This window comes from Bacillus sp. 3255 (assembly GCF_031456485.1).
In the GTDB taxonomy this organism is placed as follows: domain Bacteria; phylum Bacillota; class Bacilli; order Paenibacillales; family NBRC-103111; genus Paenibacillus_E.
The window spans coordinates 230,686-288,356 of record NZ_JAVDUS010000008.1 but is presented as its reverse complement, the minus strand read 5'-3'; the positions used below and the strand labels follow the sequence as shown (position 1 = coordinate 288,356).

Here is a 57,671-nt window from a genome sequence, read left to right as displayed (position 1 = left end):
GTCAGGCCTTGCCCACCGTCTCTTTTAATATGGGAATTCCACGTATTGGCAGCACGCTCGCCGCTATGTTAGGATCGATAGAGCTGCCCGTGGCGATCATCGCAGCCTTTCTAATTATTGGGGAGCCGGTTAATGGGATACAATGGTTAGGGATGGGGTTCATTTTGGGTGGTATTCTAATTTCTGAAAACAAAACGTAACTTGCTGCGTATGTAATAAGAAGGGAATCGAATTGCCTAAGAAGCCGGAGGAAAACGAAATTGAATTTTGTAGAGGCACGTCTGGCTAAACTGGCCAGGAATGGGGATCGGAATGCTTTTGCAGAGCTTGTGGAGCTCTATAAGGATAAGATCTTTCACTTGGCTTACCGCATGCTGAACAACAAACAAGAAGCCGAGGATGCGGTGCAGGAGACGTTCTTGCGCGTATACACGAACTTGCACCGATATGATGAGAATCAGAAATTTTCTACATGGATTTTCCGCATAGGGACGAATCTATGCATCGATAAGCTGCGCCGCAGGAAAAACACGTATTCCCTGGATGCGGAGATGCCGGATGGCGAAGGCAATGACTACTATGCCATGCTGCCCAGCAATGAAGACACACCGGAGAAACAAATCATGGTATCGGAGACGCAGGAGCAAATTCGCAGGGCCATTGCCACACTGCCGGAAAAATATAAGTCGATTGTAGTATTGCGCTATCTGCAGGATATGTCCCTCCAGGAGATTTCCGAAGTGCTGGATATGCCGGTTACCACGATCAAAACCCGCGTACACCGCGGACGTGAATACTTGCGGAAACGACTGGAGCAGGAGGAACAAGATGCCAATACAAATCCTGTTCCAAGATGAAACATATTTGAATTCCAAACGTAAGGTATACCACAACATGCAAAAGTCTAAGAAAGGGGTGGCTGCACGATGAATTGCAAAGAGGCCCTCCCGCTCATCCATGAATACCTCGACGGTGATTTGCAAGGACCGGAATCCCGGCAGTTAAAGGAGCATTTGATTGCTTGCCAGGCCTGCAACGCGTTGTTCAAGCAGTTAGAGAAGACGGAAGCGCTGGTCAGAATGCTGCCTCCCGTGAAAGCTGCCGACATACTGACGGCACAGATCATGAACGGTCTTCCTCCCATGAAGCAGAAGAGCGGCTGGATGGACTTTATTCGCAGACATCCCGCTGTATCTGTAGCTGTCGTGTTCGGCGCCGTGATGTTCGGAAGCTTCATGTCCATGTGGAATGACGATACGAACTTAATGGTCAAGGGCAGCAACCTGCAGGATGTCGTGATCCAAGGCGATACGGTGATCGTGCCGAAGGGACATACGGTGCAAGGGGATCTCGTTGTACAGCGCGGTAAGCTTCAAGTGGAAGGCGATGTTACTGGAGATTTGACCGTCATTGACGGTTCGTTAAACTTGGCATCAACAGCGCATATCTCGGGGGAAGTTACGCAGGTGAATGAAGCTCTGGGCTGGGTTTGGTATAAATTGGGCGAGTTCGTGGGCATGCTATCGAAATAGTCTTCAACGTCTTCTTATGGCAGTAAGCCGAAGGGGACGTTTTTTTTGTAAATCTATAGGTACATGGAACCAATTAACCTGGGAAACACTCAGATAGAGATAGAAAAATAGAAGTATACCTAGGTTTATGTTATGATTCTAGATATAGAGAGATCACTGTGTTCAGTCGCCTGGGGGAGAATAATAAATGGACTTACTCACGAGCATCTCGGCAAAGGATATCGTTGATATTCTGATCGTAAGCTATGTGATTTATAAACTGATCCTATTGGTGCGGGGAACGAGGGCCATTCAGCTCATGAAAGGTATCCTTGTAGTCGTGATCACCTGGGTATTCAGTATCTGGTTTAAACTCAGCACGCTGCAGTGGATGATGAATCAGACCTTTACGTTCGGAGTTCTAGGCGTTATCATTATCTTCCAACCGGAGCTTAGACGAGCTTTGGAGCAGTTGGGCCGCGGCAAGCTGTTCAGCCGGTCATCCAGCGAGGAAGATCAAGATGTTAACAAGCGTATCAGTGAGGTCATCCGGGCAGCGAATTATTTGGCGAAGAGAAAGATTGGGGCCTTGATTGTTTTCGAGAAAGAGACAGGCTTAACGGACTATGTAGAGTCCGGGATTGCCATAGAGAGCAAGATCAGTGCGGAACTCTTGATTAATATTTTCATTCCGAATACGCCGCTGCATGATGGCGCCGTTATTATTCGGCAAGGCCAGTTAATGGCTGCCGGCTGCTATTTGCCGTTGTCGGAGAATCCGTTTATCTCCAAGGAGCTGGGGACCCGGCATCGTGCCGCCATCGGGATGAGCGAGGTTTCGGACGCCATGTGCATCATCGTCTCGGAGGAGACGGGACAGATATCGTTGACGATGAACGGACATATTGTGCGGGATATCAAAGAAGAGTCTCTGATTGCGAAGCTGTTCGAAGAGCTGAAGCCGAAGGCGAAAGCGAACGAGAAGAACCCTTTCTTGAAATGGAGGGGCCGTTCGAATGGATAAATGGTTAAGGAATACGAATGTTGTAAGGATCGTAGCACTGGTTATCAGTATTTTACTCTGGGTTGTCGTACATATGGAAGAGACGAACATATCGGGGAGCTCACCACTGAGACAGCGCGAAGAAACGATTAATAACGTGGCTATCACGACGAAATATGATGACACTCATTATCACATCCTGTCTATGTCTCCATCGAACGTACAGGTGATTCTGAGCGGCAAGGAATCTGCGGTGAAGAAGGTTACCGCCAGCAATACGTACCAGATTGAGCTGGATTTGACCCAAGTGGGCAAAGGAGATCACCAGCTCGCTTTGAAGCCGGTAGGCTTTCCTTCGGATGTCGAAGTGCAGATCATTCCAAGAACCGTTCATGTGGTCATTGAGGAACTGCAGATGAAGGAAGTGCCGGTTGTCATTAATGTCAAGGGCACGCCGGCAGCCGGGCTGAAGGCGGGGCAGCCGATCGTGAAGCCGAACAAGGTCTATATCACGGCGCAAACGAGCAAGCTCGAGCAGATTGAGAACGTTCGCGGCGAGGTATCCGTTGATAAAGCGCAGGCTGCGGTGACGAAGCAGGTGAAGCTGCAAGCATTTGACAAAGACGGCAAGGAGATCAATGTCAATATGAATCCGTCGGTCGTGGATGTCGAGGTTCCGATTACGAGCCCATTCCAGACGATTCCGCTGCAGTTGAAGATCAGCGGGGAGCCGCCGAAGGGCTACGCGATCTCGATGGTTACGCAGAATCCGGACAAGGTTACCGTCTATGGCACACAGGACGTTGTGGACCGGTTGGAGTTCTATCAAGGACCGCAGCTCAACATTCAAGATTTGAAAGAAACGAAAGAGTTTTCACTGGACATTCCGCTCAGGAATAAAGTAACACAACTGGATCCTGCCAAAGTCACGGTGAAGGTGGAGATCGTTCCGTCCATCACCAGGGCGCTGGAGAATGTCCCGATTACGATCATCGGGGGCAATGAGAACTACGTAACGAAAGTGACGACACCGGAGTCTGCGCAGCTGAACCTATCCGTCGAAGGAGCTCCTGCCATCATCGAGCAGTTGAAGGTTCAGGATGTGCAAGCGATACTGGATGTCAGCAATTTGCCGCCGGGCAAGCATGAGTTGAAGGTATCGTTGAACCTTCCGACTTATGTGAAGCTTAGTGCGCCGCAAGATGTGAAGGCAGTCGTCGAGATCAGCGAGAAAACGCCTGCGTCACCTGCAGCGTCCGCTGCGGCAGGGGGAGCAGGAGCCGCAGCGACAACAGGACCCGCGAAAGTAACAAATCCATAATGGGAATAGAGAAAGAGGAGAATAGAGACATGGGGAAATATTTTGGTACGGACGGTGTGCGCGGCGTCGCCAATGGCGAACTGACACCGGAATTGGCATATAAGGTTGGCCGCTGCGGCGGATATGTACTAACAAGACAGGCGAAGCATCCGAAGGTCGTGATCGGGAGAGATACGCGGATTTCGGGTCCAATGCTGGAAGCTTCCTTAGTAGCAGGTCTGCTGTCGATTGGCGTAGAAGTGATCCGCATCGGTGTCGTCAGCACACCGGCGGTCGCTTATTTGACGAAGAAGCTTGGAGCGGATGCGGGCGTGATGATTTCCGCTTCCCATAATCCGGTGGAGGACAATGGGATTAAGTTTTTCGGCGGCGACGGCTTCAAGCTGCTCGATGAGACGGAGAACGAGATCGAACGGCTGCTGGACGCGGCTGTGGATGAATTGCCTCGCCCAGTAGGCGGCGAGATCGGTACGGTTTCAGATAACCCAGACGCGAAGCTGGCGTATCTGGCGTTCTTGAAGGAGACGGTATCCGAGTCTTTCGCTGGATACAAGGTGGTTCTGGATTGCGCGAATGGCTCCGCTTATGAGCTGGCGCCAATGATCTTCCGCGAGCTGGGAGCGGAAGTAATCACGATCGGCGCGGAGCCGAACGGGCGGAACATCAACGATGCATGCGGCTCCACACACCCCGAGAAGCTTCGCGAGGAGGTCGTGCGGCATGGCGCAGCCATCGGTCTTGCATTTGACGGCGACGCGGATCGTTTGATCGCGATCGATGAGACAGGAGAGGAAGTCGACGGCGACTTCATCCTGAGCATTCTGGGCGATGCGCTGAATCGCGCCGGGAAGCTGAACCACGGCACCATTGTGACGACGGTGATGGCGAATATCGGCTTTTTCAAAGGCATTGAGAAAGCGGGCTTAAAGGCGCTCCAGACGGCCGTAGGCGACCGTTACGTGATGGAAGAGATGCGTAAGGGCGGTTACAATCTGGGCGGGGAGCAATCCGGTCACGTCATCTTCCTCGATTACATCTCGACGGGTGACGGCATTCTTACGGCTCTGCAGCTTGTGAATACGTTGGTACAGTCCGGCCGCAAGCTCAGCGAGTTGAAGGGAATTATGCGCAAGTTCCCGCAATTGTTGGTCAATGTTCGCGTCGCGGACAAGAGCAAATTGAAGAACAATGCGGTGATTGAAGAGGCGATTCGCAAAGTGGAAGAAGAGCTCGGCGACAACGGCCGCGTGCTGGTTCGTCCATCCGGAACGGAATCGTTGATCCGCGTCATGGCCGAAGGGCCGGACAAGGAGCAGGTTGAGGCGTACGTGCATGATATTGCTAAAGTCATTCAAGAGCAATTGGTTTAGCTAGGCGGGAGCTTCCCCGGAAGTTGGAGATTACGACATCTTTTCCGGGGAAATCTGCGCCCATTTCGTGCTTTTCCGCGCTGCTGCATGCCATTATCGGGCGATCAGGGACATTTTGCTAGAAAAAAGAAGTTGCACGATGAGACAAAAATGAATATGATGTACTTACTCAAGAAGGAAGGGCAGGGCAGAGGTTGATCTCATAAACAATAGCGCCAGAACTCGCAGGCGGAACGGAATGTAGCCGGGAAGGTTACGACGCATGTGAGTTGACGAGGTGAAGGTGTTCGAAACATTCGGCGGGGACCTTCCGGTACGAGGAGTGCCGTTAAGTTGGAGAGCAAAAACGCTTGGGCGACCGGGCTGACAAGGATCCAACATCCCTTTTATTTTTCATGCAAATTTTTGGGTTTTCGTTGATATAGAAGTTTATTTGTTGTGTGCTTTTATCGGTTTATTTACTATGTGCTTACTTGAACAAGATCTTTGAAAAACAGCCTATCGAGGCTCATAAAACTATTGGAGGTACTACACTATGTGCGGAATCGTTGGATATATTGGAAAGCGTAACTCTCAGGAAATTTTGCTGGAAGGGCTGAAGAAGCTCGAATACCGGGGTTATGACTCTGCGGGTGTAGCTGTGTACACGGCGAACGGTTTGCAAATCAAGAAAGCGAAGGGCCGCATCGCGAATCTGGAATCCAAGCTTGAGGAGACTCCTCTGAACGGAAGCGTTGGAATCGGACATACGCGTTGGGCGACGCATGGCAAGCCATCCGATGTGAATTCTCATCCTCATACGGACAATTCCTTGAAATTCTCCGTTGTGCATAACGGGATTATCGAGAATTACATCACCCTGAAAGAAGAGCTTATGGCCAAAGGTCACCAGTTCGTTTCGGAGACGGATACGGAAGTCATTTCGCATCTGATCGCTGACCTGTATGAAGGCGATATTTTGAAAGCAGTGCAAAAGGCCGTGAAACAAATGACTGGCGCGTTCGCGCTAGGCGTACTGACGGAATATGAGCCGGATCGCCTTGTAGCGGTACGTCAAGCCAGTCCGTTGATCATCGGTATCGGCGAAGGTGAGAACTTCATCGGTTCGGATATTCCGGCAATTCTCGAGTACACGCGGAACGTTTTCATTTTGAACGATGGCGAAATGGCACTGTTGACGCGTGAAGGTGTCGAATTAATGACTTTGGAGGGGAATTTTATTTCCAGGGAAATGTTCCATGTCGATTGGGACATTGTAACGGCGGAAAAAGCCGGATTCGATCACTTTATGTTGAAAGAAATCTACGATCAACCCAAAGCTTACCGCGACACGATGGGCAGCCGCATTGCGCCGGACGGCCGCAAGGTTGCATTAAGCGAATTGACGATTAAGCCTGAAGCGCTTCGTCAAATCAGCCGCGTGCATATCGTTGCCTGCGGTACGGCCTACCATGCCGGTATGGTTGGGAAGTATGTGATTGAGAAAATGGCACGCATCCCGGTTGAGACGGATGTTGCCTCTGAATATCGTTATCGTTCCCCGATTATTACGAAAGATACGCTTGTGATTGTGGTAAGCCAATCGGGTGAAACGGCGGATACGCTGGCAGCTCTGCGCGAAGCGAAGCGCTGCGGCGCGCACGTGCTGGCGATCACGAACGTGGTGGGAAGCTCCGTTGCTCGTGAAGCGGACGACATTATTACGACGTGGGCAGGTCCTGAGATTGCCGTAGCTTCGACGAAAGCTTACACGTCTCAGTTGATTGCGTTCTACTTGTTCGGCATTCATTTGGCGCAAACGCTCGGCACACAGTCGGAAGAAGAAATTGCCGAGATGATTACAGCATTGAAAGAGCTGCCGGCTCAGGTTGAGGAGATTTTGGCGCAAGCCGAAGATCTGAAAGCTGTTGCCGAGGAAATGGCGAAGCATGACAACCTCTTCTTCATCGGCAGAGGCTTGGATTATGCCGTAGCGCTTGAAGGCTCCTTGAAGCTGAAAGAAATCTCTTACATTCACTCCGAAGCTTATGCAGCCGGTGAGTTGAAGCACGGTACGCTTGCTTTGATCGAAGATGGCATTCCGGTCATCGCGCTTGGCACGCAGCTTGAGCTGCTGGAGAAGACCGTAAGCAACATCAAGGAAGTGAAGGCGCGCGGCGCGAACGTGCTGGGCATCGCAGTGGAAGGCGAGCATGAGCTGCAGAAGTCAGTAGACAGCACATTCGTCATTCCGAAGACGCTGGATGTTCTGTCGCCGGCCTTGTCAGTCATCCCGCTGCAGCTGCTGTCCTACTATGCGTCCTTGGCGCGTGGGAACGATGTTGATAAGCCGCGGAACTTGGCGAAGAGTGTGACGGTGGAATAAATGGGAAGGACCCGATGCGATATCAGCATCGGGTCCTTTTTTCATAACGAATTCTTATACTCCGTAGGCGTTAAGCCAGTAATGAATTTAAACACACGGCTGAAGTAATACTGGTTGCTATAACCGACCCTAGCGGCAATATCCTTGAACTTCATATGGGGTTCATGAACGAGCAGTTGCTTGGCTTTGGTAATCCTGAGCCGCGTAAGGTACTCGATAGGCGCCACCCCTTTATATTTCTTGAATTCCCTGCTCAAGTACGAGATGTTCAAGCTCATGCGGTCCGCAATGTCGTTGATCGAAATCTCATCGGCGATATGCTGCTGCAAGTAAGCATCGACCTGGATCATGATGTCTTTCACAACCTTCGGGTTCAGCTCGTCATTCTCGATATAGAGGAACAGGTTCTCAAACAGAAAGGATAAATTTCGCAGCAGCGAAGGATAGTCCATGGATATCGATATGATCTCATCCAGCTCAAGCCGAAGATCGCTATCGGGGTAGGGCTTGCCTATGATTGCTTTGTTGCATAAGTGTGTAATTTTATATAAATAATCCTCGATTGCGTTTTGCGTCATCCCGCTCTCTTCCCAGCTCTGCAGCATAGTAGCCAGTTCGGTGAAAAAAGCTTTTTTCTTCTTTTGTATGAAAAGGCAAGCGAGCTTCTGCTCATCGTAGACGGGATTGCGCTGCGGACCGGGAGGTGTATGCCACCGGTTGTCCTTCGCGAAGACGATGCTCGATTGACCGAACATCAACTGCTTCCGCAGGGCGATTCTCATGGTTTGGTATTCGAGCTTCAATTGGGACAAAGCAGAAATTTTGCGACTGATAGTGACCGTAGCAGGAGTATCTGAATCGTCTAACTGTTCAATAATGCCAGCAGCCACAGCCTGGAATTCGATCTCTTGTCCGCTCGTTAAGCCGAAGACGATAACCGCTTCGTTCATCGACTCGCCTTCCAATATCCAATAGGATGGAAGCTCGGGGAACTTGGCCGACAGCAGGTCCGCCAGATCATGGCGAATCCATACATCGTGCAAAGGGCAAGCGACATCAATGAATAACTTCGAGAATGAGCCGGCACACACCAGCATGACGATATAACTTTCGTAGTCCAAATGTTCATGTTCCGATGGCCAAGCGGTATTCGGGCGTTTGATCGCCATAGCAATGATGCGGTGTTCTTTCTCCTGTGCATGTCTGATGATTCCTGGTACAGTTCTGCTCAATATACTGTTAATCGAAGAATCTGTAACAGGCTTCAGCAAATATTCCGATACACCGAGCTGGATAGCTTGCCGCGCATAATTAAACTCTTCATACCCGCTTATAATGATGAACATCGTCTCAGGCACATGTTCTTTGGCTTCTGCGATTAATTGCAGCCCATCCATGCCGGGCATCCGAATATCGGTAAACACAAGGTGCGGCTTAAGTTCAAGGATGGCTTGGAGCGCGGACCTGCCATCTGTGAAGGTGCCGACCACTTTCAATTTTGGACTGTAATTCTCGATTTTTCTTACAATACTGCGCAATATCGGATGTTTATCTTCCACCACTACCACACTAATCATGCTGTTCCTCCTCAAGTGGTCCCTGGACACCCATATGAATCTTGCAACCTCTTTCCTCCAAATTCGTAATCCGCAAATAAAAACGGTTACCGAAATGAATAAGCAATCTTGCATATGTATTTAAAATGCCTAATCCGCCGATCTGCAAATTGGCCAGCAGCTTGCCTTTCTCGAAATTATCGCGGTATGCGCTTAACTGTCGGTTGATTTCGGCCAATTGATTCGGCTTGAAGCCGGAACCGTTGTCTTCGATCGTGATTTCCCAGTGGTCATGACTGGCGAAGCTGCCCCAAATTCGGATGCGCCATGGCGGCAGTACATGTTCGAAGCCATGATCGATGCAATTCTCCACGAAGGGCTGGAGCGTGAGCTTGGGAATTCGAAGGTGCTTCAATGCTTCGGGCAGGTGAATGTCATACGCTAGACTATCATCATACTGCAGCTTCATCAGCTCCAAGTAATCGACTGAATGTCCGATTTCCTCGGGCAGGGGCACATCTTTGGATACCATAGAGGCGGTATATCGCATCATTCCGGCCAGCCGGACGCACATCTCCGCCGCGACTCCGGCATCGCTGTCTTCACAGTGAGCGGTGATTACACTAAGCGTATTGTAAATGAAGTGAGGATTAATCTGCGCTTGCAGCGCGGACGAGTGCGCCTCTGTTTCCCTGATTCGCGATTCATATTCGTTATTAATCGATTCCCGGATCTTATCGACCATGTCGCTGAACGATTGATGAAGCAGCTTAAATTCGTTTGGTTCCGCAGTTGTCACCGTCATGGAGAGATTGTCCAGACTGATGGCTCTTACCTTTCGAGTAAGCTCTTTAAGCGGCCTTGTCAGTCTCTGTATGAGAATATAATACAAGGCGAGGATTGCCGCCAATAAAAGGGAGCTCGATAACGTAATGATAACGCCATAATCGCGGACCGTCTGACGGAGTATTGTTTCGTCATCGGTGATAACCGTCGTCCACCCGGCGCTGGCTGAGCGGAAGGAGCTGAACAGAAACGACTGCTTATCCAAAGTAATTTCGCCCGAGCCCTCCCCATGGTCTCGGATGGCTTCGATCAGCCGAAGCGCCATGTCCCTTTGAAGTCCGTCCGCTTCCCCATAATAAGGAAAGAGCAGAGAGCCCTTATCATCGAAAATGAGCACCTTTTTCCCGGTGCTGTTGTGCTCCATGAGGCCTATCTGTTCGAGTGCTTGATAAGGAAGCTGAAGCTCAATCATGCCGAAATCTTTGTAATAAGGCGTACTGAATTTACTAACAACGGAAATGACGGTTTGAGGTGAGGTTGACCAGTCATCGGGATGAGGCGGAATGCGTGTGAATCGCTGGCTGACAGCTTGAACTGGATGGGCATATCGTTCCGGAATAGTCGGTACAAGCGGTTCATCCCGAATATAAGTGAAGAAGACATCCTTCTCCGGAATAAAAATAACGATTTTGTATAACTGGCTGACTACAGAGTAGATGGCGTTCAAATTTTTGGCCAGCTTTGTTTTGTAAACCAAAGGGGCTGCAGCGCTTTCATCGGCTTCGTGATACAAATCGACCATCAGCGCGAGGTTTTCCTGATTGCTCGTGTAATTGATAGCTGCATTGCCCAACTGCTGGTAAAGCATATCGATCTGATCAGATATTTTATGAACAACAGGGGCAAGATTCGTTTGATTGGTGCGAATCAGGGAACTTTTCATATAAACGTATAAATAAACGGCAAAAAAAGTGACTAAACTAGCAAAAATGACGATGAAGATGAGAAGGATCTTACCTTGAAAGCCGAATTTATTGAACATCATGTACAGCTCCGAGTTTAATCTGGAATAGTGATAGTATATCCGCAATTGTAAGCGATTAAAAGATCAGTAAAAATTGTATAAACGTTTAAGTCAATTTTGTGTATTTATGTGCGAATAAACACCGCCTATACTTGAGATGAAGAAATTTAACCACATTAACTTTTCCTTCACATCTTGGAGGAGGGAGAATGAGAAATTGTTGAAGAAGTGGATGTTAACAGCAGCAGCAGTCTGTATAGTGGCAGGTTTACTCGCATGCGAACGAAGCGCCGGTCCTCCTGAATTGGATGGGAGGGAAGGGGACAAGGCTCAGCGAGAGCCTGCCAACCGAGGAGAGAATGAGCCCTTCACCATCCGCTATTTTTCTACGGCAAGCCATTTAAACTACGGCGGTATTGTAGATCTGATAGCGAACTGGGAGAAGATAACGGGTCACGTAGTCCATATCCAATCCATTCAAGATGATCAATACGACAATGTGGTGAAAGCGAAGCTGGCTGAAGACGGTCAGGTGGACATTTTCTTGGGTGAGTATCAGAAGTACGATGTACCGAATCAATTATTAGAAATTCGTGGCGAAGAATTTGAGTCCAGGCTGCATGAGTCCGCATTGCAAATACTGAAGTATAAGGACGGCCATATCTATGCGTTCCCGGGTCCGATGGGCTTAGGCGCATGGGGGGTGTTCTATAATAAGCAGATTTTCAACGAACTGGGGCTGTCCGTTCCTAAGACAATGGATGATTTCAATAAGAATCTGGCTGTCATTCAAGCAAGAGGGATAACGCCGCTGTTTTTTGCTGCCCAAGAAGGATGGACCCTGCTGCAGCATAGAAATGCGGTTATCGGAGCGGTGGGCGGCATGGATCCGGCGCTGTGGGATCAACTAAATCACAACCTGACGCAATGGAAGGATATTCCCGCTTTCAACTACCAGTACAAGCAGGTTGAGGAATGGGTGAAGCGAGGCTACCTGAATCGAAATCTAACGGCAACATACGATCACCAGAAGCAAGCTCTGGCAACCGGTAAAGCTGCGATGGTCATCCAAGGGGTTTTCTTCGATTCCGAGGTCTCGAAGGTGAGGGCGGACGTCTCCATCGGCTTCTTCCCCCTTCCGAACAAGGACGGCACGGTGAGAATGGCGCTAAGCGGCGCTTCGCAGATGTATATTGCCAAGAATAGCCGGCATGCGGAAGCGGCCAAAGATTTGCTGCGGTATTTGTCGGAGAAAGAGCAGGTGAAGGCCTATTTAGAGAAGTCCCCGGGCATTAGCGCGTTCAGGGATGTTGACGTGTCGTCCCATCTGTCATCGGCCTTGCTGGATGTTCAAGCTGTCATCCGCGCTGGAAACACCGCCAATCATGGTGACGACGTGTATGTAGTGCCGATACCCTATGAGGAATTGGTCGCGGCCTATACAGAGCTGATGGCAGGGCGGATGACTGCGGATCAATTCGTGCAGACATATAGCGAGGCCTATGTGAGGAATGGGAAAACAGCCCAAATTCCCGGATTTAAATAATACCAACCCAATGCAAATGGAGAAAGGCCCGTCGTTAGGATAAGAATGATGGGGGATAAGGAAAGGGGAATACCATGGAGGAGACAGCCGGCGATACGACTATACTGCGAGTATCTCAGTACGGTATGAAGCCCGATACAGGCGAAGACGCTTGCGAGGCAATAGGAGCGATATTAACCATAGCAGGAGGAATCGATCATAAGGTCATTATCGAATTCGAGAGCGGCAGGTATGATTTTTATGATACATATGCAACCAAGGAACAATACTGTATATCCGGCACGGCTTCTATGCTGGATATTCGGGATCATACGAAACGCATCGGAATGCATATCAAAGGGATGTCGAACATCACGATAGAAGGTAACGGGGCCTTATTTGTTTATCATGGGAAGATGGTCCCGATTGTCGTTGACGAAAGCCAGGATATCGAAATCAAGCGGGTATCGATCGATTATGAGCGGCCAACCGTATCGGAAATGATCGTTGAAGCGGTTCATGAGACGGCCGTTGATTATGCGATTCATCCGGATTCCTGGTATGCCATCGAAGGTAATCAATTGGTTTGGATGGGCCAAGGCTGGAGGTCCTCATCAGGTCCTGCCCAAGTAACCGATCCGCACACAGGCCGCACTTGGCGAACGGGGAATCCGGTAACGGAGGCCTCTCACGCGGAGGAGCTGGAGTCTTACAAGGTCAGACTCCATTATAACCGGCGGCATGAAGCTATGCCTGGACACATCTATCTGATGTGGGAGGACAGCAGGGATCAGGCGGGGACGATAGTCGTCCGCAGCAAGAATATTGTGTTCGATCAAGTGCACTATGGCTATGCACCAGGATACGGCTTGACCGCCCAATATTCGGATAACTTGACCCTGCAGCACCTGCATTTTGCCCCAAGGGAGGGTACAGGGCGCACGGCGGCGGCATTCTCCGCTTTTGTTCGGATGATTCATTGCACAGGCAAGCTTGGTATTTATCATAACAACTTCAGCGGTTCGCATGGCGATGCCGTGCAAGTGTATGGCATGCGGGGAAACCCGTGCGTTGAAATCATAGGGAACCGCTTCGCGAGTGTTGCGATGCGAGGGGTTCGTATAGCTGCTGGAGGCAAGACCGTCATTCGTTCTAATGCGTTCCACAGAATGCCGCTTAGCGGCATTCTGATCGACAACGGTGCAGATAGCGGAATGGCCTCTCCGAGTGAGGGGGGCGAGGTGACGATTGACGAGAACTATTTTATCAAGTGCGGCGACCCTGTTGTTTTCATAGAACAGAGGAGAGAGGAGATGCCAGCTGCCGATCATATAGCCGTTAGCCGTATAGCTATTAAGCAAAATTTTTTCTATTTGGATGGCACCACAGTGGTGGATGCACAAGGAGCCCAGGATTTGGTTATCCAAGGAAACGAGGTTGTCGGTACCAGTCCGGCCCGAAATCCGATTTACAAGCTGCAGGCCTGTTCCCGGGTGGTATTGAAAGATAATGCGCTGCTTCTGCCGAACAAGCTGTTGAGTATCTCCCAAATGCCGGTAGAAACTGTCAAGATTGTCGGCGATCCAATCCGAATCGTAGAGAAATCGGAGGCTGGCTATAAACGGCTAAACCAATAGGTCAGATCGAGCAAAGGGGGAACGGTTATGGATTGGAACAAGTTCAACACGCTAAGCTTCAGACTCCTGTTGTCGTTGGCAATAAGCATTATCTTGTGCGCCTCGCTGTCAGGGTATCATACTTATGTTTCTGCAAATCATCAAATGGAGGGAAATAAGGAAGAACTGCAACACGTAACGGAGACAGCCGTAGCCATTTTCCCACAATTGGGATATAGAGGTTAAGGAGTCAGGGATTTCCTTGGAGGAGGCGCAGGCGACGGCTAAGGATACGCTGGCGAAGTGGACGGAGCATATTTTGGCGAATGCCGAGCAAATCAGCGCGACGAACGAGATGGCCCTCGAGGTGGCGAAGGGCTTCTCGGACGGTACGTCAGACGTGCTGAAGAGAGCCAATGAACAAGTTGAAACAACAGCCCAAATTCAGCAGGAAGTAATGACGCTCGGGCAAATGACAGAGGAATTGACTGCGCGTGTACATAAGTTTACTTAAGCGGCCGCGTGCGGCATATAGAAGACTCGGACACCACAGTCCGGGTCTTTTCCTATTACTGTGTTCAAATCTATGAATAGATGTGTTCATTCGTCTCATTTTAGAACAGACCCGCCCCTATTATACTTACACTAGAAACAACATCAATGAAATGAGGTGGGCCGGTACGATGAATACAAAGACAACGACCCTATCCCATAAGCAGGTTCGCAAGCGTGCTTCCGCATTTTCACTGAAGGGCAGATGGGAGTCGCCGATTGCAGGCTATTTATTCATCTCCCCGTGGCTGCTCGGACTCCTGCTGTTAACGATGTGGCCGATGCTGCAATCGCTTTATTATTCCTTCACGAAGTTTACGCTGCTGGATGTTCCGGAATGGGTAGGCATACGAAACTATGAACGCATTTTTGTGGATGACGACGTATTTCGCCAATCGTTGAAGGTGACCCTGCTCTTCGTCGTTTTCTCTGTTCCGATCAAGCTGTTTAGCGCCCTCATGGTCGCGATGCTGCTCAATAAAAATATTAAGGGCATCTCGTTCTATAGAACGTTGATCTACTTGCCTTCCCTGATCGGCAGCTCCATTGCCGTGGCCGTATTATGGAAGAACATATTCGGCATCGACGGGATCATTAACAAAATTTTGGGGCTGTTCGGCATCCAAGGTGTAAGTTGGATCAGCAGTCCAAGTACCGCGCTGAGTACGTTGGTTGTGCTTGTTGCTTGGCAGTTCGGCTCATCTATGGTCATCTTCCTAGCGGGTTTGAAACAAATCCCGGCAGACCTGTATGAAGCGTCCTCCGTTGACGGCGCTTCCAAGGTGAGACAGTTTTTTGCGATTACGCTGCCTATGCTTTCCCCCGTACTGCTGTTTAATCTGGTGCTGCAGACGATCGGCTCTTTCCAGATGTTCACGCAAGCCTTCGTCATCACGAAGGGCGGGCCGATCAATTCAACCTATATGTACGCTTTGTACTTGTACGATCGGGCTTTCTCCCGGTATGACATGGGTTATGCCTCTGCGCTCGCCTGGATCCTGCTGGTCATTATTGGTATCGCTACGGCGCTAATCTTTGCCTCGTCCCGCTATTGGGTGTTCTACGAGACCGAAGGGAGCAAAAAATGATGAGTCACACACAAAGAGGATCACTCAAGACGCACGTCTTCATGACCATATTCAGCTTGCTTATGGTGTATCCCATTCTATGGTGGGTAGGAGCAGCGTTCAAATCCAATGAGGAGATGAGCTCCCCGGGCTTATTTCCTTCGAAATGGCTGTGGACCAATTTCACCGAAGGCTGGGTGGCACTGCCCAAATACTCGTTCACCCACTTCTATATCAACACGTTCGAGCTCATTCTGGGCGTTCTGATCACCTCCGTGCTCTCCTGCTCCTTGGTAGCTTTCGGATTCGCGCGGCTGCATTTTCCGTTCCAGAAAGTTTGGTTCGGCATTCTCATGGTCACCTTAATGCTGCCCGGCCAGGTTACCATGGTACCGCAATACATCATGTTCAACGCATTCGGCTGGGTCAATTCATACCTGCCGTTCTTCGTCCCGCATGCTCTGGCAGGCGGTGTCGGCGGCCCGTTCTTCATCTTCCTGCTCATTCAGTTCATCCGGCAGCTGCCCAAAGAATTGGATGAGTCGGCCAAAATGGATGGCTGCTCCTGGCTCGGTATTTATTGGAGAATCATTCTGCCGCTCACGAAGCCGGCGCTCGTCTCCGTTGGGATCTACTGCTTCTTGTGGAATTGGGACGACTTCTTCGGACATCTGCTGTACATCAACTCCGTGGAGAAGTATACCGTCGGCTTGGCGCTCAAGCTGTTCGTCGACAGCCAGTCCGCACTCCCGTGGGGGCAATTGCTGGCCATGTCGCTGGTGTCTATCGTACCGGCCTTGATCATTTTCTTCCTGGCTCAGCGCCATTTTGTCGATGGCATTGCTTCGGGTGCCGTGAAGGGATAAAATATGTAGAAAAAAAGAGCTGCTGCCGGCAGCTTTTTCCCGTTTGTTGCAGAAAGACGGAGATAAAGGAGATCGCCCGAATGAGTCTGTTCAAGAACATCCGCATTGACCGGCTATTATTCGGCAGCTTCGCCGCTTTCATCGCCGCCTTGCTCATGCTGTTCACATGGATCAGCTATACCCTGACTTCCCGCGAACTGGCGGATAACACATTCTTGTACCAGCAAGACGTTCTGAACGAGCTGAACAAGCAGCTTGATATTCAGCTCCGGTCGATCGAGCAAATGTCGCTGGCCGCCTCGCGAAACATGGTCACGATCGGCTACGATCCGTTGGAGAACGATGTCTTCGAGCGGCTTCGCCGGAAGGACGATCTGTACAAAATGCTCGCCAGCATTACCTATAGCACTACGATGGTACAATCGATCTATGTGTTCATGGAGACCCCGCCGCAGAGCGAGCCGCAGGGACCTGTCCAATTCATAAGCCTGCAGAGGGTCCAGCAGCAGAGTTGGTATCCGCAAATTCAGAAAAACGACTTCGCCTGGATTCCCGAGCATACGCTGCAGACGAATACAGGACCGCAGCGGTTCATCAGCTTCGTGCGGAAGATGTATAATAACTCGGGAATCTATGAAGGGCTGCTCATGTTGAATGTGAAAGCAGCCGAGATCGAAAACTTGATACGCGGGGAAACGACAGGCCGCAACCGGGTTCTGCTCGATAATAGCGGCACCACGATCGCGATGACCGGAAATCCGGTCTTCGATGCCGAGGAGCTGGAGAATATTCGGAGCCAGGAAGAGAAATCGGACTATATTCGCATGCCGTCCGCGCAAGGAGAAGATGTGCTGCTCGTCTGGAACAAAGCGCGTTCCGGTTGGATGCTGGTGGAAGTCACGCCATGGAGAAATGTCATTCACGGCAGCGTGCGGTTAGCCTATATCCTAGTCTTCACAGGATTGTCCGCCATCTTCTTGGCCTCTTTCTTCACGTTATTCATTTCGCGGCAATTCACGAAGCCAATTCGGCAGCTTGTCTCTATTATGGGCAGGGTCCCTGCGAAGGGAGCGATGGCAGATCTGCCGGGGGATTATAAGAATGAGTTCGGTTATTTGTTTAACGGCTACCGCAGGCAAATGGAGCGGATCGAGGAGCTTCTGCGTTCCTTGGAAACCCAGCACAAGCGTCAGAAAGAAGCCGAAATCTTGGCGCTTCAAGCGATGATCAATCCGCATTTTCTGTACAATACATTGGATCAATTGAATTGGCTTGCCATCGAGTCCGGGCAGGAGAAGATCAGCAGAATTCTTTCGTTAGTAGGTAAAATGTTCCGAATCGGCCTCTCCAATGGAGCGACCATGATTCCGGTTCAGGACGAAATGACGCATGTCGAATGCTATTTGGAAATTCAGAAGATTCGCTGGGGGGAGCGGCTCACCTATAGCATCGTCATGGATGAGGCGATGAAAGAATTGTACATGCCGCGAATCACGCTTCAGCCTTTCGTTGAAAATGCCTTCATTCATGGATTCCATGGCAGGAAGTCAGGAGAGATCCGGATCGAAGCCCATGTGCGGGACGGGGATATTATGTTTGATATCACGGACAACGGCGTCGGTCTTCAGCCGGGCTGGGAGCGGGAGAAGCCGCGGAAGACAGGCGGCTACGGCATCCGGAACGTCAAAGAGCGAATTGCCGCCTATGTCGGCGCGCCCTACGGAATTACTATACGGAACTTGGAGACCGGGGGGACCCGGGTTACGATTCTTTTGCCGATCATCGAGCATAAACCGGAGACGGAGGAACGGATACATGTGGAAAATTCTGATTATTGACGATGATTTCCAAGTGTTGGAGGGTATGAAGAAGGCGATCCCGTGGGAATCGCTTGAAGCCGAATGGGCCGGTGAAGCGGTGGACGGCAAGGAAGGTTTGGCGATGATTCGGGAAACTTCACCGGATATTGTCATCACCGATATTTATATGCCCGTGATGAATGGTATGGAAATGATCGAACAGCTGAAGAAAGAGAACTTTCCCGGAGAGGTCATTATCCTGAGCGGCTACTCCGACTTTCAGTATGCCCGTCAGGCTCTGCGTCTGCAGGTCAGCGACTATTTATCCAAGCCGGTGACGATGGAGGAGCTGCGCGGCGTGCTGGAGCGGGTCATTAAGGAGCTGGAAGCCAAGGAGCTCAGAAAGCTCGAGCAGGAGGAAGTACGCCGCCGGCTGATGATGTATGAGCCATTCGTACAGAAGGAATGGCTGAAGTCGGTTGTGACAGGAACGCTGGACCCGGCGCTCGCCGGCGAGAGCTTGGCGCTGGCGGAGCGGACGAATTGGCTGGAGCGGGACCATCTCGTCATGGGGATCGAGCTGCTCAGCACGAGCCGCCTCCCGAATCTGACGCTGACGGATTGGAGTCTGTACCGGTTCGCGCTCGCGAACATCATCCGCGAGATTCTGGCGGAGGATTGGCCCGACGCGCAGTTCGTGGAGCTGCACAGTCATCATGCGGCCGTCTTGTTTCATCTGGCGCCCGGCAGCAAGGAATTAGCGAAAGTTCAGCTCATCGGCGAGAGGATTATGGATTGCATCCACACCTATCTGAAGCTGGACGTTCGGATCGGCTTCGGCGGTGTGAAGACAAGCTGGACGGCAATCTCGGATTCCACCGAGGAGGCGTTCCACCAGCTGCTTCGGCAATCGATCGTTCACGAGCAGGGTGGCCCCTTGCTGATGAATGCGGATAAGGCGTTCGCGATTAGGCCCGTCAAATTTTATCAGGAGCTGGCTGAAGCGATCGTGTATTCTAAGGAGGAGACGACCGACCGGATCATGGACGATTATGTGATGCAGTTGGAAGGCATGCAGAAGGAAGGCGCCGTAACGCCGGCTTACTTGCAGTACTTGTGCCGGGAACTATGGACGATTCTGGCGTACTCGTTATATAGTACGGGGGTCGTGCTCGATGACCTGTTCCCCGGTATCGCGTTATCCCAAGAGATCGCCGCGATACACACGATCGACGGCCTGCGCGGCTGGTTGAAGGACAAGCTGCAAACCATCGCCTCCAGCCGCACTTGGAGTGAGAATGCCAAGCATAAGGATGCTGTCGATTTCATGATTCAATACGCCCATGAGCATTATGCGGAGGAGATCAACCTGGAGGACCTGTCCAAGGAGCTGTACTTATCGCGAAATTATTTGAATCAGATTTTCAAGAAAGCGACAGGCGAGACGTTCACCAACTATGTCATCCGGGTTCGCATGGAGAAGGCGAAGGCGCTTTTAATCGAAGGCAAATATATGATTTATGAAATCGCGGAGAAAGTCGGGTATAAGACGGTTCCGTATTTCAGCTCTATTTTCAAGAAGTATTACGGCAAGAATCCGAGTGAGCTGGGGAAAAAGTAGACGGCCCTGTCAGGATTGATCATTTCTAATAGTAAGTGTGTTCATTTCTCTCATTTGTCTAGCCACCTCCTGTTTATATAATGAAGATAAGAATAAAACGCTTTCAGGAAGGGGTTTATAGATATGAAATTGCATTTGAAACGATGGGGACTGCTCTCCATGACAGCATTGATAGCGGCAAGCCTGGCTGCTTGCGGGGCTAAAACGGCAGGAAGCGGAGACAAACCTGCAGCTTCGGCAGCCTCCAATAGTACGAAACCCGTGAAGCTCCGTATCGTATGGTGGGGCTCGCAGACGAGACATGACGCTACATTGAAGGCGCTGGACGCCTATACCAAGAAGCATCCGAACGTGACGTTCGAGCCGGAGTTCTCCGGATTCGACGGCTATGCGGACAAGCTGGCGACGCAAGCGGCCGCGAAGAACGCGCCTGATATTATTCAGATGGACCCGGTGTGGTTGTCCGAATACGCAGGACGCAATCAATTGGCTGACTTGTCCCAAGGGATCAATGTGGCCGATGTCGACAAATCGCTGGTGGACTCCGGCAAGTATAAGGACAAGCTCTATGCCGTTCCGCTAGGCAACAATGCGATCGGCGAAATTTTCAACAAAAATGCGGTCGATAAACTCGGCATTCAAGGACCGGCGAACGGCTGGACTTGGGATCAATATTTCCAATTCGGTAAAGACGCCAAAGCGAAGCTGGAGAAGGACAAATACGCGCTGCAAGACAACACGAAGGATTACACGTTCTATGCGTCCTATCAAATCAGCCAAGGCAAAGGCTATCCGGTAACGGCGGACGGCAAATTCAATTTCGATAAGGAAACATGGCTGAAGTTCGTGAACAAGTATGCAGAGCTGCGCAAAGAAGGCGTGGTTCCGCCGGCGGATATCACAGCTACGGATAAAGAGTCGGATGCCCAGATGGATCTCATGAACAACGGCTCTATCTTGGCAAGACAAGGGTTCGCGGCATTGTTCCCGGGATTCGAGGGCGTGAAGCCGGGCGTTTACAGCATGGTGACGCTGCCGAAAGGGGCTCAATCCGCAGGCTTCCTGAAGCCTTCGATGTTCTGGTCGATCAGCAGTGATTCCAAATATGTGGAAGAATCCAAGAAGTTCATTGACTGGTTCATTAACGACCAGGAAGCAGCCGACATTCTGACGACGACCCGCGGTATTCCCGTTTCCAAGAAGATGCTCGATTACTTGACACCGAAGCTGACTGCGGCCGACAAGCTGCAAATCGATTTGATCAAAAATGTGGCTACCGACGCTCAAGCGTTCAATCCGGGCGCTAAAGGTTGGAGCAACTATACGGCCAAGGACTATCCGGATATCGCGCAGAAAGTGATGTTCGGCAAGCTGACCCCGGAAGCGGGTTATGACGAGCTTGTGAAGAAGGCCAAAGAATACCAGTAAAAGAGGATGGAGCCCGCTAACCAGCGAGGCTCTTTTCATTTTTCTGGCAAATATACAAGTATTTCTAGCACTTCATTCTAGCAATTTCACATTATGCACTCATAATTACTGGCATTTGATAGCACACTAGTTGTCAAAGAACGAATTGATAAGGAGATAACCGTTATGGAAAAGCTGCTACTGAGGGGGTTGTTTCTGGCTTCTGCGGCCTCAATCCCATTTGTTTTAAAGCGTAGGAACTTGTTGATGCTCTTGGTTGTGTTCTTTGCCAAATGTGTGCTGTCGGTGACGCTGGACTCCTATTTTATCAAGCGAAAAAAGATTGCCTATCCGGCTCGGCCGTTCGCCCGAATCTTCGAGGCGAATATCCTGTACGACTTCCTGTTCTATCCGTTGTTAAGTGTGATCTGGGTCAGAATGACTTATCATTCCAAACCCATGGAAATGATAACCAAAAGCCTTTACTTCAGTGCACCGATGTCTCTCTTGCAATGGGCGCTGGAGAAGAAAACCAAGCTGTTCGAATGGAAGTCATGGACCGTGCTGCATACGTTCGCTTCGATCAATTTTACATTGTTTACGATTCGCGGTTTAGTAGGCTTGCTTAGAAGAATAGTGCCTGCAGAGAGGCTGGCTAGCGTCGGTTCGGTTCATCCCGGACTGGATGAAAATCGTTATCCGATGTACGTGGAAAATCGGGTTGATCGTGCGGAGATCTCTGCCGATAGATGATTTCGCTGAGAGAACATTTCGATGGGGCGATCGAAGTGTTCTTTTTTTATTGACAATGTGTGACCGGATCGTATAGTATACAAATATATTTTAGAATGATCATTCCCAAATGGCGAGATCTTCATTCGCGATTCACGAATATATCGTTCACGATAAAGAAAGGTGTGATCGTTCATGTTGCAGGAACAACCGAAGTCCAAATTTTACTATGGGTGGTTCGTCATCGGGATCGTCTTCCTGACGCTGCTTGTATCCGCGGGAATCAGCTCTTTCCCAAGCGTTCTTATTCAATCGTTGGAGAAGGAATTCGGCTGGGACCGCGCTGCCATATCGGGCGTTATTTCCATTCGCATCCTGCTCTATGGATTCATCGGTCCATTCTCAGCCGCGATGCTGGCTAAATTCGGCGTGAGGCGAACGATGATCGTCGCCATGCTGTTCATGGTGCTTTCCCTGGGATTAACCCCGCTTATTACAGCCGTATGGCAGCTGATGCTGCTGTGGGGCGTCCTTGGCGGACTCAGCACCGGCGCGTTAGCCAACGTGCTGGGGGTTACCGTGGCGAACCGCTGGTTCGTCAAGCATAAGGGCTTGGTTGTCGGCTTGCTGACAGCGAGCGCGGCGACAGGGCAGCTGCTGTTCCTTCCGCTGCTCGCCAGGATCACGAGTGCGGACGGTTGGAGGTATGCCGTCTATACACTCATGGGTGCGGTCCTGCTCTTGCTGCCGATCGTTGCCATATGGATGAGGAATCATCCGTATGACGTTGGGGCTGCCGCGCTTGGTACGACGGATGTCGTGAAACCGGCACCGTTCCAAGGAAATCTGTTTATGACTCCAATTCTTACACTTGTTTCCGTGATGCGGAGCGGGACGTTTTGGCTGCTCGCAGGGACGTTCTTCTTCTGCGGCTTTTCAACGAATGGTCTTATCGGCACTCATCTGATTGCAGCCTGCGGAGATAGCAATATCCCGATCGTTACGGCTGCAGGTCTGCTTGCTTTAATGGGCATTTTCGATCTTGTGGGCACAACGTTCTCGGGCTGGTTATCGGACCGTTTCGACAGCAGATGGCTGCTATTCTGGTATTACGGGCTGCGCGGACTTTCGCTGATTTTCCTGCCTAACGCACTGGGCAGCGGTTATACGCAGCTTACGATATTCGCAGTCTTCTATGGCTTGGATTGGATTGCAACGGTTCCGCCGACGGTGAAGCTGACGTCGGATGCGTTCGGCAGAGAGAAGGCCGGCATGATCTTCGGCTGGATTCTTGTCGCTCACCAGGCCGGCGCTTCAACGGCCGCTTATGGCGCGGGCTTCCTGCGCGAACTGCTTGGCAGCTACACGGTGCCGTTCGTGGCCGCAGGCTTCGTGTGTCTGCTGGCTGCCGTCATCGCACTGCGCATTCATAGAAGCAGAGCCGCAGCGACGGCAGGATCCGTCGCTTAATAATTCAGCCGGTATAAGGAGAAGGTAACAAGGACGATCTTTCGTGATGTACGAAATTTGGAGGGAAACCGATGAGTATGGTTTACAAGCAATCCGTTCAATCGTTATTTCAGCCTTTTTCGCTTAAAACGTTATCCTTGTCCAACCGGATCGTCATGGCCCCGATGACCCGAAGCTTCTCGCCTGAAGGCGTGCCGGGGGCCGACGTAGCCGCCTATTACCGCAGAAGAGCCGAGAATGGCGTTAGCCTGATTGTGACGGAAGGAACCGTTATCGATCATCCGGCCGCAACGGGCGACCCGAACATCCCCAACTTTCACGGCGACGCCGCTTTGGACGGCTGGGCCCGCGTCGTGAAGGACGTGCATGCCGCAGGCGGCAAAATTATGCCCCAGCTCTGGCATGTCGGCATAACGAGGAGAATTCGGTCGGAGCCGAATTTGGAGGCGCCCTCGATCTCCCCTTCCGGCATTGATCTGATGGGAGAGAAGGCGGGAGAGCCGATGACGGAAGAGGAAATTGCCAAAGTGGTCCGAGCGTTCGCCGATGCCACAGCCCATGCCAAGAAGCTGGGCTTCGACGGAGTCGAGCTGCACGGGGCGCATGGCTATTTGATCGACCAGTTCTTCTGGGACAAAACGAACCGGCGCACGGACCGTTACGGAGGCGACTTAGTCCGGCGTACCCGGTTCGCCGTTGAAATCATCGAAGCTTGCCGCCAGTCGGTAGGGCCGGACTTCCCTCTCGTACTGCGCATCTCGCAGTGGAAGACCGGTTCGTATGAGGCCAAGCTGGCCAAGACGCCCGAGGAGCTCGGCCAGTTTCTGGCTCCGCTAGTGGAAGCGGGCGTCGATATGTTCGACTGCTCGACGCGCCGTTTCTGGGAGCCGGAGTTCCCGGGATCCGACCTGAATCTGGCCGGCTGGACGAAGAAGCTGACTGGCAAGCCGACGATGACGGTCGGTTCCGTGGGGCTTGAAACCGAGCCTTACGGACAGCATGAGGAGCATGGTTTGATCGATAAGCTGTTGGAGCGGATGGACCGCGGCGAGTTCGACCTGGCTGCGATCGGGCGCGCCATCTTGGCGGATCCGGAATGGGCGGTCAAAATTCGCGAAGGAAGGGATAACGAGATTATTCCTTACACATCCGACCGCTTAACCGAGCTTTTCTAGTGATCATGCGGCCTGAAATGCTATACTAATCTCTGTACAAAGGAGGTCGCGTATGGCTAGAAGCAAAGAATTCGAGATTAATACCGTACTTCGCAAAGCGATGGACGTATTCTGGGAGAAAGGCTATGAGAAGACGTCCATGCAGGATCTGGTCAACGGCATGGGCATTCATCGCCGCAGCATCTATGATACGTTCGGAGACAAGCACGAATTGTTCATGCGAATCATGGACAAGTATGATGAATTAATGGATACGGCTATTCTCCGTCGCGATGCCGATGATCGCCTTTCACCGAAACAAGCGATTAGACATATGTTCGAACATACCATTAGCAAGAGTGAGTTCCCGTCCAAAGGATGTCTGATGGTCAATACAGCCGTGGAGCTGGCGATTCACGACGAGGAGGCGGCAGAGAAGGTCAATCAGAGCTTCTCCAGTACGGAAGCCCGGCTGCTTGAGCTTATTCAGCGCGGGCGGAAGAGCGGCGAGATCACCAGCCGCCATGAGGATGCGCAGCTGGCGCAATTTCTGAATAATGGGCTGCTCGGGCTGCGGGTACTGGTGAAAACGACGGGGGACCGGGCCAAGCTGCAAGCCATTGTGGACACTACGCTTTCTCTGTTGGATTGAATGAATGACAGAAAACAATCATTGATACTTTAAGCCTGCCAGAACCTTATGGTATGATGAGAATCATGCATTAAGGGAGAACCGTCATGGCAAATGATCAACCATTAACGAAAGAGGCTATTCTTGAGGCGGCGGAACAAGTGCTTCGGCGCTACGGCCCGGAGAAGACGTCTGTCGTCGATGTTGCCAAGGCTTTGCAAGTGAGCCATGGGACGTTGTATCGGCACTTTCCGAGCAAAGCGGCGCTGCGCGAGGCCGTTACGGAGCGTTGGCTGCTCAGGATCGCCGACCCGCTGCAGGAGATAGCGGAGCGAGCGGAGGGCAGCGCGGCGGACAGGCTGCGGCTGTGGCTGCGAACGCTGATCCAGAGCAAGCGAAAGCATGTCATCGAAGATCCCGAGATGTTCGGGATGTATACCTCCGTTACACTTGGAGCCGTGGAGATTGTTGCGGCGCACGTGGATCATCTGATCGGCCAAATGACACGGATCATCGCCGACGGGATCGGGACCAAGGAGTTTCGCTCCGGTCAGCCGGAGGCGATGGCTAAGGCGGTGTTCATCGCGACGACGCGATTCCACCATCCGTCCCATAGCTACGAGTGGTCTTCGCCTGACATTGACACGGAGTTCGAGCTCGTGTGGGAGTTGATTCTCACGGGGATTCGCGAGTGAGATTGAGCGGGCGCAGGAGATGGACAGCCGAAGAGGATGAACCTAGCGAGTATTCGCTAGGTTTTTTTGGTTTGTCTGAGAGCGATTGTGATACCAGATGCCATATTGGTCATCTATATGATTTTTCGAATAGAATCAGCTGGGATGCAAAGCATTCGATTGAATGGATTCAGGAGGTGGGTAATCGCGCCCCAATGGACAGGATAGATGTGAATTAAACCTGTGAATACCGGGCTTTGAGAAGCGAACGTGTACAAGCGGCCCGTTTTGGTAAATCGGAGGGGACATTCCTATGCGACGAAGAGCCGGGGGGAAGATGGACGGTGAGAGAGGCTGAAGATGGCTTTTGGTTATCAAGTGACAAAATTATAAATTTGTCACTTGTAATTTGTTGTGGATATGCATATAATGAAATCAACAAGACAATCATGAATTAATAAGGAGGATTAATCCCATGAATCATTTATCCGGTAAAGTAGCTATCGTTACAGGCGCATCCCGCGGCATCGGGCGCGAAATCGCAGAAAGGCTGGCCGGCAGCGGAGCGAAGGTCATCATTAATTTCGCCAGCAACCCGGTACCGGCGGAAGAGGTTGTAGCTCGTATCAAGGCGAACGGCGGGGAAGCCATCGCGGTCAGAGCGGACGTGAGTCGTGTAGCCGAGATCGAGAAGCTGTTTCTGGCGGCGCTCGAGGCGTACGGGCAAATCGACATTCTCGTCAATAATGCCGGGATTATGGTGACCAAACCGCTTGCCGCTGTGACGGAGGAAGATTATGACCAACAGTTTGCGATTAATGCCAAAGGTACGTTTTTCGCTTGTCAGCAGGCATTGAAGCATATGAATAAAGGCGGGCGCATCATTAATTTCTCAACGTCCGTCGCCGGCATGATGTTCCCGACTTACAGCGTATATGTAGGCTCCAAAGGAGCCGTTGAACAGTTCTCGCGCCAGCTTGCGAAGGAATTCTCTCCGGCAGGGATTACGATCAATACAGTTGCCCCCGGCCCGGTGAATACGGAGCTGTTCACAGCCGGCAAGTCCGAGCAGCAAATTCAAGCCATTCAAAATCTGAACGCTTTCGGAAGATTGGGAGAACCGGAGGACATCGCAGGGGTCGTGCTGTTCTTGGCCAGCGAAGAGTCGCGGTGGATTACGGGCCAAACGATCCGAGTGAATGGCGGAATGGTTTAATCCAAAGCCTACGATGTCTTGCATTATCCGCAGGGATCATCTATACTAAGCTCAGATAGTGATTGATCAATTACTATCTGAGCTTTTTAATTTGCAAAGGAGGTCACTACGATTGGTTAAGGGTGTCACGTCTTCCGATCGGCGCAAGGATATCATCTCCGCCGCCGTCGAGATATTTGCCGAGCTTGGCTATTATCGCGCGACCACGGCACAGGTTGCCGAACGCGCAGCGATCTCCCAGCCGTACGTCTATCGGTTCTTCACCAAGGAGTCGCTGCTTGTGGCGGCGTTGGAAGTCTCCTGGCAGCGAATTCTCGAAACGTTCGGGCAGGTGAAGATGACGTCGTCGGCCGACCGGCTGGAGGAAGGCTTTATCCGAGCCTATGAGGCTGTCATGCAATCGCACCGGAATGAGATTTTGCTGCAGATGCAAGCGCAGACGATCCAAGAACCGCCGATCCGCGCGGCCATGAGGAAAGGGATGGAGGACGTGAAGCAGTTTGTCCTGCAAGCTTTTCAGGAAGCGGGCATGGAGCAGGCGGAGGAGCGTACTTCCAACTTTTTGGCAAGAGGCATGCTGTGCAACGTTTCTTTAGCGTTGGATATGCCGGATTTGATGCTAAAAAAATAGCATCAAATTTTTTTGAATATTGTTGATTGGTCGATCAATAATTTATGGGTTCGCCGAAAGGCGGGCCTCTTTTTTTTCGGAAAAGTCCAACATGTTCTCTCCTTTGGGCAAATATCGGCGGCATCATATTTGTTACAATGCTTATGAAAGCTTGTTAGCACTTCGACCCATGCTAGGATAGAAAAGTGAAAGGACAGGTAGCCCCATGATCATTACGAACGTAGAAACGTTTATCGTCGGGAACTCGTGGAAAAATTGGCTGTTCGTTAAATTGCACACGAAGGATGGCGTTTATGGTATCGGAGAAGGCACCTTGAACGGATTCGCCAAAACGGTGGAGGCGGCGGTTCACGAGCTGAAGCATCTGTACATCGGGATGGACGTTCATGATGTGGAGACGATCGCCCTCAAGATGACGCGTGACGTGTACTCGGATGGCGGACAAATCCAGGGCTCGGCGCTGGCTGCAATTGAAACCGCTTGCTGGGATATTATCGGCAAAGAAGCGGGGCAGCCGCTGTATAAGCTGCTGGGCGGCAAATGCCACGAGAAGCTGCGCTGCTATGCGAACGGCTGGTACCGGGGGCCGCGCGATCCGCAAAGCTTCCATGACAAGGCGAAGGATGTCGTCGCCAGAGGCTATACGGCTTTGAAATTCGATCCCTTCGGCAACGCTTGGCGGACGGTGGAGCGCAAAGACTTTCAGACCGGCCTGGAGATTATCGCGGCGGTTCGCGAAGCGGTCGGCCCGGAGGTCGACATTTTGATTGAAGGGCATAACCGGTTCAGCGTCCACACGGCGCTCCAATTCGCAGAGGCTATGCTGCCCTATGAGCCGGCTTGGTTCGAAGCGCCGGTGCCGCCGCAGCGGATCTCCTCCATGGTCGAGGTGGCGCGGCGCAGCCCGGTGCCTGTCGCTTGCGGCGAGGACTATTATAATCGCGAGCAGTTCGCCGAGCTGCTGAAGCACGACGCAGTACATATCATTCAGCTGGAGCCGCAGTATCTGGGGATCTCCGCTTCGAAACAAATATGCGGCATGGTGCATGCGCATAACGGGGTGACGGCTCCGCACAGCGCACAAGGCCCGATCTGTTCGGTCGTTTGTGCGCATTTGAATATGGCGACGCCGAATTTCTATATCCATGAAATATTCGATGAATTTAATGAGCCTTGGGAAGAAGAGCTGCTGACGCCTCCGCTCAAAGTGAACCGCGGATATTTGCTGCCGCCTGAAGGTCCGGGTTTGGGGATCGATCTGAACCTGGAGGAGATTGCGAAGCATCCCTATGATCCCGGTCATTGGCTTCCCTTGTTCAAGCAGGGCTGGGAGAAGCGCGAGAAGCATTGAATAAGCTGAGAGCCTGTTAAGGAGGGGTGCGCGTGAAGGCTTTAGTTTACGAAGGGCCGAGCACGATGATCATGAGGGAAGTGGAGCAGCCTGTGCCCGGACCGGATGAAGTGTTAATCCGCGTGGAGCGGGCTGGCATCTGCGGCTCCGAGCTTGGCGGCTACTTGGGACACAATTCCTTGCGGAAGCCGCCGCTCATTATGGGGCACGAATTCTCCGGCACCGTTGCACTGGCCGCGAGCGGCAGCAGCCGGCTGCGCCAAGGGGACCGGGTGACGGCGAATCCGCTCGTCTCCTGCGGGCGCTGCCGCGCCTGTACGAACGGGGCTGCGCAGCTGTGCCCGGAGCGCAAACTGATCGGGGCGCACCGTCCCGGAGCATTCGCGGAGTATGTTGCGATTGCGGAGAAGAACGTGTACCGGCTGGAGGATCGTGTTTCAATGGATGAAGGCGCTTTCGCCGAGCCGTTTGCCTGTGCGGTGCACATCTGCAAGCTGCTCCGGCCGCTCCCGACGGACCGGCTGCTCATTATGGGCGGAGGGCCGATCGGCCTGCTGGCGCTGCAGGCGGCGAAGGTGTACGGCCTGAGGCATATCATGGTCGTCGACATCAACGAGCAGCGGCTGGAGATCGCCCGCGAGCTGGGGGCCGTGACAGCGGCGAGCGTCACCGGCGAGACGTATGACGCCGCGATCGATGCCGTCGGCATGGAGCTCACCCGCCAGGCCTGCGTGGAGTCGGTCAGACCGGGGGGCCGGGTCATCTTCACGGGACTGCATGAAGAAGCAAGCCGGCTGCCCATTAATGCCATCATCCGCAGTGAAATCCAAATGACCGGCGCTTTCGCCTATCACACCGACGATTTCGAGACGGCTCTTCAGTGGATCAGCGAGGGACGTGTATCCTTATCGCCATGGACACAGCTCGCTCCTCTCGAAGACGGGGGCGCTTGCTTTGAGACGCTAATCAAGAGCCCGGGCAAAATCGCCAAAATCTTATTCGCGCTGAACGGGGAAGGGGACAGGATGCGATGAGCTTGGATATATTCAAATTGGATGGCCGCATCGCTTTGATTACCGGCGGAACAGGGGGGCTGGGCTACGTGATGGCTGAGGCTCTAGCCCAGGCCGGGGCTGACGTCATCGTGACGAGCCGTGATCTGGCGAAGGCGGAGGCGGCGGCGCAAAGTATCGCCGCGGCAACTGGCAGGCGCGCGCTCGGTCTGGCCGCGGACGTCACATCCGCCGAGCAGGTCGAGGCGATGGTCGATGCCGCCGTCGGGGCGTTCGGCCGGATCGATATTTTGATCAATAACGCCGGGATTAACGTGCGGAAGCCGATTGAGGATTTCGATGAGGCGAGTTGGGACCTCGTGCAACATACGAATTTGAAGGCGCCGTTTCTGTGCGCGCGCGCTGTGGCCAAAACGATGAAAAGCCAGTGCTACGGCAGAGTGATCAATATGTCTTCCATGCTGGGCAGCATCGCGCTTCCGGAGAGGGGAGCCTACTGCTCCAGCAAGGGCGGTCTCATACAGCTCACGAAGGTACTTGCTCTGGAATGGGCGCCGTACAATATTACAGTGAACGCGCTGTGCCCCGGTCCGATCGCGACCGAGCTAAACACGGTTGTGATGAACAATCCGGAGGCGAACCGGTTCTTCGTGGACAATATCGCACTCGGACGGTGGGGGAGACCGGAGGAGATCGTCGGCGCCATTATTTATATGGCCTCTGACGCTTCCAGCTTCATGACGGGGGCTTCAATGGTCGTTGACGGCGGTTGGACGGCGCGGTAGCGGCAGGAAGCCGCTTACCGAGGAGAGGGGAACGGGTATGAAACTAGGTCTTGCCGTATACGGCACAACGTTCATGATGGGCATTCATCCGCAAGCGAAACGTCCGCGCATTAAGGCCTCCGAGCTGCTGGATCAAGCCGCACAGTACGGACTCCAAGGCATAGAGCTCCCCCTGTCGCTGCTGGAGGGGGAGGATGCCGCCAGCTTGGCTCGCACGGCTCAGGCTCGCGGCCACTATCTCGTTATAGCCTCAGGGGGCTATGACCCGCAGCCGCTGAAGCATGCGATCGAAGCGGCTGCAAGGCTGGGCGCGAAGGTCGTAAGGACGGTCGTCGGCGGTGCGGATTTCGGCGGCGACCGGCGGCGGATGGCTGGGCGGTGGCACGATTTCATGCAGGAAGTGCTGGCCGGATTGGGAGAGGCGGCGAGAGCGGCAGAGCAGGCAGGTGTTACGCTCGCGGTAGAGAACCATCAGGACCTCGCTTCCGAGGAGCTGATCTGGCTCTGCGAGGAGATTGGCTCGCCGAGCTTCGGCATTACGCTGGATACCGGCAATCCGCTCGCTACGGCGGAGGAGCCGGTTGAATTCGCGAAGCGGATCGGCCCCCACCTCAAGCATGTTCACTTGAAGGATTATTGGATCTATTTAAGCGATGAGGGCTACCGGCTCGTGCGCTGTCCGCTCGGGCAAGGCGCGGTTGATTTCTCAGCCTTATTCGACGTGTTCGCTGTATTTTGTCCGGAGGTGTCTATGTCGATGGAGCTCGGGGCGCTGGAAGCCCGCCATACGCGAGTTCTCTGTGACGATTATTGGCGGGACTACCCGCCGAGGTCGGCGTCACAGCTGGCGAAGCTGCTGCGGTTCGTACAGGCGGAAGCCAGACCGGCAGGCGATTGGCGCACGCCTTACGAGAAGCGAGCACCGGAGGAGGACGTCGCCGCCTACGAACAGCGGCAGTTGTTATCGAGCTTGGCCTATATGCAGCATACACTCCAAGAACGCAGCCGGGCCATTCGGCAGACATTGTGAACGGAGAGGGGACGGAAGGCCATGCACATTGATTTAACGGGGAAAGTTGCCATTGTCACAGGGGCCGGGCGGGGGATAGGGCGAGTGATCGCTTCTGCGCTGGCGCGAGAAGGCGTCGTTACGGTTGTCACCGACATTAAGGAGGCTGACTTAGCGGATGTTCAGAAAGAATTCGACCGGGAAGGGTACAAGGGAAGCACGTACTTGTGCGATGTCCGCGATGAGCGGCAGATCCAGCACGTCGTTGGGCAGGTGACGGATACCTACGGGCGTATCGATATTTTGGTCAATAATGCCGGGGTCGCCGGAGGAGCGCCTGTGGATGTGCTCTCGGAGGAGGTTTGGGATCTGAACCTCGACATTAACTTGAAAGGCACCTTCCTGATGTGCAAGGCCGTCGCACCGGTTATGAAACGGCAGAAGTCGGGACGCATCATGAACGCAGCCTCCTTCGCGGCGATCGTGCCGAGCTATGGCAGTGCCGCGTATGCGTCGTCCAAGGCCGGCGTAGAGCAATTCACCCGGGTATTGGCCGGTGAGCTGGGGCCGTGGAACATAGCGGTGAACTGCTATGCTCCGGGCATGATTCCGACGGATATGAACCATTTCGCCGAGCTGCAGGAGCCCCAGCAGCAGCGGCTTCTGGACACTCTGACGCTGCGCCGCTGGGGGGAAAAGAGCGATGTCGCTCACCTGATCTGCTTCCTTGCCTCCGACTATGCCGGTTATATTACCGGCACGATGATCGATATTAGCGGCGGCAAGCTGGCGACGCAAATTCCGCGAGTCGCTTATGAGAAAGCTGCCGCCGAAGGCGCTTACGAATTCCAGGAGAGGGGGAGAAGCGATGAGCGATCAGGTTAGCTACCGCTATATCGGCAAGACCGTGCTCGTGACGGGAGCGGCCAAAGGGATCGGAGCGGCGATCGCGGGTGAATATTTACTCGCCGGTGCGAGCGTTGTGATCGCGGATTACGACGAGCAGGGCGAAGAAGTCGCCGCTCAGTGGCGCCAGGAAGGCTACCCCGCCCAATTCGTCCGCTGTGACGTGGCGAAGGGCGACGAGGTGGCGCACATGGTCGCTTATGCGGAGACGGCGTTCGGAGGCTTGGACATCGTCGTGAACAATGCGGGCATATTCCCCCGCGCCGACTTATTTCAGACCGATGAGGCGTTCTGGGATAAGGTCATGGGGGTGAATCTTAAGGGTGCATACCTCACCTGCCAGGCTGCCGTACCGGGCATGATCCGCAGGGGCGGCGGCAGCATCGTGAACATCGGCTCGCTGCACGCTTCCAAAGGGGCGCCGGATACGTTGGCCTACGCGATATCCAAAGGCGGCATCGTCACGCTGACGCGGAATCTGGCGGGCACTCTCGCGAAGCATCGCATTCGTGTGAACTGCATCCACCCCGGCTGGGTATCTTCGGAAGGGGAGCTGGCGCGGCTCGCATCGCTCGGCGAGGACGGGAAGTCGCTGGAGCAAGCGTCTCAGCGGATGCCGATGGGCCGGATGCAGAATGGCAAAGATATTGCATCCGCGGTGCTTTATATCACCTCGGATGCCGCCGGTCAGGTTACCGGGCAGCAACTGACGGTTGACGGCGGTCTAGGTTTGTGAGGTTTGTGAGGTTTGTGAGTCGAGTGAGGAGTGTGATGCCGGTATGACGAAGATTGCTTTCATTGGTGCAGGCAGCTTGGTATTTACCAAAAATCTGGTTCGCGATTTGCTGACGTTTCCCGCTTTTGAGGCTTGCACGATCGCTCTGATGGATATTTCGGAAGAACGGCTGGCCTATGCCAAGACAGCTGTAGATAACATCATCGCCGCGGGAGGATATCAGGCTACCGTGCAGGCGACGACCGACCGGGCGGAGGCGCTGACGGGAGCGGACGGCGTCGTCTGCACGATCCTCGTGGGCGACTTGGAAGTCTGGCGCACGGATATCGAAATCCCCAAAGCGTACGGCGTCGATATCAATATCGGCGATACCCGGGGACCGGCGGGCATATTCCGGTTTCTGCGCACCGTGCCCGTCATGCTGGAGCTTTGCCGGGACATCGAACGCTATTGTCCTGAGGCGATATTCCTGAACTATTCCAACCCGATGGCCATGCTCGTCAGAGCGATGCAAAGTCAGAGCAGCGTTCAGGTCACGGGCTTGTGCCACAGCGTGCAGGGAACCGCTGCGATGCTGGCCGGCTGGATCGGTGCGCCGATGGAGGAGATTACTTATCGCTGTGCGGGCATCAATCATCAAGCGTTTTATTTGGATTACAAATGGAAAGGGCAGGATGCCTATCCGCTAATTCGGGAAGCGGTGATGAGCCGGCCGGAAATTTACAACGAGGAGCAGGTTCGCAACGAGATGTTCCTGCACTTGGACTACTATGTGACCGAATCCAGCGGTCATAACTCCGAGTATAACGCGTGGTTCCGCAAGCGGCCGGATTTGATCGAGAAATATTGTACCCACGGCACGGGCTGGAATCCGGGACACTATGGCGAAATTATCCATTATGCCGAGAAGCTGCGGGGGAATTGGCATAAGCAGATGGAGACGTGGCGCGATAGCCCCGTCGATCTGAGGCGCGGCGAGGAATATGCCTCTTACATCTTCAATGCGACCATTGGAGACGGTACGCTCTTCGAGTTCAACGGCAATGTGCGGAATATGGGCTACATCGATAATTTGCCTCGCGGCTGCTGTGTGGAGGTGCCGGTGTTGGCATCCAAAGGGCGGCTGAGCCCGATTCACGTCGGCCCGCTTCCGGATCATCTGGCGATTCTCGTGAACACAAGCGCCCGCTGCGAGGAACTGGCCGTGCGAGGGGCGCTTACCGGGGATCCGCGGGACATTTTCCACGCGGTCTGCTTTGATCCGCTAACGTCAGCGGTGTTAAGCTTGGCCGAGATTAAAGAGATGGTCGACCGCATGTTCGAGGCGAACCAGGCTTGGCTGCCTCAGTTCCGGCACACACAGTAGTGAAGTGGTGAGGGGGGACCTCTGTCGAGCGAACGGTTGCCCGGAGAAAGCTGTGCGATAATCGGATGGTCCCTGATTTCCCGTTGAATGCCGTGCTCCTTCAGGACGGTTTGGCCGATAAGCGCTATGCCCCCCATCCAGGTGATCCTGGTTGGCCGGCAGGGCTGGATTAACTGGAATTTCTCCTTCTATTTCTTCCTAATGATGCTCATACCGGCGTGATAACTGGAAAATATCGTGTTATTTTGATAGAAAATGCCGTATTTTCCCCATCAACCGCCATTTTAGCTGGAGATATTCCTGTTATTCTTCTCGGCGGGCCATTTGGGCATTGAATTAACGGGAGTTTTTCCAGTTATCGCAGACAAATGGGCGCAAGTGGGTTGGACTGGGAGGAAACGCAGTGAGGGTGAGCGGGAATGAGGATTATGATGGTGAATGAAGTCAAATGATCGAGAGCGGGTGCAAGCGGAAGGCAGGCGCGAGCGGTTAGGATCAGGAGACAGGCAGCGGAATCGCTGAATAAATAACATATAGCTCAACCCTCGCTCCCTTGAGGTTGGGCTTTTTGCCATAAGCTCCATAAAAAATAGCGCTTCCATTGTAGATTTAGTACACTTGTAAGCGCAACCAAATTTGATATGATTAACTTGTGATACATTCTGTTACGAACAGAAGACATGCAGGGTCATCACTCAAACATGCAAAGGGAGGATTCGTAAAAATGAAAAAAACATTTTTAAGCGTCGCTGCCATGATGCTCACGGTGTCAGTCGTCTTCATGGGCTGCTCCAGCCGGCCAAGCTCCGGGACATCGACCGACAGTCCGGCGGCGACTACGAAACCGACAACGACGACGGCAGCCAGTACCCCAGATGCCAAACCGAGCGGGGATAAAATCAAGCTGACGGTTTACAGCACGATCTCCGAGCTGCCCAATCAGGAAATGATGAAGGGGATTGCAGCCGATTTCACGAAGGAGAACCCGAACATCGCTGTTGAATTCCAATTTCCCGGCGCAGAATACGAGAATATCCTAAAGGTCAAAATGGCGGCAAACGATTTGCCGGACGTCTTCGATACGCATGGTTGGGCGATTATCCGATATGGCAAGTACTTGGCCGATTTGCGCAATGAGCCATGGGCTAAGGATATGACCGACACGATCAAGCCCGTCGTCACCGACAAAGACGGCAAGGTCGAAGCGCTTGTCATGAGCGAAGCCAAAGACGGCATTTCCTACAATGCCGAGATTCTTGAGAAATACAGCATTACTCCGCCCAAAACGTTCGACGAACTGATGGCGGCAGCCGAGAAAATCAAGACATCCAGCAATGGCGCCGTCACGCCTTTCTTCATGTCAGGTGTGGATAACGGAATGATCGGCGGCTTCTCCGATCTGTACGCCACCTCGATGTTCATCTCGCCGGCGACGAACGATGCCAAAACGCTGCTTGACGGGACCTTCGATTGGAACAAATGGACGCCGCTTGCTCAGAAACTCCAGGATATGAACAAGAAGGGGTATATCAACAAGGACGTGCTGACCGCCAAATACAGCGACATGCCGCAGCTGTTTGCGCAGGGCAAAGTGGCTTTCGTATTCGGGGCGCCTTCCTTCGCGGACGAAGTGTACAAATACAATAAAAATGCGAAAATCGGTATAGCTCCGCTGACCTCCATGGTCGATGGCGACAGCCAATCCTTCTCCGGCGGCGAGCGCTACACGATGGGCGCCTGGAAGGACGGCAAGCATTTGGCCGAATCCAAGAAGCTGATCGCTTTCTTCGCCAAGCCGGAGAACATGTCCAAAATCGCCAACGCCACCAAGCTTCCGGCCGGACTGAAGAACATCGAATCCAAGCATGAATTCTCCGAGTACTACAAACAATTCGAGAATATTCGCGTATTCCCTTATTTCGACCGGGTCTACCTGCCGAACGGCATGTGGGACGTCATGTGCAAAACAGGCGTCGCCCTGCTCGCCGGAACCGTTACGCCTCAGCAATTCTCCGATAAAATGAAATCCGAATACTTGCGTCTGCGCAATCAGTAATAGCTGACAGAAGGAGGGTGACAGCTGCCCTCCTTTCTCTCTTTTATATGAAGGAGGAAGGTGATCTTATGGCTGAATCAAGGACCGCACTTGTACAGACCGGTACCCGGAAGAAATCGGAAACGGCTTGGAACCGCCTCGTGCGCAGCGGAGCTCTGCTGAATTTGCTCTACATTCCGGCGCTGCTCTTGTTTATTATTTTCATTTTCTATCCGTTTTTCAAAGGGGTCAAAATTTCGTTTACGAACTGGGACGGCTACAATCAGGATTACAAATGGATCGGCTTCACCAACTACAAGCGCATGTTCACGGATCCGGAAATTATTAAGGTCATCGGCAATACGGCCATATACGGTATCGGCAGCGCTGTGTTTCAGAACGTTATCGGGCTGCTGTACGCTTTATTTTTGAATATGAACATTCGAACCCGAGGACTTGTCCGCACGGTCATTTATTTGCCGGTTATCATCTCGTCCTTAATTATGGGATATATCTGGTACTTCTTCTTCCAGTTTCAGGGCGGCGCCATCAATGACATTATTTTGTTGTTCCACAACGAGCCGTCGAACTTGCTGGGGGATCCCAAGCTCAACGTGTGGATTATTACATTTGTGAATACGTACCAGTATTTGGGGATTGCGATGGTACTCTATTTGGCCGGCCTGCAATCCATCCCCCGGGACTACTATGAGGCTGCGACGATTGACGGAGCGGGCCCCCTGCAGCGATTCGCACATGTGACATGGCCGCTGATTGCGCCTGCTTTTACCGTCTCCATGGTATTGAATCTGATCGGCGGTCTCAAGCTGTTCGACGTCATCGTCGCGTTGACGAACAGCGGTCCGGGTTATGCATCGGCTTCATTATCTTCGATTATGTATCTGCTTTACTTCGGGCGTGAGGATGCCGGTTATGCGGCGACGATCGGGATCTTGATGTTCATCATGATTTCCATCGTCAGCATTTCAGCGCTGTTGTTTCTCAGGAAGAGGGAGGTTAACGCATGAAAAACAAACGGAAAAGCCTGTTAACGTTCGTCTCCCTCCTCATCTGCTTGATTCATATTTTACCGTTCTATATTTTGATCACGACCTCGCTCAAAGCATTCGACGACCTAAGCTCCAAATGGATGTTTCCCGGTTACTTGTATCTCGACAATTTCCGGGATGCTTGGAAGGAGGCGCATTTGGCGGAGGCATTCCGGAGCAACTTCATCGTAACCGTCATCTCCATCGTGCTGATCGTCATCGTCGGCGCCATTGCGGCTTATCCGCTTGCCCGGCGCCAAACGAGCTGGAACAAGTTCATCTATGCCGTTTTCGTTTCGGCGTTAATCGTTCCCCCATTGACTATTTTGGTTCCCTTGTATAAATTTATGGTAGATATTGGCGGCATGAATCAATACTGGGGCATTATTTTATTGTTCATTACGTTCAATCTGCCAATGACTATTTTCTTGTACACCGGCTTCATCTCCACCATACCGCGGGATTTGGACGAAGCGGCGATGATGGACGGGGCAGGGCGCTTTCAGCTTTTTTTCACCGTGATCCTGCCGCTGCTTAAGCCTGTCACCGCGACTGTCATTATTTTGTCCGGCGTTGCGGTGTGGAACGACTATCAATTCTCGATTTTCTTCTTGCAGAAGCCGGAAATGAGAACCATTACGGTAGCGCTCTCAACGTTCTTCGGCCAGTATACGAGCAACGTGGGCTGGGTGGCCGCGGGTTCTTTCATGGGCGCGATTCCGATGACGATTGTTTATTTATTTTTGCAGCGCTACTTTGTCTCAGGACTGGCTTCCGGCGCCATCAAAGGATAACGCTAGGAGGATTATACCATCAGACAATCGATTCGATTCCGGTTATCCTTGCTCTTCTTCATCACGATTGTTATTCCGATTGTCGGTATTGTCGTGAAACTGCCTTCTTATTATCTCGATTTGATCAAAGAACAAGAGTCCTCTCTGCTTGAGGGGACTTTAACTGCTCTTACGTTCGATATCCAAACGTACTTGGACGATTTGGAACGAATGACGGTCACCCCTTATTTGAACAATGAAGTCATGCTGGCTTTGAAGCTGAAATCAACCTCACAATGGCAGCTCCTCACCCCCTATGAGCAGTACGAGGCGGAAGAGGTGCTGAATAAGACACTCCCCAACTATTTGAAAAATATGCGCAAAGACATATTGGGAACCATTCTGCTGCCGATGGATGGTTCCGTTTATATTACACCGCCGGGCAGCTACTCGGATCAGGCGGTGAAAGGCTTTCCCTTCGCCAAGCAGGACTGGTATATCAAGGCGGTGCGGGCGGACGGGAATGTGGCGTTCACCGGCGTTCACAAACAGGACTATTTGAATAACGCGGATAGCGAGGTCTTCTCCGTCGCGCGTTTGATCAAGGACCCAGATTCCAGCCGCCCCCTGGGCATTATCATGGCGGATGCGGACACCGACCTCTTGGATCAAATGATGAAAGGCATCCGGCTGAGCAATGACGCGAAGGTGGTCATCCTTGACGATAACCAGCAATTGATCTATGCGAATCATGCGATTTCGACGGACATGCTGCAGCAGCTTGCATTCGGAAGCAAGACCGTCACGGATGCGAAGGAATCGTATTCGGTCGTCCGCGAGCAGATCTCTCGCGCTAACTGGGTGATTGCGATCCTGTCGCCGGAAGCATTCATCCAAGCGCATTTGCAGCGCGTGTATTGGATCGGGTTCGCTTTTGCAGCCAGCGGCCTGTTGATCGCATTGATTTTGTATTTTACCGTGTCGCACTGGATCGTTACGCCCTTCAAGCGGATGATTCAAGTGATGAAGCGCGTGCAGCGCGGGGATATGGATACCCGGTACCGGGTTAAGGGCAACGATGAAATTTCCCAGCTGGGCGTCAATCTGAATACGATGATCTCTAAGCTCGGGGAGCTGATCGACCGGGAATACAAAGCCGTGCTGGGCAAGCGGAACGCGGAATACCGGGCCTTGCAGTCGCAGATTCAGCCGCACTTTCTGTACAATACCTTGAACGGCTTCATCGGTCTCAACCGGACGGGGCAGAGCATGCAGTTGGAGCGGGCGATTCTCTCGCTGAGCGGAATGCTGCGTTACACCCTGGAGCATAACGATTGGGCGCAGCTGCAGGAGGAAATCGATTTTATTAACAAGTACTGCGGACTGCAGCAGGTTCGTTTCGCGGACAAAATTCAGGTGCACCTGTCCTGCGATCCGGATGCGCTGACCATCATGATCCCGAAGCTGCTGCTGCAGCCGATCATCGAGAATGCGATCATTCACGGAATTGAGCCTTGCGATCACAGCTGCGAGCTGCACATGGAGATCCGTCTTCAACCTATGGACGGCGGGGAAGACGAAGAGTTATCCATTCTTATCCGCGATAATGGGGTAGGGTACGATGTGAGCGAGGTGCAGGAGGGCCTTGGGATCCGGAATGTGAGAGAGCGGCTGCAGCTGTCCTTCGAGGGGGCATCGATGGCTGTCCGGAGCGCCAAGGATGAAGGGACGAGCGTTCAGATCCTAATACCTGTAAAGGATGTGAGACGAGGATGAAATTGATCATAGCGGACGATGAGAATTTGATTCGGGCGAGCATTCGCAGTATGGTGCAGGATGTGGAATCCTCCTGGCAAATTGTCGGCGAGGGAGCCAATGGGGAGGAACTCCTCGAATTGGTCAAAGAACATAAGCCGACCGCAGCGATCATTGATATCCGAATGCCCCGGATGAACGGGCTGGAGGCTATGCGTCTGGGCAAAATCATCTCCCCGTACACGAAATGGATCATTCTGAGCGGATTTTCCGACTTTGCTTACGCACAGGAAGCACTGCAGTTGGGAGCTTCCGATTATTTGCTGAAGCCCTTGAATCCTTCGGATCTGGAGCGGGCGCTGACGAACACGGCCAAACATAATCAGGAATTCATTCAAATGCATAATCAGCAATTCGAAAACAATTTATTCGCTCTATGCAACGGCTTGACAAGTTTACGATATGAGGAGCTGGATAGCGTCTATGTGCAGGGGTGGTTCATCGGGGCCGTCTGCATGTTCGACACAACGCTGACCGGGAAGTCCTTGTCGGACATGACATGCGCCTTCTATGACGATCTCCGTGCGCGGATGGCGGGCAGCCTCGTCTATGGGATCAATTATGCCATTGTGTCGCTGCCTGACGGCGAATGCGCAGCCATCGGGTCATGGGATCCGGCCAAAGGCGCGGACAGCGGAGAACCGGTGAAGCAATTTTTTGAGGAGCTGGCCGGGATTGCTCAACAGCACCGGCGGGAAGACTGGGCAGTAACCGTGATGCAAACGAACGAGTGCCGGGGATTCGATCAACTGAATGCGCAGCTGGGACAGCTTGGCGAGTGGAGCTGCCTGCGAGCGGTGAGGGGCATCGGGCGCCGGATCGGGTACGGGGAGCTGGAGGCGGAGGCCGGCGTTGCGGACAACGTGAGAATCAGCCAGCTCCTCTGCGCGATGAAGCAGCATCTGCATTTCAGAGCTTACTTGCATTACCAAACGGCGGTGAACGAGCTGGAGGGCGTGCTGCAAACGGGCAAGAGAGGAGCTGGAGGCGAGCTTGTGAAGGAAGCCGTTCAGCTGTTTATCCGCCAGGCGCTGGGAGTGGGGAATTCCCAGGCCGGGCCGCTGCCAGAGAGCGAACTGATTAGGGAGCTTCGCCTGATGGGCGAGAGCAAGCTCCGGGAGAACAAGACAAGGGAGCCGGTTGCGGCCGACCTCATCGATCAGGTCATCCGCTATCTGGAGCAGCATTACATGGATGATATCGGTATCGGCTCGATCGCCCAGCAGCTCAATGTCTCGGCCAACTATTTAAGCATGCTGTTCAACAAAAAAACAGGCACCCCGTTCGTCAAATATTTAACGAACATCCGCATGCTGAAGGCGAAGGAGCTGCTCCTCAATACGAATTTGCAAGTGAAGCAAATCGCCGAGAAGGTCGGCTACTACAGCACGCGGCATTTTACCAAATTGTTCGTGGAGAACTGCTCCAGCTATCCGTCCGATTACCGCAAAAGCCATGCCTAATCAAATGATTTGTGAGAATTTGCGGTACTGCTGCGCCGACATGCCTTCCCACTTCTTGAACACGCGGCTGAAGTAGTGGAAGTCGTCATAGCCGATTTCCATCGCGATTCGTTCGATTTTATCATCGGTTTCCCGAAGCAGTCTCTTTGCCTGTTGGTGCCGGACCGATTGCAGGTACTTATTAGGGCTCATGCCCAGCATATCCTTAAAAAGCTTACTCATATAGTCTTCATGAACATTGATGAAAGCGGCCATTTCACCATTGGTCCACTTTTTTCGGTAACTCGTTTGGAGTTCATGGGCTAGATGCAGTAAGCTTTCTTCGTATTTGGGGTGGAGCGTGCGGTTCGTTTCGGCTTGATGCCGAATGAGCAGGGTGAGCATTTGCAGCATGAGCCCTTTGCACACCATTTCATAGCCCTGCCGTTGCTCGGTCATTTCGTGGATGGTTGCTTCCATAAGCGAAACAATGCTAGGAGGCAGCATGACGGCATAGTGCTCTGGGAACAAGGCTGTGCCGTCGACGTACGGCATTGCGCAGAAACAGTCCGGGTGGAGGTTGCTCTCATCGACGACAATATCGTTCTGCTTCAACCGCAGGTCGCTGAAGAAATCGAAGTGAATGCCCAGCAGATGCGCGTGCGGCGCCGATAACACCTCGATGCTGTGAAAGATACCCGCAGGCAGGAACAACAAGTGCCCCGCGGGGACCGGTATCGTCGTCCCCATCAGTGTTGCCCGGAGTTCGCCTTGGATCACGTAGAGGAACTGAAAATCATAAATGCGCCGCGCCCATTTGAACTGCGGCGTTCTCTGATGCAATTGCGCCCAATGGACGCTTGGCGCTAGTTCGCGAAAAGCCGTATGCCGAATCGGAGATGTAACGGTCATGGTCATCACCATCCAACGGGTAGACTAAGTCAGCTTCATTTCCATTTTATCACAGGATGCGGTCGGCTTTTGTAGAAGTTTGGCATAACTTTTTTGGTTCTTTTATGGGATGACAGGGTAATTTAAGGGAGAACTCCAACAACAGGTGGTGGGATCATGCTGTCAGCCTTGAAACGCTTTTTGATCGGTCAGCCATTGAAGTCAGCCGAGCTGGGAGAGCAGAAGCTGAATAAAACCAAAGCGCTAGCGATACTGTCTTCCGATGCGCTCTCTTCCGTCGCCTACGGACCCGAACAAATTTTGATTGTCCTGATTACGGTCGGCGCTGCGGCGCTCTGGTACTCGGTACCGATCGGTGTAGGCGTATTGATTCTGTTATTAGCTTTAATTTTGTCTTATCGGCAAATCATTTACTCCTATCCTCATGGCGGCGGCGCCTATGTCGTATCTAAGCAAAACCTGGGCGTCAATGCCGGGTTGTTGGCAGGGGGCTCTCTGCTCGTGGACTATATCCTCACGGTTGCGGTCAGCATCTCGGCGGGCACCGACGCGATTACGTCGGCCTTTCCAAGTTTGCACCCGTACAATGTGGACATTGCAACCCTGCTCGTGATCGGCATCACCATCCTAAACCTCAGAGGTATTACGGAATCCGCATCGATTCTGGCGTATCCGGTCTATTTATTTATTTTGGCGCTGTTTATTTTGATCGGTGTCGGTCTATATAAATTGTCGACCGGCTCGATCTCGCCGGAGGTGCCTGTAACTATGGGGACGCCTGTGGCCGGGATTACGCTGTTCCTGCTGCTGAAGGCTTTCGCTTCCGGCAGCTCCGCTCTAACCGGTGTGGAGGCGATCTCGAACGCGATCCCGAATTTCAAGGACCCCGGTCCGCGCAACGCCTCCAAAACCTTGGCGGCCATGGGGCTGCTGCTTGCCATCTTGTTCGCCGGCATCGTATATTTGGCGTTTGCCTACGGCATTGCGCCGAAAGCGGAGGAAACCGTTGTCTCCCAGATTGCCTCCAAGACGTTCGGCCGGAATTTCATGTATTACTTCATTCAGGGCACGACGGCCATGATTCTGGTCCTTGCCGCGAATACGGGGTATTCGGCCTTTCCGCTGCTCGCCGTTAACTTGGCCAAGGATAAATATATCGCCAGAATGTTCACCATTCGCGGCGATCGGTTGGGTTATTCGAACGGCATTATTTTTCTGGCGATCACCTCGATCATTCTGATTATTGCGTTCAAAGGCCGGACGGAGCATCTGATCCCGCTGTATGCGGTGGGCGTGTTCATCCCTTTCACACTGGCCCAAACAGGGATGCTGGTGAAATGGGTGCGCGAGAAGCCGGAGAAATGGATCGTGAAATTGACGATCAATCTGGTCGGCGCACTAATCAGCTTCACGGTTATGCTTATCTTCTTCATTACGAAGCTCGGGCAGGTCTGGCCGGTCTTCATCTTCCTGCCGCTCATTGTGTACATCTTCCACAGAATCAAGAAGCACTATGAAGCGGTTGGGGAGCAGCTGCGGATCACGACCTGCGAGCCTGCGCTGCCGATCGACGGCAACATTATGGTTGTGCCTGTCGCGGGAATCACGCATGTGGTCGAGAATTCGCTCAACTATGCCAAATCCTTGCTGCCGCCGCAGCAGATTATTGCAGTGTATGTGGCTTTCGACCGGGAGACGGAAAAGCAGTTCGAGGAGAAATGGTTGAAGTGGCAGCCGGAGATCCGCTTGGTGACGCTGCATTCGCACTACCGCAGCATCATCCAGCCGTTGACGAAGTTTATTGACACCGTTGAGCATAAAGCGATGGAGTCGAACTATCGGGTGACGGTGCTGATCCCGCAGTTCATCCCGAAGAAGAATTGGCATAACATTCTTCACAACCAATCCAGCCTGCTGATTCGGGCGTTTCTGCTGTATCGGAAGGATCTGATTGTGACGACGGTGCCGTATCATTTGAAAAAATAGCCCGGCGCGCGTCGGTGCGCAAGAGCTCGTCGCCCGTGGCCGGGCCGGGCGGGCTGTCGCCGTTGGCGGCGTATGGCGCGTTAGCGGCGTTGGCGGCGAGCAGATGGGCACACGTACGGCATCTAACGGACACCACGGCCGTTAATGCCGCGAAAAACGGCGCGCATGCGATCTAACGGACACCACAGCTCTTATTTGCTGAATTTCGGGCGAAATTCGCCGGAAATGAGCAAATAGCGGCTCTGGTGTCCGTTAGATTTTCAAAGCGGCGGAAACGGCCGGAATAGGGTCCGCTGTGTCCGTTAGCCAGGCGGGGACGCGGGGCCTCATCTTAATAGTTAGCTGGTAAAAGAGCGCAGCAAAGTGTCTTCATCCACTCGAAGCAGAGTGGGGGAGGCGCTTTTTTGCATGTCCAGCCAGCAAACATTTTTATACTTTTTTTATACGGCGGCGGGGATTCTTTACCCCCTTTTTATAGGAATCGGACTTACAATGAGTCAGGAAAGGAAGCGATGAACGTTTATGCGGCACCGACCAAAGCTGGGAAGAAATTCATAAGTGAAGTTTCTCCTGTCCTCCCTGGGTGCAAGTAAGAACAGAGATTTCGGCTGATGCTGAAGGAGGTGCGACGTTGCGATGTACAACGATGTCACGATGATTTTATTAATGGCATTAACGTTTCTGGGATTTTGGGGATTTTTCAAATACTGTGACAAAGCGTAAGCACCGCAAAGGAGGCGTTATAGGTGATCGTTATGGGTGTAGTTGCCGTCGCCGTCATGATCTATCTGGGCTTTGTCTTGGTGAAGCCGGAGAAGTTTTAGAGCTTGGATAAGCAGGGGGAGAACCTACTATGGGTATGGGATTGTTGCAAGTTGTCATAACACTCGGGATCGTCATGATCTTGGTGAAGCCGATGGGCAGTTACTTGGTAAAAGTATTTGGACGGGAGAAGACCGCTCTTGACCGTCTGTTTGGCCCGATTGAACGAATCGGTTACCGGCTGGCCGGCGTTCGGGAAGATGAGGCGATGGGCTGGAAGAAGTATGTAGGAGCCGTACTGTTAGTCAATTTTGTGATGCTCGTTGCCGTCTATGCGGTATTCCGGCTTCAAAAGTACCTGCCGCTGAACCCGGACAGCATTGATAATATGCCGCCGGCTCTTGCTTTTAATACGGCTGTTTCTTTTATTACGAATACGAACTGGCAGGCCTACAGCGGTGAAAACACACTTAGCTATTTCTCACAAATGGTGGCGATCACGTTCCCGATGTTTACGTCGGCGGCAACCGGCTTTGCCGTAGCAATAGCATTCATTCGCGGTCTCGTAGGCCGTCAGGACGATCTAGGCAATTTCTATGTAGATATGACGAGGGCGATCACTCGCGTCTTTTTGCCGCTCAGCTTCATCGTTGCCTTAGTGCTTGTGTTCCAAGGTATTCCGCAGACGCTGCAAGGAGCGGTGCAGGCTACGACGCTGGAAGGCGCCCAGCAGACGATTACGCGCGGTCTCGTTGCCTCGCTGGAATCGATCAAGCACATCGGGACGAACGGTGGTGGTTGGTTCGGAACGAATGCTGCGCATCCTTATGAGAATCCGACCCCGGTAACGAACCTGATCCACATTGTCTGCATGCTGCTGCTGCCTACATCGCTGGTGTATGCCTTCGGTCTCATGATTAAGAATAAGAAACAGGGCTGGACGCTGTTTGCAGCGATGGGCATCATTTTCCTGGTGATGCTGACAACGGTGTTTTATGCGGAGTACAAAGGCATTGCCGCCATTGACGCTATGGGCGTACACGGGAATATGGAAGGCAAGGAAGTTCGTTTCGGCCTGTCCCAGACGGCGCTGTTCGCCGCTGTAACGACGGCAGCTACGACGGGGAGCGTCAATGCGATGCACGAATCGCTCACTCCGCTCGGCAGTATTGCGCCTTTTGCCGAAATGATGCTGAATAACGTGTTTGGCGGCAAGGGCGTCGGGCTATTGAACGGCCTGCTGTATGTGATATTATCCGTCTTCATCTGCGGATTGATGGTTGGCCGGACACCGGAGTTTCTGGGCAAGAAGATCGAGGGCAAAGAAATCAAGCTGGCGGCCATCGCGATTCTGATCCATCCGCTCATTATATTGGCTCCGACTGCATGGGCGCTGTCCCGGCCGGAATCGGTGCATTCGATCGCTAACCAGGGGCTGCACGGATTGGGCGAAGTGCTCTACGCTTTTACGTCCGGCGCGGCGAATAACGGCTCTGCCTTTGGCGGTCTGACAGCGAATACGAATTTTTACAACTTGGGGATCGGGATGGTCATGCTGTTCGGGCGCTATATGTCCATCATCGTCATGTTAGCTATCGCAGGATCTCTGGCAACGAAACGGATTGTTCCGGTTACGACAGGAACCCTTCGTACGAACACGCCTTTATTTATGGGGATTATGATCATGATTATTTTAGTTATCGGTGCTCTAACGTTCTTCCCGGCGCTGGCACTTGGGCCGATCGCTGAACATCTGGCGGCGCGCTAAGGATAGACGGGATAGAGAGGGAGGATTACTATGGCTATGGCTGCGGAACGCAACAAAACGATGTCCAAAGAGATGCTGAGTCAAGCGGTCTTGGACGCATTCAAGAAATTACATCCATGGGTGATGATGAAAAATCCGGTCATGTTCGTCGTAGAGATCGGCACGGTCATTGCGCTGCTGCTGACTCTGGCTCCGGATCTGCTAGGCGCAACAGAGGTAGGACGCGGTTATAATGCCGCCGTGTTCCTGATTCTGCTCTTCACGTTGCTGTTCGCGAATTTCGCGGAAGCGCTGGCCGAAGGCCGGGGCAAAGCGCAGGCGGATACGCTGCGGAAAACGAAGTCGGATACGAAAGCTAGGCTGGTTGGGAAGGACGGCACGTTCCAGGAAGTGTCCTCGACTTCTCTGCGCAAGGGAGACATTGTACGTATCGAGGTTGGCGAGATCATCCCTTCCGACGGGGAAATCGTCGAGGGCTTGGCCTCGATTGACGAGTCCGCCATTACGGGCGAATCCGCGCCGGTCATTAAGGAAGCGGGAGGCGATTTCTCCTCCGTAACGGGCGGGACGCGGATAGCTTCCGATTACATTGTGATTAAGGTAACGACGGACCCCGGCGAGTCGTTTCTGGATCGGATGATCGCGCTTGTCGAAGGCGCCAAACGGCAGAAGACGCCGAATGAGATAGCACTGACCACGCTCCTTGCGGTGTTGACGTTGATTTTCCTGATCGTTATTGTGACGATGGTGCCGATCGCGCAGTATTTGGGTGTGAAATTGGAGATTTCCACCTTAATCGCTCTGCTTGTCTGTCTCATACCGACGACGATCGGGGGACTCTTGTCGGCGATCGGGATCGCGGGGATGGACCGGGTCACGCAGTTCAACGTGCTGGCGATGTCGGGGAAGGCCGTTGAAGCGGCAGGCGACATCGATACGATGATTCTCGATAAAACGGGTACGATCACCTTCGGGAATCGAATGGCCGCAGAATTCGTGCCGGTGCAGGGCGTGCCCGTCAAAGAGTTGATTTTCGCAGCGCTGCAAGCTTCTGTCAAGGATGAAACGCCCGAGGGCCGCTCGATCGTGGAGTTGGCGAACAAGCTGGGCACGACCTGGCAGGCCGGCGACTACGAAGCCGCACAAGTGGTGGAGTTCACGGCCGATACGCGGATGTCCGGTCTTAATTTGGCGGACGGTACAGCCATTCGCAAAGGTGCCGTGGACGCCATCCAGAAATATGTGACGGCACTTGGCGGTAAAGTCCCTGCCGATTTGGAAAGCAGCTCCAACCGGATTGCCAAAGCCGGAGGTACGCCGTTGGCAGTCGCTGTAGGAGGACGCATTTATGGCGTCATTTATCTCAAGGACACAGTCAAACCAGGACTTAAGGAGCGATTCGCCGAACTGCGTGCCATGGGTATCAAGACAGTCATGTGTACGGGCGATAATCCGCTGACGGCAGCGACGATTGCGCTCGAAGCCGGTGTAGACGAGTTCATTGCCGAGGCGAAACCGGAGGACAAAATTGCGGCGATCAAGAAGGAGCAGCAGGAAGGCAAGCTAGTCGCGATGACCGGAGACGGCACGAACGACGCGCCGGCGTTGGCGCAAGCGGATGTAGGACTGGCCATGAATTCAGGGACGATGGCGGCCAAAGAAGCGGCGAACATGATCGATCTGGATTCCGATCCGACCAAGCTGTTGTCGGTAATCTCTATCGGCAAACAGCTGCTGATCACGCGCGGTGCATTGACGACGTTCTCGATTGCCAATGATATCGCCAAATACTTCGCCATCATCCCGGCGATGTTCATTCTGGCCATGCCGCAGCTGCAAGCGCTCAATATTATGCAATTGGCATCTCCGGAATCGGCCATTTTGTCGGCGCTGATCTTCAATGCCATCATCATTCCGCTGCTCATTCCAATCGCAATGAGAGGCGTGAAATACAGAGCGATGTCGGCCAACAAGCTGTTATCGCGGAACGTCTTGCTTTACGGACTCGGCGGTGTCATTGTACCGTTCATCGGCATCAAGATCATCGATTGGGTGCTGTACGGTCTAAATATCGTATAAAGAGGAACGAGGAGATCATGATATGAAATCGGTTGGGATTGCTATTCGTATATCGGTACTGCTAATGGTCGTCTGCGGGCTGATTTATCCGCTCGTGACGACAGGCGTTGCGCAGCTGTTGTTTCCCAAACAAGCGAACGGCAGCTTGGTGGAAGCTGGCGGCACCGTCGCCGGATCGGAGCTGCTCGCGCAAGGGTTTGCATCGCCGAAGCTGTTCCATCCGAGGGCATCGGCAGCCGGTTATAACCCGGCGGCTTCGTCCGGCTCCAATATGGCCGTGGCTTCAAGCGACTATGCTGCGGCTATGGCGGAGAAGGTTGAAGCCTGGAAGAAGGAGAATCCCGCGCTTACCGATATTCCGGCAGAGCTTGTGACGGTATCGGGCTCCGGCTTCGACCCGGATCTGTCGCCGGAAGGAGCGAAAGCACAGGTGCCTCGCATCAGCAAGGAGACGGGGATCGGTGAGCGTCAGCTGAACGAGTTGGTCGACCGGCTGACGAAAGGGCGCCAGCTCGGCGTATTCGGGGAGCCGAGGGTCAACGTGACCGAATTGAATATGGAATTGCTGAAGCAGGTGAAAATGTAAGTGGCAGGCGCCGCTCTCCTTCCATGGTGAGTGGTTTCTGCGCATTCAAGGGCAGAGGAGAAGAATACCTGTGGATAACTTCAAACGGAAAACGCCGGAGGAGATTTTATTATCCATCTCCAAATTGCACCGCGGTTCCTTGAAAATATATATGGGGGCTGTCAGCGGATCGGGGAAAACGTACCACATGCTTCGGGATGGACAGAACCTCAAGAAACAGGGCATCGACGTCGTGATCTGTGCAGTCTCAACGCTGCAGCGGCCGGAAACGATGGAACAGTTGGGTGACTTGGAGCGGGTTCCAAGTATTCATTGGTTCCGGGGGGACGTGGAGCAGAAGGATTTGAATGTCGAAGCCTTGGTGATTCGAAATCCGGAGGTTGTCCTCACGGACGGCCTGGCGCATCGGAACCGCCCGGACGCGCGCTTTCCGACAAGGCTGGAAGACATTAAGTTCCTCCTCTCCCAAGGCATAAGCGTCATTACGACAGTGAATGTCTACGAATTGGAGGAGGCGAAGGATGTCGCGCATAAATTAACGGGGATTGAAGTCCCCCATTGCGTGCCTTCGGACACTTTGGAGCTGGCCGATGAGGTGCGCCTGATCGACGCGACCCCGGAGACGATCCTGAGCCGGTTGGCGGAGGGGCATCTCAAGGGCCGTCAGGACGAGGGAGTCTTCAAACGCGGCAATCTGGGCGTGCTGCGAGAGCTGGCGCTGCGCCTGGTAGCCGAAGATGTGAACGACTCGCTCGAAGAACACCGCGATCAGATGGGCTTCTCCGGTCCCTCCGGAGTGACGGAGCGGATCATGGTCACGACGCAATATCACTGGAACGGCTCGATCTATGTTCGCCGGGGACAGCAAATTGCCAAACGCTTGAACGGCGAGCTTCTTGTCGTTACGTTACGCTACAAGAATAAGCTGTTAACGAAAGAAGCGGCCGCTTTTCGCAAATCCATCATGAAGCTGGTGGAGAAAGTCGGCGGCACCTTCGAGGAGCTGCCCTTGCTCTTTCGCCGGTGCATCCCGCGAATTTTGGTGGACTATGCCACCCTGCATAAAGTGACGCGCATCGTGCTCGGCCACTCGAAGCAAACCCGATGGCAAACATTGTGGCAGGGGTCCGTCATTAACGGCTTGCTGCGGAGAACGAAGACGATTGACTTATTTCTGGTGGCGGATCGGGCATCTATGGAAGGGGAGCGGATTCTGCCGGCCCATATCCAGGCGGTGAAGGAGCCCCATAAGTATAAGCGTCTCAGCAGGCAGGAAGTGGAGGCGAAGATTGAGAAGATCAGCCGCGGACGCTTCAAGGTGTATATCGGTGCCGCCCCCGGCGTCGGCAAAACATATACGATGCTGCGGGAAGGCGACGATCTGCTGAAGAAAGGGATCGACGTGAAGATCGGGCTACTGGAAACGCATGGACGCCATGAAACGATCCAGCAGATTGGCGAGCTGGAGACAATTCCCCGGGCGAAGCTGTATTATCAAGGCGTGAGGCTGGAGGAAATGGACACGGAGGCGATCATTCGGTTAAGACCCGAGGTCGTCTTGGTCGATGAATTGGCACATACGAATGTTCCCGGGAGCAAGCATAAGAAGCGGTATGAGGATGTGTTGGATATTTTGGAGGCGGGCATCTCGGTAATTGCGACGCTGAATGTGCAGCACCTGGAGAGCTTGAACGACGCCGTAGAGCAGATCACGGGGATCCGCGTGCGGGAGACGGTGCCGGACAGTCTGCTGCGGGCCGCCGATGAGGTGCAGCTCATCGATGTTGCTCCCGAGGCGCTGCGGCAGCGCATGCGGGAGGGTAAGATCTATGCGATGGCGAAAGTGGAGCAGGCGCTGGGCCATTTCTTCAAAATAGGCAACTTGATCGCCCTGCGCGAGCTCGCCCTGCGGGAAATTGCCGATGATGTCGACGAACGCTTGGAGTCGATGGAACGTAAAAGCTCGCTCCGCGGACCGTGGCGCCGCAAGGAAGTGATCTGCGTAGGCGTGACGGAGCTCGCCCAGGCTGACCGCTTGATCCGCCGGGGCTTTCGGATTGCGCACCGGCTGAAAGCGGCGTGGCACGTCTGTTTCATTGATCCGGGTCCGGCAGACGGGCTTCGACTGGACACTGACAAGTTGGAGAAGCTGAGGAGACTAACCGTCACGCTGGGCGGCCATTTTATTTATACGGAAGCGGGAAGCCGCAAGCAAGTACCGCGCGTATTCGCAGAATTGGCCGGCAAGGCGGCGGCGACGCAGATTATCGTTTGGAAGGATGCAACGGTTCGAAGGCTGCTCCCTTTAACGAGGCATATGGATGTGCTCATCGTAGCGGATTACGATATATGGCAAACCGCAGGAAATAAGGTAAAATGAGGACATGATGAATAAACCAACGGAAATTCCGGTTAGCTGGCAATCCTATGGCGTGACGGCTCTGTTTATTGCAGTGCTAACCTTATGCATGCATATATTCAGTGCGATGGTGGGTTTGGTCAATATCGCTCTGCTCTATTTACTACCGGTCCTGTTCAGTGCGGTGCGCTGGGGAAGAGGCCCGTCTTTCTTCGCGGCATCGGCCGGTGTGCTGGCTTTCGATTTCTTGTTCGTTCCCCCGGTTTTCAGCTTGTCGGTTGCCGATTTGCGGTATTTGCTATCCTTCCTTGTTTATATTTCCGTTGCGGCCTTAACGGCAAGCTTGGCTTCCAGGCTGCGCAGCCAATTCCATCAGGCCCAAATGAGGGAGGCCAGCACCGCCGCGCTCTATGAGCTGAGCCGCAAGATGACGGCAATCTCGGACGTCGATGTCCTCCTGAAGCAGCTCGTGCAGCATGTGTCGGACACGTTGGAGGTGAAGGCAGCGATTTTTCTGCCGAATGAACAAGGTGAGCTGCGGATGGAGGCATGCTCCGAGGAAGGCTGGGATGACACCCAAGAGGAGTCGCAGTTGTCTATCGCTGCATGGGTGTACAGACATCATACGCTGGCCGGCCGGGGCACGTCGTCCTTGCGGGAAGCCACCCATCTCCATGTCCCGCTGCTTACCGGCAAGCAGGCGCACGGCGTGTTGGCTGTCGATGCACGGACGTACAGCCAGTCCGGCATGCCGGAGCTGATCCGGACCATTGAGGCGCATGCCGATTTGGCGGCTGTCGCGCTGTCCCGCGTCAAGCTGGCCAATGAAGCGAAGGTCGCGCAGCTTACGGCGGAATCGGAGAAGCTGCGCACCGCGCTGCTCGATTCGCTATCGCATGAGCTGCGAACACCGCTCGCCGCGATTATCGGGTCGGTGACCGGCTTGCTGGAGGGCGATGCCGTGTTCAGCCCTGAAGACAAGCGCGAGCTGCTGCTGACGATCCGGGAGGGCTCGACCCGCATGAACAGGCTCGTAGGCAACTTGCTGGGCATGGTCAGGATCGAAAGCGGCATGCTTCGGCTGAACCGGACATGGAGCGGCATCGACGATCTGATCGGGGTTGCGCTCACCCAGTTGAAGGATGCGCTGCAGAGCCGGAAGGTAAGTGTCCGGCTGGCGCCGGATCTGCCATCGCTCCCGCTGGATGATGTACTGATGGAGCAAGTGCTGATCAATGTGATCAGCAATGCCATCAAATATTCGCCGGAAGGCAGCGAAATCCGTATGGAGGCGGAGTTCGACCGGGATATGCTTCACTTATATGTGAAGGATGAGGGGATAGGCCTTGCACCTGGCGATGGCGAACGGCTGTTCGAGAAGTTCTACAGAGGGCAGCTGACGAAGCATATCCCAGGTACGGGCTTGGGGCTCGCGATCTGTAAAAGCATTGTAGAAGCTCACGGCGGACAGATAGCCGCAAAGCCTAACGAGCCCAAGGGGACGGCGGTTCGTATAAGCTTGCCTCTGCATGTTCCTTTAAGAGAGAGGGGTGAAGATAGAGATGGAGATGCAGATGGAGAGGACACCTACAGGGGCGAAAATATTAATTATTGACGATGAAGCGCAAATCCGTAAACTGCTTCGGGTCACCCTTAATGCACACGGTTATGAAGCGGCGGAAGCGGCAACCGGGCACGAAGGGATGCTGCAGGCGACGATGGTGCGTCCAGACCTGATCGTCCTCGACCTTGGATTGCCCGATATGACGGGGATGGAGGTGCTGGCTCACATTCGGGAGTGGTCGAAGGTCCCGATTATTATTTTGACGGCCAAGGATCAGGAGCAGGATAAAGTCGCTGCATTGGATCAAGGGGCGGACGATTATGTGACGAAGCCGTTCGGCATGGGCGAGTTCATGGCCCGCATGCGTGTTGCGCTGCGGCATACCGCCAAGACGCAGGATGAACCGGTACTGCGGCATGGTCAGCTCGTCATTGATCTGGCGCACCGGACGGTTGAGCTGCAAGGGGAGAAGCTGAAGCTGACCCCGACGGAGTACGATTTGCTCAAAGTGCTGGCGTTGAACGCGGGCCGCGTCATGACGCACCGCCAGCTGCTCAAGCAGGTGTGGGGCGGCTCCCAGTATGAGTCCGACAGCCAATATTTGCGCGTATATGTCGGCCATTTGCGGAAGAAAATCGAAGCGGATTCGACAAGGCCGCAATACATTCTTACGGAGCCGGGGATCGGCTACCGTTTTGCATATCAGGAGTAGGCAAGTTCGAGCTGCTCAGCCTCCCACGCACTCCATTTGTCATAAATGGAAAAACTCCTGTTATTTCAGCGTTCAATTGGCTCGTGGAGCGAATAACGGGAATTTCTCCCGTTAAAACTCCGGATGCAAAACAAATATGGACAATTTTCATGGAATTAGCTGGAAAAAATCCAGTTATCACCTCAGCAGGAGTGCTATCACGCCGAAATAAAGGGAGAAATTCCAGTTACGCGTACCTCCTGCGCAGGATCCTCCTAATAGCACCAGCACCGCCGCCTCCTGCGGGACTCTCCTAAACATCAGCTCCGTCACCTCTGAGCGGATTCTCCTAATCGCACCAGATACGTCGCCTCCTTCGGGATCTTCCTAATCGCTCCAGCACCGTCGCCCCCTACGCAGTACTCCCCTAATCGCCCCAGCTCCGACATCCATGCGCGGGATTTTCCCACCCCCCCCCTAACAGGCTAGCCTTCCAATCCTAAAGAACTCTGCTCGCAACCGTTAAGTTCCTCACCGTCAGCGATCCAGAAAGATCACGATCGTTTGCATAGGGAGCTGCCATCCGCGGAAAATTAAGACAAAGCAGAATGTCACATAGGGGGTAATAGATTTTGAACAAGCAGGATCAGCAATTATCGGTCTTCTCTTTAGGCGGCATTAACGAAATTGGCAAAAATATGTACGTCGTCCAGCATGGAAACGATATCGTCGTAATCGATTGCGGCTCCAAATTTCCGGACGAAACCTTGCTCGGCATCGATCTTATCGTTCCTGATATTACGTATTTGCTCGAGAACAGCGAGAACGTCAGAGCGTTAATCGTGACTCACGGGCACGAGGACCACATTGGCGGCATCCCTTATATTCGCAGACAATTGAATATGCCCATCTATGCGACCAGGCTGACGCTGGGTCTGATCGAAGGAAAGCTCAAAGAGTCCGGGCTGCTGGCCGGCACTCAGCTGAACGAGATTACGTCCGATTCGAGCTTGACGCTGGGCAGCATCACATCCACCTTTTTCAAGACGAATCACAGTATTCCGGATTGTTTGGGGGTCGTGTTCCGTACGCCAGCAGGCACTGTCGTGCATACGGGGGACTTCAAGTTCGATCTCACCCCTGTCAATCATCAATACCCGGACATCCACAAAATGGCCGATATCGGTTCGAAGGGCGTCACGCTCCTTCTATCGGAGAGTACGAATGCCGAGCGGCCAGGGTACACGCCTTCCGAAAGCCATGTAGGCAAACATATCGAAGAAGCATTCCATAGAGCGAAGCAAAAAGTGTTCATCGCCACCTTCGCGTCTAATGTGCACCGGCTCCAGCAAGTTGTGGACGCCGCCTCGGCGACGGGCCGCAAGCTGGCGCTGCTGGGACGCAGCATGGTGAATGTCGTGAAGGTGGCTTCGGAGCTCGGCTACTTGAATGTGCCGGAGGGCATGCTGGTGGATGCGGCAGAGGCGGGCAACCTGTCTTCCGACCGTATTGCCATTCTGTGCACGGGCAGTCAAGGGGAGCCGATGGCCGCCCTTTCCCGGTTATCCCGTTCCAACTACCGCAATGTCGAGATTCAACGGGGGGACACGGTTATTCTCTCCTCTTCGCCGATTCCCGGCAACGAACGCAATGTCTCCAAGACGATCGATAATTTGTTCAGTCTGGGCGCAGAAGTGATCTACGGATCCAGCTCGTCGACAGGGATGCACGTCTCCGGCCACGGCAGTCAAGAAGAGCTGAAGCTCATGCTGACGCTGATGAAGCCCAAATATTTCATTCCGATCCACGGCGAATACCGCATGCTGCACCAGCATCGCATTCTGGCGGAATCGGTCGGGGTCGAGCCGGACAATATTTTCATTCTGAATAATGGGGATGTCGTGGATATCCAGGGGGAGACGGCGGTCCAAACCCGCAAAGTCACCGCGGGCAATACGTTGGTCGACGGCTTGGGAGATGTCGGGAACATCGTTCTAAGGGACCGGAAGCAGCTGTCGGAGGAAGGGATCCTCATTGTAGTTCTTTTGCTGAGCAAGGCGGATGGCAAAATTTTGTCAGGACCGGACATCATCTCCAGAGGGTTCGTATATGTGCGCGAGTCCGAGGATCTCATTGACCAAGCAAGCATCCTGGCGGCAGATACGGTCAACAGAATGCAGGCCGAGCAAATGAATCAATGGAATGTGCTGAAAATTAACGTGAAGGAAGTATTGGGGCGTTTCTTCTATGAGAAAACGGGCCGAAGACCCGTCATCCTCACCATCATTACGGAGTTTTAGCCTTGCGGATATATTAAACAGGCAAGATCAGCACTTTGCCCGAAGTCATATTAGCTGCATACTGATGGATCGCATCCACCGTTTGCGGGAGCTTGAACGTTTGGGAGATTTCCGTCTGGATGTGCGATCCGACGGATTTCTTCATCGAGCCCTGCAGGGAGAGCAGTTCGAAGATCGATTGGGTCTTCACCCATTCGGAAGCCCAGAAGCCCGTGATCTGCTTCCGGCGGAAAACGAGATCGTTGGCGTTAATGGTTGTCGTATGGCCGCCCAGCAGGCCGTATTGGAACAGCGTGGAGCCATCCGGGAGCGCCGAGAGCACGGTACCCGTCAAGTCTCCGCCTACGGCATCGAAACAGACGGTAGCTCCGAGCTCGTGGGTCTTGCGCCGCAGCGTCTCCTCGAAGGCTGGGGCGGCGCTGTTCACGATATGCAGCCCGCCGATTTCTCGCAATAGCTGCTCATGCTCACTTTTGCGAACTACACT

General features: G+C 53.2%; 48 protein-coding genes (2 of these 48 only partly in view). 44 read left to right on the top strand and 4 right to left on the bottom strand.

The window, feature by feature from the left end:
* From J2X61_RS14875 to glmS, 7 genes are all read left to right on the top strand, one after another.
* On the top strand, positions 1-200 hold the 3' portion of the coding sequence (locus tag J2X61_RS14875; protein WP_310188673.1) for a DMT family transporter. It extends 670 nt beyond the left edge of the window; the window shows 200 of its 870 coding nt (coding positions 671-870); its start codon lies beyond the left edge, outside the window; it ends in the stop codon at positions 198-200.
* Between the two features lie 60 nt (positions 201-260).
* A complete protein-coding gene (sigW, locus tag J2X61_RS14870) occupies positions 261-857 on the top strand; it encodes an RNA polymerase sigma factor SigW (RefSeq protein ID WP_274467402.1) in 597 nt (198 codons plus the stop codon).
* 69 nt (positions 858-926) lie between these two features.
* Positions 927-1,532, top strand: a complete 606-nt coding sequence (locus J2X61_RS14865; protein ID WP_310188670.1) for a zf-HC2 domain-containing protein — start codon at positions 927-929, stop codon at positions 1,530-1,532.
* 187 nt (positions 1,533-1,719) lie between these two features.
* The gene (gene cdaA / locus J2X61_RS14860; RefSeq protein ID WP_145659082.1) at positions 1,720-2,535 is read left to right on the top strand and encodes a diadenylate cyclase CdaA; all 816 of its coding nucleotides are present in this window, start codon (positions 1,720-1,722) and stop codon (positions 2,533-2,535) included.
* Complete coding sequence (locus J2X61_RS14855) at positions 2,528-3,835, top strand: CdaR family protein (protein WP_310188664.1); 1,308 nt, start codon at positions 2,528-2,530, stop codon at positions 3,833-3,835. Before cdaA ends, J2X61_RS14855 begins: the two co-directional genes overlap by 8 nt.
* 29 nt (positions 3,836-3,864) lie before the next feature.
* A complete protein-coding gene (glmM, locus tag J2X61_RS14850; RefSeq protein ID WP_274467399.1) occupies positions 3,865-5,205 on the top strand; it encodes a phosphoglucosamine mutase in 1,341 nt (446 codons plus the stop codon).
* 535 nt (positions 5,206-5,740) lie between these two features.
* Entirely contained in the window at positions 5,741-7,570 is a 1,830-nt protein-coding gene (gene glmS / locus J2X61_RS14845) for a glutamine--fructose-6-phosphate transaminase (isomerizing) (protein WP_274467398.1), read from the top strand.
* Between the two features lie 41 nt (positions 7,571-7,611).
* Here the strand turns inward: glmS and J2X61_RS14840 are convergent, their stop codons facing one another.
* Together J2X61_RS14840 and J2X61_RS14835 are read right to left on the bottom strand one after the other, a co-directional pair.
* Positions 7,612-9,147 carry a response regulator gene (locus tag J2X61_RS14840; RefSeq protein ID WP_310188662.1) on the bottom strand — a complete coding sequence of 512 codons (1,536 nt, stop codon included), beginning with the start codon at positions 9,145-9,147 and terminating at the stop codon, positions 7,612-7,614.
* A complete protein-coding gene (locus J2X61_RS14835) occupies positions 9,140-10,957 on the bottom strand; it encodes a sensor histidine kinase (protein WP_310188660.1) in 1,818 nt (605 codons plus the stop codon). Before J2X61_RS14835 ends, J2X61_RS14840 begins: the two co-directional genes overlap by 8 nt.
* A 238-nt stretch (positions 10,958-11,195) precedes the next feature.
* On the opposite strand from J2X61_RS14835, the gene J2X61_RS14830 reads away from it, so the two are divergent.
* The 28 genes from J2X61_RS14830 (at position 11,196) to J2X61_RS14695 (ending at position 42,198) form a co-directional block, all read left to right on the top strand.
* Positions 11,196-12,482, top strand: coding sequence for an ABC transporter substrate-binding protein (locus tag J2X61_RS14830; protein WP_310188658.1), 1,287 nt, complete (start codon positions 11,196-11,198; stop codon positions 12,480-12,482).
* A gap of 74 nt (positions 12,483-12,556) precedes the next feature.
* A complete protein-coding gene (locus tag J2X61_RS14825) occupies positions 12,557-14,098 on the top strand; it encodes a right-handed parallel beta-helix repeat-containing protein (RefSeq protein WP_274467394.1) in 1,542 nt (513 codons plus the stop codon).
* Positions 14,099-14,125: 27 nt separating this feature from the next.
* Entirely contained in the window at positions 14,126-14,323 is a 198-nt protein-coding gene (locus tag J2X61_RS14820; RefSeq protein ID WP_274467393.1) for a hypothetical protein, read from the top strand.
* Positions 14,324-14,339: 16 nt separating this feature from the next.
* On the top strand, positions 14,340-14,591 hold the full coding sequence (locus J2X61_RS14815; protein ID WP_310188655.1) for a hypothetical protein: 252 nt from the start codon (positions 14,340-14,342) through the stop codon (positions 14,589-14,591).
* A 169-nt stretch (positions 14,592-14,760) separates the two neighbouring features.
* Positions 14,761-15,717 (top strand): carbohydrate ABC transporter permease, encoded by a 957-nt coding sequence (locus J2X61_RS14810; protein ID WP_310188652.1) that lies wholly within the window; start codon positions 14,761-14,763, stop codon positions 15,715-15,717.
* Entirely contained in the window at positions 15,717-16,562 is an 846-nt protein-coding gene (locus J2X61_RS14805; protein WP_274467390.1) for a carbohydrate ABC transporter permease, read from the top strand. Before J2X61_RS14810 ends, J2X61_RS14805 begins: the two co-directional genes overlap by 1 nt.
* Positions 16,563-16,642: 80 nt before the next feature.
* Complete coding sequence (locus J2X61_RS14800; protein WP_274467389.1) at positions 16,643-18,400, top strand: cache domain-containing sensor histidine kinase; 1,758 nt, start codon at positions 16,643-16,645, stop codon at positions 18,398-18,400.
* On the top strand, positions 18,378-19,982 hold the full coding sequence (locus J2X61_RS14795; protein WP_310188649.1) for a response regulator transcription factor: 1,605 nt from the start codon (positions 18,378-18,380) through the stop codon (positions 19,980-19,982). Before J2X61_RS14800 ends, J2X61_RS14795 begins: the two co-directional genes overlap by 23 nt.
* 123 nt (positions 19,983-20,105) lie before the next feature.
* A complete protein-coding gene (locus J2X61_RS14790) occupies positions 20,106-21,410 on the top strand; it encodes an ABC transporter substrate-binding protein (RefSeq protein ID WP_274467387.1) in 1,305 nt (434 codons plus the stop codon).
* Between the two features lie 165 nt (positions 21,411-21,575).
* A complete protein-coding gene (locus J2X61_RS14785; protein WP_310188647.1) occupies positions 21,576-22,142 on the top strand; it encodes a CBO0543 family protein in 567 nt (188 codons plus the stop codon).
* Positions 22,143-22,316: 174 nt separating this feature from the next.
* Positions 22,317-23,591, top strand: a complete 1,275-nt coding sequence (locus J2X61_RS14780) for an MFS transporter (RefSeq protein ID WP_310188644.1) — start codon at positions 22,317-22,319, stop codon at positions 23,589-23,591.
* 77 nt (positions 23,592-23,668) lie between these two features.
* Positions 23,669-24,766 (top strand): NADH:flavin oxidoreductase, encoded by a 1,098-nt coding sequence (locus J2X61_RS14775; protein ID WP_396135449.1) that lies wholly within the window; start codon positions 23,669-23,671, stop codon positions 24,764-24,766.
* A gap of 52 nt (positions 24,767-24,818) precedes the next feature.
* Positions 24,819-25,397, top strand: coding sequence for a TetR/AcrR family transcriptional regulator (locus tag J2X61_RS14770; protein ID WP_274467382.1), 579 nt, complete (start codon positions 24,819-24,821; stop codon positions 25,395-25,397).
* Positions 25,398-25,483: 86 nt separating this feature from the next.
* Positions 25,484-26,071: a TetR/AcrR family transcriptional regulator gene (locus J2X61_RS14765; RefSeq protein ID WP_274467380.1), complete on the top strand. Its 588-nt coding sequence runs from the start codon at positions 25,484-25,486 to the stop codon at positions 26,069-26,071.
* Between the two features lie 454 nt (positions 26,072-26,525).
* Complete coding sequence (locus J2X61_RS14760; protein WP_274467379.1) at positions 26,526-27,266, top strand: SDR family oxidoreductase; 741 nt, start codon at positions 26,526-26,528, stop codon at positions 27,264-27,266.
* Positions 27,267-27,378: 112 nt separating this feature from the next.
* Positions 27,379-27,897: a TetR/AcrR family transcriptional regulator gene (locus J2X61_RS14755; RefSeq protein ID WP_274467378.1), complete on the top strand. Its 519-nt coding sequence runs from the start codon at positions 27,379-27,381 to the stop codon at positions 27,895-27,897.
* A 205-nt stretch (positions 27,898-28,102) separates the two neighbouring features.
* Entirely contained in the window at positions 28,103-29,248 is a 1,146-nt protein-coding gene (locus J2X61_RS14750) for a mandelate racemase/muconate lactonizing enzyme family protein (protein ID WP_274467376.1), read from the top strand.
* 32 nt (positions 29,249-29,280) lie between these two features.
* Entirely contained in the window at positions 29,281-30,282 is a 1,002-nt protein-coding gene (locus J2X61_RS14745) for a zinc-dependent alcohol dehydrogenase (protein WP_310188635.1), read from the top strand.
* Positions 30,279-31,046 carry an SDR family NAD(P)-dependent oxidoreductase gene (locus tag J2X61_RS14740; RefSeq protein WP_310188632.1) on the top strand — a complete coding sequence of 256 codons (768 nt, stop codon included), beginning with the start codon at positions 30,279-30,281 and terminating at the stop codon, positions 31,044-31,046. Before J2X61_RS14745 ends, J2X61_RS14740 begins: the two co-directional genes overlap by 4 nt.
* Positions 31,047-31,083: 37 nt before the next feature.
* A complete protein-coding gene (locus J2X61_RS14735) occupies positions 31,084-32,076 on the top strand; it encodes a sugar phosphate isomerase/epimerase family protein (RefSeq protein WP_274467371.1) in 993 nt (330 codons plus the stop codon).
* Between the two features lie 21 nt (positions 32,077-32,097).
* A complete protein-coding gene (locus J2X61_RS14730; protein ID WP_274467369.1) occupies positions 32,098-32,940 on the top strand; it encodes an SDR family NAD(P)-dependent oxidoreductase in 843 nt (280 codons plus the stop codon).
* Positions 32,924-33,697, top strand: a complete 774-nt coding sequence (locus J2X61_RS14725) for an SDR family NAD(P)-dependent oxidoreductase (RefSeq protein ID WP_310188628.1) — start codon at positions 32,924-32,926, stop codon at positions 33,695-33,697. Before J2X61_RS14730 ends, J2X61_RS14725 begins: the two co-directional genes overlap by 17 nt.
* A 43-nt stretch (positions 33,698-33,740) precedes the next feature.
* Positions 33,741-35,063, top strand: a complete 1,323-nt coding sequence (melA, locus tag J2X61_RS14720) for an alpha-galactosidase (protein ID WP_274467367.1) — start codon at positions 33,741-33,743, stop codon at positions 35,061-35,063.
* Positions 35,064-35,787: 724 nt separating this feature from the next.
* Positions 35,788-37,119 (top strand): ABC transporter substrate-binding protein, encoded by a 1,332-nt coding sequence (locus J2X61_RS14715; RefSeq protein WP_274467366.1) that lies wholly within the window; start codon positions 35,788-35,790, stop codon positions 37,117-37,119.
* 68 nt (positions 37,120-37,187) lie between these two features.
* Positions 37,188-38,126, top strand: coding sequence for a carbohydrate ABC transporter permease (locus tag J2X61_RS14710; protein ID WP_310188622.1), 939 nt, complete (start codon positions 37,188-37,190; stop codon positions 38,124-38,126).
* Positions 38,123-38,941 (top strand): carbohydrate ABC transporter permease, encoded by an 819-nt coding sequence (locus tag J2X61_RS14705; protein ID WP_274467363.1) that lies wholly within the window; start codon positions 38,123-38,125, stop codon positions 38,939-38,941. The genes J2X61_RS14710 and J2X61_RS14705 overlap by 4 nt, the downstream gene beginning before the upstream one ends.
* A gap of 48 nt (positions 38,942-38,989) precedes the next feature.
* Positions 38,990-40,696: a cache domain-containing sensor histidine kinase gene (locus J2X61_RS14700; RefSeq protein ID WP_274467361.1), complete on the top strand. Its 1,707-nt coding sequence runs from the start codon at positions 38,990-38,992 to the stop codon at positions 40,694-40,696.
* A complete protein-coding gene (locus J2X61_RS14695; RefSeq protein WP_274467360.1) occupies positions 40,693-42,198 on the top strand; it encodes a response regulator transcription factor in 1,506 nt (501 codons plus the stop codon). Before J2X61_RS14700 ends, J2X61_RS14695 begins: the two co-directional genes overlap by 4 nt.
* Here the strand turns inward: J2X61_RS14695 and J2X61_RS14690 are convergent, their stop codons facing one another.
* Entirely contained in the window at positions 42,199-43,089 is an 891-nt protein-coding gene (locus J2X61_RS14690) for a helix-turn-helix transcriptional regulator (RefSeq protein WP_274467357.1), read from the bottom strand.
* A 156-nt stretch (positions 43,090-43,245) separates the two neighbouring features.
* Between J2X61_RS14690 and J2X61_RS14685 the strand changes: the two genes are divergently transcribed.
* The 9 genes from J2X61_RS14685 (at position 43,246) to J2X61_RS14650 (ending at position 57,184) form a co-directional block, all read left to right on the top strand.
* The gene (locus J2X61_RS14685; protein ID WP_274467356.1) at positions 43,246-45,075 is read left to right on the top strand and encodes an APC family permease; all 1,830 of its coding nucleotides are present in this window, start codon (positions 43,246-43,248) and stop codon (positions 45,073-45,075) included.
* A gap of 755 nt (positions 45,076-45,830) precedes the next feature.
* Positions 45,831-45,899 carry a potassium-transporting ATPase subunit F gene (locus J2X61_RS36345; protein ID WP_379239640.1) on the top strand — a complete coding sequence of 23 codons (69 nt, stop codon included), beginning with the start codon at positions 45,831-45,833 and terminating at the stop codon, positions 45,897-45,899.
* A gap of 35 nt (positions 45,900-45,934) precedes the next feature.
* Positions 45,935-47,605 (top strand): potassium-transporting ATPase subunit KdpA, encoded by a 1,671-nt coding sequence (kdpA, locus tag J2X61_RS14680; RefSeq protein WP_310188686.1) that lies wholly within the window; start codon positions 45,935-45,937, stop codon positions 47,603-47,605.
* Between the two features lie 36 nt (positions 47,606-47,641).
* On the top strand, positions 47,642-49,684 hold the full coding sequence (gene kdpB / locus J2X61_RS14675; RefSeq protein ID WP_274467507.1) for a potassium-transporting ATPase subunit KdpB: 2,043 nt from the start codon (positions 47,642-47,644) through the stop codon (positions 49,682-49,684).
* Between the two features lie 22 nt (positions 49,685-49,706).
* A complete protein-coding gene (gene kdpC, locus J2X61_RS14670; RefSeq protein WP_274467355.1) occupies positions 49,707-50,270 on the top strand; it encodes a potassium-transporting ATPase subunit KdpC in 564 nt (187 codons plus the stop codon).
* 70 nt (positions 50,271-50,340) lie between these two features.
* Positions 50,341-52,650 (top strand): histidine kinase, encoded by a 2,310-nt coding sequence (locus J2X61_RS14665; protein WP_310188616.1) that lies wholly within the window; start codon positions 50,341-50,343, stop codon positions 52,648-52,650.
* 4 nt (positions 52,651-52,654) lie between these two features.
* The gene (locus tag J2X61_RS14660) at positions 52,655-54,244 is read left to right on the top strand and encodes a DUF4118 domain-containing protein (protein ID WP_310188612.1); all 1,590 of its coding nucleotides are present in this window, start codon (positions 52,655-52,657) and stop codon (positions 54,242-54,244) included.
* The gene (locus J2X61_RS14655; protein ID WP_310188609.1) at positions 54,204-54,905 is read left to right on the top strand and encodes a response regulator; all 702 of its coding nucleotides are present in this window, start codon (positions 54,204-54,206) and stop codon (positions 54,903-54,905) included. The genes J2X61_RS14660 and J2X61_RS14655 overlap by 41 nt, the downstream gene beginning before the upstream one ends.
* 611 nt (positions 54,906-55,516) lie before the next feature.
* The gene (locus J2X61_RS14650; protein ID WP_274467351.1) at positions 55,517-57,184 is read left to right on the top strand and encodes a ribonuclease J; all 1,668 of its coding nucleotides are present in this window, start codon (positions 55,517-55,519) and stop codon (positions 57,182-57,184) included.
* Positions 57,185-57,197: 13 nt separating this feature from the next.
* Here the strand turns inward: J2X61_RS14650 and J2X61_RS14645 are convergent, their stop codons facing one another.
* Positions 57,198-57,671 carry the 3' end of a zinc-binding dehydrogenase gene (locus tag J2X61_RS14645; RefSeq protein WP_310188606.1) on the bottom strand. 519 nt of this gene lie beyond the right edge of the window, so only the last 474 of its 993 coding nucleotides appear in the window; the start codon falls outside the window, past its right edge; the stop codon is at positions 57,198-57,200.

Bases quoted from the DNA above. Each gene is read 5' to 3' on its own strand.
- melA (WP_274467367.1), top strand. From the start codon at position 33,741: ATGACGAAGATTGCTTTCATTGGTGCAGGCAGCTTGGTATTTACCAAA.
- J2X61_RS14800 (WP_274467389.1), top strand. From the start codon at position 16,643: ATGAGTCTGTTCAAGAACATCCGCATTGACCGGCTATTATTCGGCAGC.
- J2X61_RS14715 (WP_274467366.1), top strand. From the start codon at position 35,788: ATGAAAAAAACATTTTTAAGCGTCGCTGCCATGATGCTCACGGTGTCA.
- J2X61_RS14770 (WP_274467382.1), top strand. From the start codon at position 24,819: ATGGCTAGAAGCAAAGAATTCGAGATTAATACCGTACTTCGCAAAGCG.
- glmS (WP_274467398.1), top strand. From the start codon at position 5,741: ATGTGCGGAATCGTTGGATATATTGGAAAGCGTAACTCTCAGGAAATT.
- J2X61_RS14740 (WP_310188632.1), top strand. From the start codon at position 30,279: ATGAGCTTGGATATATTCAAATTGGATGGCCGCATCGCTTTGATTACC.
- J2X61_RS14805 (WP_274467390.1), top strand. From the start codon at position 15,717: ATGAGTCACACACAAAGAGGATCACTCAAGACGCACGTCTTCATGACC.
- J2X61_RS14735 (WP_274467371.1), top strand. From the start codon at position 31,084: ATGAAACTAGGTCTTGCCGTATACGGCACAACGTTCATGATGGGCATT.
- J2X61_RS14695 (WP_274467360.1), top strand. From the start codon at position 40,693: ATGAAATTGATCATAGCGGACGATGAGAATTTGATTCGGGCGAGCATT.
- J2X61_RS14865 (WP_310188670.1), top strand. From the start codon at position 927: ATGAATTGCAAAGAGGCCCTCCCGCTCATCCATGAATACCTCGACGGT.
- J2X61_RS14710 (WP_310188622.1), top strand. From the start codon at position 37,188: ATGGCTGAATCAAGGACCGCACTTGTACAGACCGGTACCCGGAAGAAA.
- cdaA (WP_145659082.1), top strand. From the start codon at position 1,720: ATGGACTTACTCACGAGCATCTCGGCAAAGGATATCGTTGATATTCTG.
- kdpB (WP_274467507.1), top strand. From the start codon at position 47,642: ATGGCTGCGGAACGCAACAAAACGATGTCCAAAGAGATGCTGAGTCAA.
- J2X61_RS14730 (WP_274467369.1), top strand. From the start codon at position 32,098: ATGCACATTGATTTAACGGGGAAAGTTGCCATTGTCACAGGGGCCGGG.
- J2X61_RS14760 (WP_274467379.1), top strand. From the start codon at position 26,526: ATGAATCATTTATCCGGTAAAGTAGCTATCGTTACAGGCGCATCCCGC.
- J2X61_RS14685 (WP_274467356.1), top strand. From the start codon at position 43,246: ATGCTGTCAGCCTTGAAACGCTTTTTGATCGGTCAGCCATTGAAGTCA.
- J2X61_RS14790 (WP_274467387.1), top strand. From the start codon at position 20,106: ATGAAATTGCATTTGAAACGATGGGGACTGCTCTCCATGACAGCATTG.
- J2X61_RS14750 (WP_274467376.1), top strand. From the start codon at position 28,103: ATGATCATTACGAACGTAGAAACGTTTATCGTCGGGAACTCGTGGAAA.
- J2X61_RS14690 (WP_274467357.1), bottom strand. From the start codon at position 43,089: ATGACCGTTACATCTCCGATTCGGCATACGGCTTTTCGCGAACTAGCG.
- J2X61_RS14855 (WP_310188664.1), top strand. From the start codon at position 2,528: ATGGATAAATGGTTAAGGAATACGAATGTTGTAAGGATCGTAGCACTG.
- J2X61_RS14835 (WP_310188660.1), bottom strand. From the start codon at position 10,957: ATGATGTTCAATAAATTCGGCTTTCAAGGTAAGATCCTTCTCATCTTC.
- J2X61_RS14820 (WP_274467393.1), top strand. From the start codon at position 14,126: ATGGATTGGAACAAGTTCAACACGCTAAGCTTCAGACTCCTGTTGTCG.
- kdpA (WP_310188686.1), top strand. From the start codon at position 45,935: ATGGGATTGTTGCAAGTTGTCATAACACTCGGGATCGTCATGATCTTG.
- J2X61_RS14660 (WP_310188612.1), top strand. From the start codon at position 52,655: ATGATGAATAAACCAACGGAAATTCCGGTTAGCTGGCAATCCTATGGC.
- kdpC (WP_274467355.1), top strand. From the start codon at position 49,707: ATGAAATCGGTTGGGATTGCTATTCGTATATCGGTACTGCTAATGGTC.
- glmM (WP_274467399.1), top strand. From the start codon at position 3,865: ATGGGGAAATATTTTGGTACGGACGGTGTGCGCGGCGTCGCCAATGGC.
- J2X61_RS14655 (WP_310188609.1), top strand. From the start codon at position 54,204: ATGGAGAGGACACCTACAGGGGCGAAAATATTAATTATTGACGATGAA.
- J2X61_RS14795 (WP_310188649.1), top strand. From the start codon at position 18,378: ATGTGGAAAATTCTGATTATTGACGATGATTTCCAAGTGTTGGAGGGT.
- J2X61_RS14840 (WP_310188662.1), bottom strand. From the start codon at position 9,147: ATGATTAGTGTGGTAGTGGTGGAAGATAAACATCCGATATTGCGCAGT.
- J2X61_RS14765 (WP_274467380.1), top strand. From the start codon at position 25,484: ATGGCAAATGATCAACCATTAACGAAAGAGGCTATTCTTGAGGCGGCG.
- J2X61_RS14725 (WP_310188628.1), top strand. From the start codon at position 32,924: ATGAGCGATCAGGTTAGCTACCGCTATATCGGCAAGACCGTGCTCGTG.
- J2X61_RS14810 (WP_310188652.1), top strand. From the start codon at position 14,761: ATGAATACAAAGACAACGACCCTATCCCATAAGCAGGTTCGCAAGCGT.
- J2X61_RS14705 (WP_274467363.1), top strand. From the start codon at position 38,123: ATGAAAAACAAACGGAAAAGCCTGTTAACGTTCGTCTCCCTCCTCATC.
- J2X61_RS14775 (WP_396135449.1), top strand. From the start codon at position 23,669: ATGGTTTACAAGCAATCCGTTCAATCGTTATTTCAGCCTTTTTCGCTT.
- J2X61_RS14825 (WP_274467394.1), top strand. From the start codon at position 12,557: ATGGAGGAGACAGCCGGCGATACGACTATACTGCGAGTATCTCAGTAC.
- J2X61_RS14780 (WP_310188644.1), top strand. From the start codon at position 22,317: ATGTTGCAGGAACAACCGAAGTCCAAATTTTACTATGGGTGGTTCGTC.
- J2X61_RS14785 (WP_310188647.1), top strand. From the start codon at position 21,576: ATGGAAAAGCTGCTACTGAGGGGGTTGTTTCTGGCTTCTGCGGCCTCA.